Origin of the sequence: Acidicapsa dinghuensis (genome assembly GCF_025685685.1) — a bacterium.
GTDB classification, from domain to species: Bacteria; Acidobacteriota; Terriglobia; order Terriglobales; family Acidobacteriaceae; genus Acidicapsa; species Acidicapsa dinghuensis.
In genome coordinates this window covers 1-57,671 of the sequence record NZ_JAGSYH010000013.1, presented here as the reverse complement: position 1 = coordinate 57,671, position 57,671 = coordinate 1, and the positions used below count along the sequence as shown (strand labels likewise).

The following is a 57,671-nucleotide window of genomic DNA, read 5'->3' as shown; positions in this document are numbered from 1 at the left end:
CCTGCGCCGCCTTGGTGCGTTCGACATCGATATCGAGTGTTGGGTAATCAAAGGGCTGCTGTATGCGGATATCCGCGAGGCCGGGCACGCGCTGAAGCTGAGGCAGTATCTGATTCGCGAGCTGTTCGCTGGTCTTGACGTCATTGCCTTCAAAGCGAATGTCGATAGGAGCCGGCAGACCGAAGTTGAGGATCTGTGCGGTGATATCGGCCGGCAGGAAGTAAAAGGTGGCCTGCGGAAAACGCCGTGGAAGCTCGAGCCGCAGCTTGCGCACGTAATCGGCGGTTGGGTGATGATCCTCCTGCAGGCTGACCATGATATCTGCGTCCGCTGCTCCAACGGTGCCGGAGTTCATGAGCTGCGTATTCATTGCGCTGTAAGGCATGCCGATATTGTCGAGGATGCCACGCATCTCGGAAGGCGGCACAGTCTGACGGATGAAGTTTTCGACTTCATCGCAAAGGCGCGCCGTTTCTTCGATACGTGTTCCTGTAGGAGCGCGCATGTGCAGCGTGAACTGACCGCTGTCAACGGCAGGGAAGAAGTCCTGTCCCAGCCATGGGAGAAGTAAGAAGGTTAGGAGGCAGACGGCAAGGAAGCAGGGAATGAAGAGGACACGGGCGTGGACGAGTCTTGTCAGCAGCCCTTCATAGGAGTTGCGAAGGGCGAGAAATCCGCGTTCGAAGCCCCGCTGGAAGCGCGCGAAGATACTTGTGCTGCGCTTATGGTGTTCCTTGACGCTGAGCAGGTAGACAGCAAGCGTGGGCACAAGCGTTCGCGAAAGAAAGTAAGACGCCAACATGGCAAAGATGACCGCTTCGGCCAGTGGAACGAAGAGGTATCGCGCCACACCATCGAGGAAGAACATGGGCAGGAACACAATGCAGATACAGAGTGTGGAGACGAATGCAGGTACGGCGATCTGTGCAGCGCCTTCAAGGATTGCTTCGCGGAGAGGATGACCTTCTTCAAGGAAGCGCTCGATGTTTTCGATGGTGACCGTGGCGTCGTCCACGAGGATACCGACGGCGAGAGCGAGGCCGCCGAGGGTCATCGTGTTGATGGTTTCACCCAGGAAGCTGAGGACGATAACCGAGGTGAGGATAGATAGCGGAATAGAGACGGCGATGATGAGGGTGCTGCGCCAGCTGCCAAGGAAGAGCAGAATCATCAGGCCGGTAAGCGCGGCAGCCAGAATCGCTTCGCGAACGACACCATTCACGGCTCCGCTGACGAAGACTGATTGGTCTCCGATGGGAGTCATTTGAAGCTGAGGAGGCAAAAGCTGGGCAATGCGTGGCAATATCGCACGTACACCTTTGACAACGCTGATGGTGGATGCCTGTCCATTTTTAAGAATAGACATCATGACGCCGCGTTGGCCGTTGTGACGCACAATGTTGGTTTGCACCTGGAAGCCATCGCTTACTTCCGCGATGTCGCGCAGGTATGTGGTCACACCATTCTGCTGCTTGATGGGAAGATCGTTAAGCTCCTGAATGGTACGCGGCGCGCTGTTGGCCCGCACGTCGTATTCTTTCGAACCGATCTTGATGGTTCCGGAAGGAGTGACGACGTTCTGGGTCGCGAGAGCGTTGAGCAAGTCGCCGGGTGCAATCTTTCGCGACTGCATGGCGGCCTGGTCGAGATTGATGGTGATCTGGCGTTCTTTTCCGCCATAGGCGGACGGGACGACAGATCCGGGAACAGTGATGATCTGCGGATGAATGAAATTCTGCGCGTAGTCGTTCAGGCTTTGTTCGCTCAAGCCTCTGCCGGAGATGCCGAGCTGCAGGATGGGCACGCTTGATGCGCTGTACGTGATGATTTCCGGAGGGAGGATGCCGGGAGGAAGCTGCTTGAGCAGATATTCGGAAGCCGCGGAAGCTTCGGCTGTCGCGGCAGCGATATTAGCGCCGGGCTGGAGATAGACGCGTACGACAACGAATCCGTTGTACGTGGTGGATTCAATGTGCTCTACGTTGTCGATAAAGTTGCTGAGAGACTTCTCAAATGGGGTGGTAAGGCGGCCTTCGAGTTCTTCCGGATTAAGTCCGGTGTATTGCCAGCCCAAGGAGATAACCGGAATGTCGATGGCCGGAAACATGTCGACCGGCGTTCGCATGATGATTACAGGGCTCAGGATAAGAATAAGTAAGGCCAACACAATGAAGGTGTATGGCCGGTCCAGAGCAATTCTGACGATCCACATCTGGGTTTTTGTCTCCTACGTCAGCCAGGCATTGGAGTGCCAGCGCGAAAGGGGCTATTCCGGGGACTGCGTTTGCGCAGTCTCATTCAGATACTCAACTTTAAGCCGTCGAGCCCAGAGATGCCAGTTTTAGGAGAACATCATCGATCCTGACAAGAGCCTGACGTTTTAGTTACAAATAAGAACTACGGGAGTGCGATGGTCGAAGCTAGGGTAAATTCAAATATGGAAAGAGGATAAACGCTGAGGCGGACGATGCTGATACTGATCGTCGAAGATGAAAGCAAGCTGGCTAATGCGTTGCAGCAAGGCCTGCAGGAGGAAGGGTACGCGGCCCATGTAGAGCTTTCCGGTGAGGATGCTCTCAAGTGGCTTGAGCGCAATACCCCTGACCTTGTGCTGCTGGATGTAATGCTGACCAAGCGAAACGGAATAAGCGTACTGCGCGAGTTTCGGCGGGACGGCTTTAAGATGCCGGTGCTGTTGTTGACAGCGCTGGACTCGGTGGAAGACCGTGTGCTGGGGCTGGATGCCGGAGCGGATGATTATCTGGTCAAGCCGTTTGCGTTTCCTGAACTCGTGGCGCGTGTGCGGGCGCTGCTGCGCCGGACCAGTTCAACGCCGCAGACATCGCTGGATCTTGGCGATCTGCACATGAATCTTGCAGGGCGCACGGCAGCGCGCAGTGGTTCGCCTCTGGAATTGACGAGCCGGGAGTTTGACCTGTTGGAATATTTGATGGTCAATCGCGGACGTGTGGTGTCGCGCGAAATGTTGACCCGCGATGTGTGGAAGGAAATGCTGCGCTACACGTCGCTGGATAACGTGATTGATGTGCAGATAGCCCGGCTACGGCGAAAGATCGACGATCCATTCGAGAAGAAGCTGTTGCACACGGTCCGGGGAGTAGGATTCGTTTTGCGGGAAGAGTGATGCCTTTCTCTGAGAGCAACGGAAGGCTTTTCTCTGCGAGAGAGAAAGATGCGCTTTGCGGGAAGAGAAATTCGCTTTAGACGCAGCTCGGTAAGCCTGCGAATGCGGCTGACGCTGTGGTATGGCGGCGCTTTTGCCGCGCTTCTCGTAGTTTTTATCGGCGTTGCTACCTTTGTGCATTACCAGCAGCTTGTCAAGCAGGTGTATCACAGCGCGACTCAAGAGCTGGAAACCGCGGAAGGCCTGCTCGTACCGGCGCCTGATGGGCTAGTGACCCTGAACGAGGATTACTTTAACAATCCACAGATGCGATTGCGGCTGGAACGCCTGCTGGAAGTGCTGACTGTCGATGGCAGGGTGCTTTACCGCAACAAGAAGCTGCACGATGAAGACCTGGGAGGGCCACCGCTGCCGAACGAAGGCAGGGGCACATACAACGAGCGGATTGTCCGGCTGGAGGATGGGCGGCGAGTGCTCGTGGTGAGCCATTACCACCGGTTCCATGGACAACCCTTGATCCTGCGGCTGGCGTATGACGAGGCTCCGATAATCTCGAGCATTACCCAGTTCGTTGAGGTGCTTGCGCTGCTGGCTCCCTTGGCAGTGATTCTCGCGATGTGGGTAGTGTTTACCGTCACGGGCAGAGCGTTGTCGCCGCTAAGCAGAATGGTGAGGCGCGCAGAGTGGATTACGGCTGAGCGGCTCAGTGAGCGGCTACCTGTGCACAATCCAAAGGACGACCTGGGTCACGCGGCGAGGGTGTTTAACGAACTACTGCAGCGGCTGGAAGACTCGTTCCGGCAATTGAAGAGATTTACTTCCGATGCTTCGCATGAGCTGCGCACACCGCTGGCGTCGCTACGCAGCATTGGAGAAGTCAGCCTTCAGACGCAGCACTCGCCGGAAGAGTATCGCGAAGTGATCGCAAGCATGCTGGAGGAGGTGCGCAGGCTGACGCAGCTGGTGGATAGCCTGCTGGCGATTTCACGCGCCGATAGCGGGCAGATTCAATTAAAGACGATTTCTTTTCCGCTTCTCGATCTTGTGCATGAGGTTGAGGCGCTGGTAGGGATTCTTGCCGAAGATAAGCATCAAACGATCCGCATAGCCGGGAATGAGGATATCGTTGTGCATGCAGACCGGGGCATTCTGCGGCAGGCAGTGTTGAATGTGGTGGACAACGCGATCAAGTATTCGCCGGAGGGAAGCGAAATTACGATTGCTTTAGAGGCGGAATCACAAGGATCTCCTGAGCGGGCTGTGATTTCGGTAACAGATCAGGGCCCTGGTATTCCCGAGACAGAACAAACGCACATTTTTGACCGTTTCTATCGCATCGATTCGGGCCGTTCGCGCGATCACGGCGGCGCTGGACTGGGGCTGGCGATTGCGAAGTGGGCCGTTGAGGTGAACGACGGCACCATTGCGGTGTTCAGCGAAGGCGCAGGCAGTTGTTTTTCGATTCGGCTTCCAATTGATCGTCAGATTGCTTCTGTTGCCGAGCAGGCTCAGTTGGCGGCATCGTGATACGAGACGAAATCGAAGGCCGAGCGGAAGCTGGAAAGAGGAAGCCAGAAAACCCCATCGGGGCCGGGACGAAAAGCCCACGGATTGCGTAGCTCAATCGCGCCGCGCGAGAAGTCGTAGTCGAGCACGGTGTAGGCATGAGAGGCCACGAACCAGTCCGATCCATTGAACGAACTGGATGCGCGTGTACCGGCAACCGCTGCGGCGCGATTGGTATGTACGGCTTGGAGAATATGCATCAGGTTATAGTCTGTGACGGCTGAAGAGTTTGCACTGCCGAGCAAGGCTTGCAGAACACTGATAGGAATGCCTCCCTGGCCGAGGCCGCGATAGGCTCCGAAGACTTCGCCGTTTTTCTGCACGGTAGCTTCAATGGCGTTGTAGAGCCCACCACGATCGAGCAGGCCGCCGATGACCTGAGCCTGCGCTGCGGGTATGCCCAGTGCGTGGATCTCGCGGGTTAGATTCGCGTCAAAGCTGGCGAGATCAATCTGTCCATTCTGGCCGACAACGGAGCGAACTGCGCGGTCGTAGGCGAGCAGCAGAGGGCCTGACTGCTGCAGCATCGAGAGAGCCACGGGCTTGGCGAAAGAAGGGATCGAGGTAGAGTGCTGGACCGCTTCGATCATGCTATGACGTAATTCGCGCTGGGCGTAGCCTCGCATCAGGACCGTTACCCAGACACCTTCGGAGCGATCGTAATTATGGCTGCGAGCGTATTCGACATCGCTGCGGTAGACAAGCTCCTGCGGTCCATCGACGAAGTGAACCTGAAAGCCGCGCTGGAAATCGCCAGAGATCGCACGGCGAATTGCATCGGGATTGGATCTGGCGACGGCAGCGAGTGAGGCGTGAAAGAAGCAGCTTCCCAACGTACCTTGACGAACCGCGGTTGGGCTTACTCCGCTGGGGCCGTAAAGGCTTGTATCTGCCTGCGCTGCGGATGAGACAACCGTTATGGACGCAAGGAAGAAAGCAAAGAGAAAGCAAGCGATTTGTGAAATCGGACCTGAGACGGAAAGAGATGGCTGGCGCAATGGGAACTCCCGGCCTGCATGGATGGCAACGCTGTTGTTGAGAGCGCCAGCCGCTTCGGCGGGGCAGAAGCATGCGCGCTAATGTTGCGGTTGAAAGACCTGGTTGATGACATCGACTACCTGACCTGGTTCGGCGGTGTCCAGGAACTTATTGGCAAAATCGAACACAACAATTGCTTTCATAGAGCTTGGTTTTGAAGCGCCGTTGCACTGATCGCACTCCACAAGGTCGAAGGTGACTTTGTCCGACTTCTGATTCACTTCGAACTTGGTGATGTACATCTTTTCGCCCTGATTGAGGAAGCGTGAGCCAATGGTTGTGGTGGAGCAGGTACGAGAAACACTAAGGTTGCCGTTTTTGAAGGTGTTGTCGCAGGCTTTGGGCAGCTTGATCATGAATTTATGAGCGCCAGGAGGCTCCGTGGCCATGATGCCGGTTTTCTTGAGAACGACGACGGTGCCAGCCTCAAGAATTTTGAAGCCGCCCGAATCAACGCCTGCGCGGGAAACCTTGTACATGGTCTGGAGTTGATCCTGGAGGGAGGGTTGGGACTGGTCCTGCGTGAAGGCTGAGTTTGCGATGGCGGCCAAGACGATTAGTACAGCAGCAGTGCGAAGCTTAATCCTGTTCATCCCAATATCTCTAGTGTGAAATTGCTGGCTGGCGATAGCGCCGGTAGCGTTGTGGAATGGAAGATATAAAAGGCCACGCGGGAGAAACCGAGCGGTGTCTCCCGCATGCCTGGTCTAAACGAACGAGATGTTGCGGAGGGAGCTATTCACCGCCTCCAGTAGCTGAAGCCTGCATGCTCTTTGCAGCGTCAGACTGTTGTTGAATCGCGCCGGCTACAGCGTTCGGGTCATCCGGTGTTGCCTGACCGAGTGCGTTGGCAGTCCGTCCGGTGTCGGCAATGGCCGGGAAGCCGTTCTGGCCCTGATTGGCTGCCATGGCGTCCATGCCTGCCTGCTGTGCCTGCAGGAAGTTGTTATACCAGTCCTGCAATGTATCGACAGAGAGCCGGACCCTTGCGTTCATGGGGCAGTGGCTTTGCGAAGGCACGGCGATGGTAACGACGGTGACGGCTACTGTCTTATTGCCGTCCGGGGTAGTTTCTTCGCGGCGTACGAAGTCACCGCCGACCAGCGCGCACGGATGACCACCATTGTCGGCTTCCACATCGGAGTAGCTCTGGAAGACGCTGAAGTTCGGGCTCATAGCGCCGGTTGCATCATCCGGCGGTTGCTGTCCGGATGCTTCGGCCTGTTGCTCAGCGGCAGTAGCCTGGACCTGTTGCGCATAGGAGTCGCGAACATCCTGAGGAATGGGCTGCGGCGTTGCGTCCTGCTGCTCGTCTTGTCCGGCGGTGCCGTTGGTGACTGCGTCGGCACCTGCGTCCTGCTGAGCCTGGTAGTTTGCCTGCAGGTTGGAGTTGATGATGTAGTCAGCCATCCAGGCATTTGGCGATGCATATGTCGGTTGCGGGGCGAAGTAGGCGCCGTAACCTGCGTAGCCCGGCGATGATCCCCAGGAGAAGGCGAACGCGGGACCGGCCCAGCCGCCTATAAAGACTCCGTAGAAAGCAGGGTGGTAATAGTAGGCCGGAACGTACACCGGGTAACGGCCATATCGATATAGATGATCGCGATAGACGAAAGCGCGGACGTGGCCATGATCGTAATACGTGCGCTCATGGAATCCGGGACGGCGAAGATCGCGCTCTACGAAGCCGGTGTGTCCGTTGGTAACGGTGTGAACCGGGTGGCCGAACTCCATGCGCGTCTGCTCGTAGCGTGGAACGCCTGTGGGTGAGTTGTGAACGACGAGACGGCTTCCGTCTGGATTAACACGCGACATGGTTATGACGCGGCCAGTGCGAGGGTCCGATGAGCCGGCCTCGCCGTGTGGGCCTACGAAGTGGCCTCTGGCGTCGGGATGAAAAGCCGGACCCGTATGAGCAGGCATGGTATGCGGTAAGTTGCCGGGAGCGGGATGACCGTCACCCATGGGGATGGCGCGGTGGTCACCACCTGGGAGAGCTCCACGGTCGTTGCCGGGGAGTGGATGCTGCGTGCCTGGTAAGTTGCTGGGGCGCGTTTGAGGGTAGCCCGGCTGACCGGGCCGGACCGGCATGCTCGGGCGGGCAGGCATACCAGGACGCACATTCGGATTGGCCGGCTTGGCGGCCGGTTGTTGCGGTTTGACTGCCGGTGTGGCTGGGCGCGCAGTAGGTTTTGGGGCGGGCGCAGGTTTTGTAGGGCCGGCGAAGGCACGGGCGCTCGCCGCAGCGCTGAATGCTAGAAACGCGGCGACTACTGCTGCCATCAGGGGTCCGGCGCCGAAGGATGGAATTCTGAGCTTATTCATAACGAGCTCCTCCAAATTCAGTCGAGCGGTAGATGCGAAGTTGAACCTGAAGGTACGTCCGCACTGCACTTCCGGAGCCGGCTCACTCATTTGATCCTCGGACCGGTTTTGCGCTCTTCCTACCATAAAGAGCGGAGAACGGCGGCGATCTTGCTCACGCCTTTCAAAAAAAGGGATGGCAATTACATCAACACGGGGGCGGGAATTCATCGTAACACGGAGTCTGTAGAAGGATTTTGAAAACTCTCGTTTGTACTTAGGCCTTGTGATGCGATGAAATCGGCAAATCCCTCTAAATCCCTGCCTTCCTATAAGGAAAGTGTTGGATCGGTGTGAATCGTCTCTGCTTTCCGCAGGAAATATCTGCAATTTTCGCCGTGGCGAAGATTTGCGGGTAATGACAGCGGAAGGGAAGTGAGCAGAAGCATTTCTGTTTTGCGCTCTTATAGATGAGTCAGCAAAGTTGTGAAGGGTGCGCAGCTAGGAGATCCGATGGATAGGACACTCAATCAATTCACCAGCCGGCAATTCATCAGCAATGAGCCTGTTACCCCGTGCTCTAATCTGTTTGCCATCTCGAACGGGAGATGGGACAATGACGGTGTTTCTCAAGGCCAAGACGCACGGTTCTCCTCCCTCGAATCGAATCGCGGCCCGCATATCGGGACATCCGCCGGAATGAAATTCTGCCCCATCTGCGCGACGTCGTATCCCGCGAGTCACCGCACTTGCCCGACGCATGGTGCGGTATTGATTGAGACAACCGAGCTGGCGCCGGGAACGATGATTCGCGACTGCTACCGGATTGAGCGGACGATCGGCAAAGGCGGCATGGGCATTGTTTATCTTGCCGAACATACGCTATTGGGTGAGCCGAGGGCGCTGAAGTTTCTCTCCGGCAGTCTGGCTTCAAACCCCACATTTGTTCAGCGGTTTTTGCAGGAGGCGCGCGCCGCCAGCAAGTTGCGGCATCCGAATATCGCGCAGACGCTGGAACTGGGGCAGGCCGAGGATGGCAGTTTTTATATCTCGATGGAGTTCGTCGACGGGCCGAGCCTGAGAGCTTTGCTGGACCAGTCGCCCAAGGGGTTGCCGCCAGCGCGCGCGTTCAATATCGTTCGCGGGGTTGCCGAAGCGCTGGGTGCAGCGCACGCGAAGCGGATGGTGCATCGCGATGTGAAGCCGGAGAATGTGCTGCTGGCGTGGACTCCTGAGAGCGAGACGGCCAAGGTGGTGGATTTTGGCATCGTGGCGCTGTCGGATAGCGTGGGCCGGTTGACCCAGACCGGCCGGCCGCTGATGACGGCGCAATATGCGGCTCCGGAGCAGTGGCGAGGCGTGATTCCGCCGTCGGAGTTGGATGGACGGACTGATCTTTACGCGCTTGGCTGCATGTTTTTTGAGACGCTGACGGGCCGCTTGCCTTTCAACGCGGAGACGTACGAAGGCTGGTTTGAGCAACACGTGCATACTGTTCCGTCGGCGTTGAGCCAGGTAAATCCAGATCTGGCGTGCTATGCGGGGCTGGATGCGCTGATGTTCCGGCTGCTGGCAAAAGAGCGCGAGCAGCGTCCGGCGAATGTACACGAGTTTGTTTTTGAACTGAACCGGATTACTGGATTTGCGCCTGCTGGAACGGGGGCCATCTCAGGTTTTCCGCAGGGACTTCCCTCGGGTTATTCCTCGGGGTCTCAAGGCGGGTTTTCGTCGGGGCCGGTATCCGGGCCGGGTGGCGGATTCGATTCCGGCTCGCGTGCGAGGACGATTCTGGACGTGGGCTTGCCGGGAGTGGCGTCAGGACAGGTCTATTCGGGAGCTGCCTCGTCGGGACCTGCTTCTTCCGGGCCGCCGCCATTTGTACCTCCTTATGGGCAGCAGAACTACCAGCAGGCTCCGCAGTTGATGGGTAATCCGGGAGCACCGGGGTTTGCACAGGGCAATGGCGCCGTTGCGGGATATACCACTCCTTCGGCGGGATCTGGGCCGATCAAGCCCGGCGGCCTTTCGAAAGGAATGAGGGTGTTTTTAGGGGTGGCTGGCGCCCTTGTAATCGTGGTTGGAATTGTCTTCGCGATCGTAGAGCAAAAGAAGAAGAACGAGAGCCTTTCGAGCGAGACCAGTTCAGCCTCATCCGCTGATTCGACGTCGAGCTCGACAGGGACGGCAACTTCTCAACCGCAGATATCGAAGCCTGATGCAAGCAAGCAATTTCCAAGCTCCTTCCCCTCGCAGCCCCAGACGGCGAATCCGGTTCAGAGCGAGACAGGCGATGCGTCGGCGACGGCGAAGCGGGCGATCGCACTCTACGACAATAAGCAGTACACCGAAGCAGAGCCGTTGTTTGAGCAGGCATGCAACGGCGGTCATGCCGATAGTTGCGACTATCTCGGCTGGATGTACGAGTATCAGCTTGGCGTGCAACAGGACTATTCGAGAGCGATCACGCTGTTTGAAAAGGGATGCGGGATGGGCAGCATGGCGGCCTGCAACAACGAGGGCGTGATGTATGAGGACCACACCGGCGTTCCGCAGGATTATCAGCGAGCCTTGTCTCTCTACACCAAGGCATGCGACGGCGGGCTGGCTATCGGGTGCGACAGCCTGGGCTCGATGTACCAGTCGCATGAAGGAGTTGCTCAGGATAATTCGCGGGCGGTGTACTACTACAGCAAGGCTTGCGATGGCAGCAATGCCGCGGGCTGCAAAGATCTGGGATGGATGTATCAGTATCATCTCGGCGTTGACCAGGATTATCCAAGGGCGGTTCAGCTTTACGGAAAGGCCTGCGACGGCGGCAATATGCAGGGCTGCAACAACCTCGGCTACATGTATCAGCATGCGTATGGGGTGCAGCAGGATTACCAGAAAGCCATCTCGCTGTATACACGGGCCTGTGCAGCGGATGAAGCGAGTTCTTGCAACAGCCTGGGTGTGATGTATGAGGAGCACCAGGGAGTTACTGAGAATGATTCCCTGGCTGTGAGCTATTACGAAAAGGCATGCAATTTGAATAACCCGAACGGCTGTTCGGATCTGGGAAACATGTACCGGCAGGGCAAGGGAATTCAGAAAGATCCGGTCAAGGCGCGGGAGTTTCTTTCCAAGGGCTGCAACCTGGGCAGCCAGTGGGGTTGCGATAGTTTGAAGGACATGAAATAGCAGAGCGGCGAGCGGTTTGTGTGGTACTGATACTCACTTTTTCTGCCGTATACTTTGGAGCGACGGGCGCGTCCCCCACGTATTCCGTACTCCGACTCACAATCTACTGTTAATCCGGAAGGCGAAATGGCGATAGATGCCAATGTTGGAGCCAGGGTAGGAGATTACCTGCTGGCGCGAAAGCTGGGCGAAGGTGGCATGGCCGAGGTGTGGCTTGCGCGTCATGTCGTGACGGGGGAACTGCGCGCCATCAAGTTTCTCAATCGGCAGTTTCAGGGCTATCCGGAAGTGGAAGCGCGGTTTCAGACTGAGGGTAACTGCCAGCTTGTCCATCCGAATATCGTGCGCATTTTTCAGGTGGGGCAGGAGAGCGGCAGCAGCTATCTCGTGATGGAGTTTGTGGATGGCCGTGACCTCGAGAAGATTCTGGATTCGCGGCGGGGGCCGTTGAAGATTCCAGAGGCGGTGGATATTGGGATGCAGGTGCTAGGCGCGCTGGGTTTTGCGCACGCCAACGGGATCATTCATCGCGACATCAAGCCGTCGAACGTGCTGCTGGACAATGACGGACACGCCAAGCTGATGGACTTTGGCATTGCCAAGGCCGCAGGCGCGACGCGCAGTGTGACGCAGGTGAATTCGCGGTTGGGGACGCCGGACTATATGAGTCCGGAGCAAATCCGGAATCCGCGGGATGTGAATAGCCGATCGGATATCTACAGCTTTGGCTGCATGTTTTATGAACTGCTGACGGGCTGGCCACCGTTTGACCGCAATGCGGGGTATGAGACGGAGCACGAGATCAAGACGGCTCATGTGTCGCATACGCCGACGCCGCCGCGCGAGCGCCGCGACAAGCTGCCGCAGGAACTTAACGACATCACGATGCGGTGCCTGGAGAAGGCACAGGAAGACAGACCGCAGAGCTGCGAAGAAATTATTACTGCACTCGTAGCCTATCGCGACGCAGTGCTGGGGTCGTCGGAGTCAACGCGAAGTATTCGCCGGCCTGCGGATGTGGGCAAGCTGGCGCAACCGGGGACAGGAGGAACGAGCCAGCCTGGCACGCCGACGCAACGGCGTGAGACGGAAGCGATTATTCCTGGCGGCCCTCCACCACTTGTTTATGTGCCGCCTGCTCAGCCGCCAAACTCATCGGGTGCTGGAGCGGGTCTAGGAGGGGGATGGCAGCAGGTAGCGCCTCCTGTAATTCCTGCGCAACCGTCGTCCTTTGGCCAAGGGTCGCGAACCGTTACCGTTACGGATGAAGGGCTTTACCGGCAGGCTACGTCGGTTTCGCAGCCGGGGATAGGCCAGGGCGGTCCTCCGCCGCTGGTGGGCAACACGCCGTATGCTGGCGCTGGAAATTTCAACGCGGGTACGTCGGGAGCGGAACAAAAGAAGGGTGGGTCCAAGGCGCTGTTGGCTATTGGAGCTGTGCTGCTGGTTGCGGCTCTGGGTGGTGGTGGCTGGCTGGCCTACTCCAAGATGCACACGGATGACAACACCCAGAAGCACGACGGTGGACAAGGCTCCGGAGGTGGCGGGACGGTGGTTCCGCAGCCAGATCCGAATCATGGAAGCCCCGGAACTGGTGGTGCAGGAACAGGTGGTGCGGGAACCAGCGGCGGGACTGGCGACAATGGAGCCCTTAAACCGCCGGTACTGCGGGAAAAAGAGCTGTTGGTCGTGGGGGCGGCTCCGGAGAGCAAGACAATTCCGGGTAGCGGTGGTGCGCCGACGTGGAAATATGTTGCGGTTTCGCGTGAGAGCAAACCTGCGTGCGCTGAGCTGTCCCAGGGAACTCCGGTTGTTTATGGCAATGCTGCGGATGGCTTGCCTGCCGGGATGAACAGGCATTATCCGGCCATCACGAAGCAGGCGCGGCAGATGCAGACGATGACGCCCGAGGTAAAGGCTGCCTGCGGCCAGGAATACGATGCCGTTGTGGTGTTGCCGGCGCAGCAGATTCAGATTCCGCAGATACCGCAGCAGCCGGCGCAGCAAGGACTGGCTCAGGGAACGCTGATCTGGACGGGAAATCCCGCTTCGTTCGGTAAGTTTGTCACCATCGTCCGGTCGTCTAATTCTGCGGTTCAGGGTGGGCAGTTGAGCGGGACGATGTTTCCGGCGGCGCCGGTACAGCTTATCGTACGAGCGCCTAGTCAGGCGATGGTGCAGCAGCCAAGTTCCGCCACGCACTACAACTCTTTCAATTTGTTCTTCGCGACCATGGGCCAGCAGACGGTGTATATCGATTGGAAGCAACTACCGAACTGACAGAAATCGCAGGTGTTTGCGATCTGCTACGCAAATTGAAATGAGAACTGCGCTTTCTCACTTATAGTGGTAGGGAATTTCATTCCTGAGGAACAGCATGGATTCGGCGCAGATCACGCAGTTGCTGCAGGACGCGAGCGAAGGCGACAAAGAGGCTTCGGAACGGCTTATCCGAGTGGTGTATGCCGACCTGCACCGGTTGGCGTCGCGCTACCTGAGCGGTGAGCGTCCGGGTCATATTCTGCAGACCACAGCTCTGGTCAACGAAACGTACTTCCGGCTCTTTGGCGGCGAACCGCTGAAGATGAACAATCGCGCGCATTTCTTTGCCGTGGCGGCGACGCAGATGCGGCGCATTCTGGTGGATGATGCGCGCAGCCGAAGAGCGCGCAAACGTGACGGCATTCAGATCGAGCTGGATGAGGCGTTTCACGTGACCAGCGGCAAGGATGCGGAGATTGTGGCGCTGGATGATGCGCTAAAGGCGCTCGAAGAAGCGTATCCGGAGAACGCAAAGGTAGTGGAGTTGCGCTTTTTTGGCGGATACACCAATGAGGAAGTTGCGGAGATCCTGGATGAGAGCGTGGCGAAGGTGCGGCGGGATTGGGAGTTTGCACGAGCCTGGCTGTATGACAAGCTGGCGGCTAGTTAGACCGCTTGTGAATTTTTAATTGCCGCGGCTATTTGCTTTTGACGGACTCGTCGGCCAGCAAGGGCAGATTCACGCGTTTTACACATATTTGAAATCCGGGATTGCTGCGAAGCGGGTCCCAGACTCGATCGGCGTTGAGATAGATCAAAGATCCGGAACGCTCTTCGCAGGCCTTATTGAGCCATTTGAGAGCAGCTTCAGCGTCGTTGAGTGCGGCGTAGCCTGCTGCAATTTCTGCCGCTGAGATGTATCGCTCCGATGCGGCTTGCTCCAGACTGGTCAGAATCTTGCGTGCGTCAGCTGGGCGATGGTCGAGCGCATAGCAGCGCGCAAGATATGCGTTGGCAACAGGATCATGATGCGAAAGCTCGACGCCTTTCATGAATTCCGCACAGGCATCGTTTTCGCGGCCTGAATAGAGCAGACTCAAGGCCAGCACCCGATGCGCCTGAACGAAGTTCGGATCGAGTTCCACGGCTTTGTTGGCTTGCGGAATCGAACGATCATATTCGCGCGCCATCATGTGATGCCAGGCCATGTGCTCATTGATGACTACGTCAGTGGGGTCCAGGGCGAGCGCAGATTCGCTTTCTTCATGCGACTCGGCAACACGTCCAAGGGCAATCAACTCATGCGAGTACCAATGATGAGCATTTACATAGTTAGGATTAAGCTCGATAGCCCGCTTGAATTCACGCTCGGCGCCGGCCATGTCCCAATCCCAGGTGAGGTGAATGTACGCGAGCGAGGTGTGCGCTTCGGCTGAGGAGTCATCCAGGGCGAGTGCTTTTTCCGCGGCTTCCTTGGCGCGAGGCATGGCGTCGGCGGGAGCGATAAAGCTGTTTCCATACGAGCCGGCAAGAATCCAGGCATCCGCCAACCCGCTCCAGGCAGCAGCGTAGTTGGGATCGATGCTGGTGGCCTGGCGAAAGAGATCGATGCTTTTCTGGACAGACTCTACGCTGCGCTTATTCCAGTAATACCGGCCTTGAATATACAGGTCGTAGGCCTGATTGTTGGGAGTATTCGGCTTTGCAAGCTGTTGTTTTTCACCCTGGCTCAGCTTAAGGGTCATTGCGTCCACCAGTCGCTGCGAGATAGATTCTTCGATCTCGAAATCACTTGTGTTGTGTTCGTCAAAACTATCGGCCCATAAGACTTTTGCGTCGCTAACGCGTTGCAGATGAACGGCGACGTGGGTGCGGTCGCCAATACGCTGCACGACTCCGGCTAACACGGCTTGAACGTTGAGCTGTCTGCCGACGCTGGTTGGGTCGTAGCCTTTGCTGAAATCACGTACCGCGCCGATCGGACGCACTTCGAGATGTGAAAGCCTGCCTAGCCGCGAGATAAGCGCATCCGTGAGTCCAATGCCGAGGTATTGATCGTCACTGCCTGCGCCTGTCGACTCGAAGGGAAGTACCGCGAGGGAACGAATCTCCGGCAAACGGCCGGATTGTTGATGGCGGAAGAGCAAAACGGCAACAATTCCACCAGCTACGAGGACAATTGCAGCCGCCACTATCCAGTAGCGAGGGCGGTTTCGGAGTACTGGTCCAGGCTTAGCGGCAACGACTGAAGCATATTGTTCATCTGGTGTGGAGGTGACCTCGGCGTGAACAGGTTCTTCGATTGAGGAAGCAATTTCGCTCGACGCAGGGGGTGCTGGGGCCGGCTCTGAATCCAATACAGCATTTCTCGGATGAACGGTCACGGCGTCATGAAAGCGATAGCCTCGCTTGGGTATAGTGGCAATCCATGGCCGTTGATCGGCAGCATCTCCGAGGATCTTCCGCAGCAACGATATGTTGACCGTCAGATTGGTTTCCTCGACGAAGCTGTCGGGCCACACCTTTTGCATCAATACTTCGCGAGTTACAAGGTGGCCGTGCTGCGTCACCAGCGTCAGGAGTATCTCGAATGTCTTGGGAGCAAGGGGAACGGGGCTGCCGCTCCGGAGCAGTAGCTGCTCCGACGGAATCAGATGAAAACATCCGAACTCGTAATGGGAATCCGGCAACGTATGGTACCTCGCACAGGGTTCCAACATTTCCCCAACATTTTTCCAAGAAGACGCTGCAGCCCAATGATACCGCCGGGAAAATCGAATCGAGGTGAATTCTTACGATGCCAAAAAGCGATGTTGGGAATGTGCCCTGAGTGGAGGTGAATTGTCTGGTAATACGGTAGTTACGCGCTTCGGAGAGGTTCCAGCAGATGGTTCGGATTCGATGCTGATTTGCCTTTAGAAGAAAGCAAGAAAACTCTGAACGCTTTCCAACGACTTTCGCGGAGGGTCCGGATACGGTCGAGTCACGGCTGCAGAGACGCACTCCCTTCAGGAGGCTCGACGCAGGTGAATCTTCTGAATCGAGGACACTCCAATGACTTCTCTCCGCGTATACGATATGGCGTCGAACATCACTCGCAGGATCACTCGGGCTGTTCGCTTCAAAATGAATTCGGGCATCTACACAGCTCTGTCGATAGCCTCGTTTGTGGTCTGTTCCACCGGAATCGGTTTTTCGCAGACACAGCATTACCGATATGCCGATCCTGATCAGTATTTCCTTCCCAGCCCGGTACGGAGTGTTTCCACCGTGCCGTCGAATGGCGATGTCAATCCGTATGGTGTGGCGTTTATCAGCAGAAGCTTCCTGAGCGGGGCCGGTCCGCTGCGCTCTGGGGACATTCTGGTTTCGAACTTCAACAACCATAACAATCTGCAGGGCACGGGAACGACCATCGTGCGGATTCCGGCAAGCGGATCTGCTCCGTCGGTATTTTTCCAGGGAACCGCACCGCTCGGTCTGTCAACGGGTCTGGCAACTCTACAGTATGGCCTGGTTCTGGTTTGCAACCTGCCAACACTGGATGGTACGGCCAACACGGCTAAGGCTGGATCGTTGCTGGTTATCAACAACCGAGGTCAGTTGATCCAGACCATTACCAGTGAGCAGATCAATGGGCCCTGGGATATGACCGTCATCGACCGCGGTGATCGCGCGAGCGCCTTTTTCGCGAATGCGATTGATGGAACGGTGAGCCGGATCGACTTTGCCGTTAGCGAAAAGGGGCTCACCAAGCTCGGTCATTACACCATTGCTTCAGGGTTCCAGCATCAGCCTGATCCTGCAGCGCTCTTTGATGCTCCTACGGGGTTGGTGTATGACGCCAACCACGACACTCTCTATGTAGCTTCTACGCTGGACAATGCAATTTTTGCTGTGCCGGATGCTGTGAAGCGCAACAGCAGCGATGGGCCAGGATTTGTGATCTACGACGATCCAACCCATCTGCATGGCGCGCTGGCGATGGCTGAGGCTCCCAACGGGCATCTGCTTGTGACGAATAATGATGTGATCAATGCCGATCCAAATCAACCCAGCGAAATTGTCGAGTTCACTAAAGACGGCAATTTTGTGAAGGAGATTCCGGTCGACCCGAATCTGGGCGGCTCCTTTGGGCTTGCAGTTCAGGTCAAGGACAACGGAACAGCAACGCTCGCAGCAGTGGACGACAACACGGCCACCATTACGATCTGGACACTTGAGGACTAACAATACTTCGAAAGTTCTGAAATGCCGGTTCTCTCGAAGAGGCGCGCCAACCAGCGCGCCTCTTTTATCTGTCGCCAGGACGCTGTTTCGCAATATTGTCTAGAACTGGTGCGCTGCCGGGTTCTGCTCCAGCTGATTGGTGATCTGGCCGATGACCTGCTTGATTTCGGGATTGTTGCTCATGGTGGTCTTCGCTGTTAGCGATTTCAAGGCGAGCTTGCAGGTGTCGACCGCGGCGGAGGGCTCGTTGAGGCTGGCGTGATCCGGGCTCCATTGGGTCTGCGCGACGGCCAGGTAGGCGCGTCCGAGAGCAGCAAGCGTAGCCGGATCGTTGCTTGCGGTTGGCTGTGTAGAGGCGAAGTAGGTGAGGCTTTGCTGGACGAGTTGCTTTGTCAGCCCTTTCGGGGCGAGGTTGCTTTGCAGCAATGCCGGTGTCTTTGATTCCAGATCGGTGGAGATACGCGTGAGATCGGTGCGCATCAGGGCGTGGGCCTTGTCGGGATCGAGTGTGTGATAGCTGGCCTCGTGACTCTTTACCTCGTTGAGTTCTTGCTGGAGCGATTTGACTTCATTGCGATATTGCAAGGCGATGTATGAGACAGAGCCGCCGATGCCGAGGCCAACGATGAGAATCGCCGTGGCGGCGGTTTGCCAGGCGTTACGGCGGATGGTGCGGGTGAAGCGGTAGACGGTGCTTTCCTTGCGGGCAAGCACGGAGCGGCCGTTCTGAAAGTTGGCAATGTCCTGTCCGAATTCGCGAGCGGAGTTATAACGGCGCTCAGGTTCTTTGCGCAGGGCCATGAGCAGAATGGCATCGAGGTCACCGGCGAGACGCGGACGGATGGTGGCGAGCAGGCGTCCAGGGTCGGCGTCTGCCGGGGGACCCGGCTGCGTGCTTGGTTTCAGGGGGTCCTGGGTGGTGATGGTGTTGAGAACCTCGGGCAGGCTTAGACCGTCGAGTTTCAACGGACGTACGCCGGTCAGTAATTCGTAGAGCACGACGCCGAGCGAATAGATGTCGGTGGCGGCAGTGACTTTTTTGGAAGTGATCTGCTCGGGGCTTGCGTAGCCGGCGGTCACGATGGGCATGGCGGTAGTGTTGGAACTGATGGCGCCCGTGGCCAGCTTGGAGACGCCGAAGTCAAGCAGCTTGACCTGGCCGTTGTGGGTAACGAGGATATTGGCGGGTTTCAAGTCGCGGTGCAGGACCTTGTTGTCATGCAGATACTGGACGGCTTCGCAGGTCTGGCGAAAGAGGTTCAGGCGCTCATCGAGCGTAGCGCGGCGGAGCCTGCAAAACTCATCGAGCGGCTGGCCGTCGATGTAATCCATGACGAAGTAGGGCAGGCCGTTAGGGGTGGCGCCACCATCGACGATGCGAGCGATGTTGGGGTGGTCGAGGCGCGCGAGGATGTCGCGTTCCTGCAGGAACCGGTCCTTGAGGGGGTTGGCGCGCAACTCTGGGCGGATTACTTTGACGGCGGCCATGCGGCGGTAGACTTCGTCGGAGCGCATGGCGAGATAGACCACGCCCATGCCGCCGGAGCCTAACTCGCGCAATACGCGGTAGGGGCCGATCATCATGCCTTCTTCCAGAGCGGGCTTTTCACGCTTGAATGCTGGCTCGGCGAGGAAGCCCTGACCGCTGGAACTGGCTGCATTCAGCAACCGCATGACACTTGCGATGACCTGCGGATTGCCTCCGGCACGCGCTTCAACCCAGGCCTGCTGCTGATGAGCCGGCAACTCGCTGGCTCCATCGAAGAGCTCGCGTATGAGTCGTTGCGTGCTATCGGCCATTCTCGTCCCCTCCAAGTGCGCGGCCAGATTGCCGCTCGACGGCGCGCATGCTATGCGGAAAAATGCCGTCAATAGGATAGCGAGAGCCTGCCAGAATTGTGCTCAAGAATTATTTGCGCAACAGATGAGGAGAATACCGCTATTTTGGTTGAGGAGCGGACATGAGAAAGAATCGACATGCAATCGCCCGGCTAGTTTTGTCGTCAGCGGCGGGCATATTCCTGCTTGTTCCCGCAAATATGAGAGCACAGGGCGATGAGGCCGGTGCTCAAGACAATGCGGCTGCAACCGGCGCCAGTTTTGGTCAGATCACGGTGAAGCACACGAGCGTGGCGGAGGTTGACTCATCGCACGTGCGTATCTCGGTCGATATGGTGACGACTCCGTCGCGAAACGTGACGGTGGAGAGCGTCAGGCTTACCGGCTTGAAGCTGAATGGGATGCCTGTGTATGCGGAGGCGATGCATCAGCCGCTGGACCTGGTTAAGGGCGAGGAAACTGCTTTGCCTCCCATTTATGTGACGGCGCGTATGCGCGACCTGACGACGACGGCCCCGCTGCGGCAGATGATCGAGAATCAGTCAGTGCACGTGGATGCTCAGGTCATTGCTTCGATCAAGATGAGTTTTTTGCAGAAGCTGGCGCTGCACTCGGAGCATCCGCGCGTGTCCTTTCCGATATCGCAGGATGTGGCTGTGTCGGTGGGTTCGTCGCCGTTTGAGCGTCAGGCGGCACTTGGAATTTTGAGCCTGGTTGAGGTTGGGCTGCACGGCCGGGCGGTCGCTGGCGACATTCGGAACATGGAGTCGCCGTGGGTGCGCGAGCTGAGATCCGAAGCGCGGACGAATTTGTTTCACGTGGAGTCGAGCTATAAGCTGCGCCAACGCGGGACGGATTTTCCGGTGATTAATGATCAGTTGGGTTTTCGATTGACTACGGGACAGATCATTACGACGGCAGAGGCGCGTGAACCATGGGCTTACGATGCCGAGTTTCTGGGCAAAATCAAATCAGGCGATGTGAAGCTCGATAAGAAGAGCCTGGAGATGCAGCTGATCTCTCCGGGCGCGCAGGGGTCCGGTGCGACATTGCAGATGACACGCGGTGATTTTTCGGTGGACGAGCGGGGTGATGCGGATAAAGAAGATCTGATCATCAAGAAGGTGCCGAAGGACTCGAAGGATGCCGATAAGGATGATAAAGACCAGTTTGCCAAAGTGACGGTGCGGCGGCGGGCCTCTCCCAATGCGATATCGGTTATTACGCTGCGGACGCCTCTGACACAGGGCGGGTTTCATGCGGCTCCCGCAACGGTAGTGCAACAGGATAGCTGGGATAAGGTTGCGCTGTACCGATTGATGATCGACTCACAAAACAAGGCGTCGATTGAGGTGATTGAGATTTCGGCGCGGCGCGACGGGCAGGGAATTCATCTGGACGAGCCGGTTGACCCCTCCTTCTATGGGTCGCCGATTATTGTTCCAGAGGGTGTGCTGGGGATCGTGCAGGATGAGCAGAGCGGGGCTTTTCTGCCGGCGGATATCGCGAACGCTGCCAGCGAGGTGCCTGTTCGTTCTCAGAGTGGGGCGGGTAAATAGAGCGCGCCTAGTTGGAAGGCTGCGCGTCCTGACCTGATGTGCGAGCGAGAATTACGACGATGTCGTATTGTTGGCCGCACGCCTGGCTAATCTCGGGTGTGAGCTCTTCGGTTTTCGCACCTTTGCTGTGTTCGCCGAGATGTCCTTTGAGGACCGGATATTGATCGAGAGGCGAACTGGCATTCCCCGATTTGTGGTGATAGATCACGGTGTGATCCTTTGCCAGCGCAAGGCATTCGGGCCTGCTCTCATGCTTGATGATGAGCAGGGCTCCACTTAAATCACCGGAGGGCTCCGGAAGATGCCGGTTACGCGGATCGCCGACGATGACGACGGAGCGGCGGAAATGATTGGGCTGTTCCTGATTGGGTTGGGTTTGAGGCGGATTGGAAGGCAGCGTCTCGTGGTGATTGCCACCATCGCTGGATGGACGAGCCGCGGGTTGCCCGGCATGTTCGTCGTCTTGCTGCGAACCAGGACCCGAAGTGGGTTGTGCGGTCGGCTGATTGACGGCGGGGTGGCCGTTGTCCGAATGTCGGCCGGAGGATTTACTTGAAGACTTGGTAGACGACGCATCTGGCTTGACGTGCTGATTGGCCGTGGGCTGAGTGGGCGTTTCTGTTGACTTGGTATCGACCGGTTTGTGGCTGTTGAAAGGCCAGTTACCGACCTGATGCGCAAAAACAAGGTATCCGCTGCCCCCGATTAACAGAAGAGCGAGAGCGATCAATTCCAATGTGCGGAGTTTGTTTGAAGTTTTAGGCGGGATGTGGATTGCACCACTTATCGGGCCTGCCGGGGCAGTGGTGGGAATGATTGGCCGCGGAAGAGCTGGAGAAATTGGAGCTCCGCCTTCTATGCGGATGAATTCGATGCCGATGTTGTCGGGACCTCCAGCAGCGAGAGCCTGATCGAGCATGAGGCGGGCGGCGGTCTGGACGCTCAGGCTTGGGTCGGTAGCTACAGTAGCGAAGTCCGCGTCATGGACGTATCCCCAGAGGCCGTCAGAGCAGAGCAGCAGTGAATCACCAGGTTGCAAGAGAATGTGATCGATCTCAATCTCAACCTCGGGACGATGACCGAGGCTGCGCGTGAGGACAGAGGCGTCTGGATGATTGCGGGCTTCTTCTTCCGTAATAAGGCCCTTGTTCATCAGTGCCTGAACCGCTGAGTGATCGTTGGTGATCTTGTGCATCTGCCCGTTGTGAACCAGATAGGCGCGGCTGTCGCCCACGTGACCGATCCAGGCTTCGGCTCCGGAGTTGGGGACGGGCTGGACAAGAGCGAGTACTACCGTGGAGCCCATGCGCTGGAAAGCGGGATCACCGGAATTGGCGCGATCATAGATGGCTGCATTCGTTGCCGTGCAGGCTTCGATGAGCGCGTTCGAAGCGGGATACCCCTCAGGGCGCGAGGCGAGGTGAGCGTAAAAACCCTCGACTACCATGCGTGAGGCAGTTGCCCCACCCTGATAGCCTCCGATGCCATCGGCCACAATGAAAAGTTCGCCTAACGGGATGGAGGCGTTGCGGACGCTATCCTGATTTTCCTCCCTGACTTTACCTCGATCGCAAATCTCGCCGAAGCTGATGTTCAGGGCGCCGTGCGCGGAGATATTGCTCATGCAATTACCTCGCAGGCGAGAATATGTGCCTGCAGAATCCTAAAGCGCGATTTATACGAGAAGCTGCGCAAGGCTTCTGTGGAAATTTTTTGACCGACCGGCAAGAAGTGCAAGTATATCGATTCCTGTCTGGCAAATCTCCGGATTGCCATGAATTCGTTTGCTTGACGCCATGGCGGGGTAAGGAATCGGGATGCCGGTGGTTAGCTTTCTCCTGAATTGTCATTGCGGATCGTTGTCGCGCATGCGAAGAATTCCGAGAACTGCGGCTATCAGGCCAGTAAGCATGCCTGCAAGAATCATGACCGAGGTACGGAAACGATGCCGGAATTTTTCGGCTTTATATGTGCTTGAGTTGTAGACAACTTCAATGGGTTTTGAGGTGAAGTTTTCTTTCATCGTGCCGTCTTGTTCGGGGCAGCTTATCCGATTGTGCGGAATGATGGGGTCGGCTACGTCATAGTACTGACCCTTGGCGAGATTGGCCTGTTGATCGCAATAGAATTCGGCGGGTTTACCGTTGTCCTGGGTAATCACCATGGGCTGTTCAGCGGCCGGTGTATTTTGCGATGTTGCTGCATGGGAAAGCAAAGGCCATTTATTCGGGCCGGTTTCCTGGAGCAGGTTGGCTTCGAGCGCCCACTGCGAGGGGACGGCCAGTGTGATCCAGCGTAACTTGGCATCAAGCAGATAGGCCGGCCTGAGGCCGCCACCGAGCGCGATGATGGGCAACAAGACGACGGGAAGCAGGGCAATGGCGCTTTCCGTCGTCTTGGAGAATGCAGAGATACATAGACCCAGCCCGGTGCCGACCATAGCCGAGAGCACAAGCATCCCATAAACGAGGAAGAAGTTGCTCTTGAGGCTCAGTGAAAGATCGACAATGCCGAGCAGGAAAAAGCATTGAATCAAGGCGAGGCCGAGCAGAACGGCCAGCTTTGAGAACGCGTAAGAGCCCAGCCTGAGCGTGACCATGCGCTCGCGCTTATAGACGGTCCACTCGCCGACGATGTCGCGTGCGGCGTTGTTGCAGCCGAACCAGATGGCCGCAATCACCATCAGAAAGTGAATGCCGACGAGTTTTTTCGTCAGCTCCTCGCCCATGTCGTGGCTCAGACCGTGGTAGACGAGAACGATGAGCGTGGCGAAGAGCGGCGCCTGGATCATCAGGATCGCGGTCTGTGTCTTGTCGCGCAGCTTGACGATGGTGTTGCGTCGCACCAGAGCAAACCACTGGGTGAGATCGAAGTGCCGTCTGGGCTTATCGCCAGGTGCTCCGGTTGCGGTGGGTGTTGGTTGATTGCCGGGACGGGCTACGACGAAATCCTGGTGATAGCGCGAACCCTGATATAGCTGCTGCCATTCGGTGGAGCTTTTCTTGGCAAGGCCGGAGAGCAGCATTTCAGGTGAGAGATCGCTTGTTGCTGGTCCGGGTGGCAGCCCATTGAGGAATTGGATCGAGTCGGGATATGCGGGGCCGAAGTAGACCATGGAGCCGGTCTTGCCGCCGGGATCGCGGTTGACCATGATGAGGTCGTCAAACTGCTTATAAATGTGAATGCTCGGCTGATGGATGGTAGTGATGATGGTCTTGCCCTGTTTGGACAGTTCCTTGAGCAGATCGATGACGGATTCGGCGTCGTACGAAGACAGGCCGGATGTGGGCTCGTCGAGGAATAGGACGGGAGTGTCATTGATGAGCTCGAGGGCGATGTTGACCCGCTTGCGTTGACCGCCAGAGAGGGTTTTGCGCTCTGGCGATCCGATCAGCGTGTCTTTCTTATCGAGCATGCGGAGCTGATCGAGAACTTTTACGGTGCGCGCTCTGATTTCATCGTCGCTGAGGTCGGTGCGCAGGCGGGCAGAGAAATAGAGAGCCTCGCCGACGGTGAGCTGCGAGTGGACGATGTCGTCCTGAGGAACGTAGCCGAGTTGCTGGCGGAACTGGTCGTAATAGTCGTAAAGACTTGCGCCATTGAAGAGAACGCGGCCCTCGGCGGGCTTGGTATAGCCGTTGAGCGCTTTGAGCAGCGTAGTCTTTCCCGCACCGGCGGGCCCCATGAGAGCTACCAGTTCCGAGGGGAAGATGGTCATCGAGACCGGTTCGATGAGCCGGTTGCCGCTGGGGGCATTCACAACAACATTTGCGGCTTCAATAGTAACGTTGCCGTGATAGGTGCGCTGAGCGAGTTGGCCGCCTTCGAGAAGCTGGAAGCGATAGCTGCCGAGGCCGATTTCCTGACCGGGCTTGGCGAGGACTTTGCCGCTGACACGGATTCCACCGACAAATGTTCCGTTGCGCGATCCCAGGTCTTCAACGAGGATGCCATTTGCCTCTCTGGTAAGCCGGGCGTGATGCCAGGAGACCATGGGAAAGTCGAGCGGTACATCGGCCTGGGGATCGCGGCCGATAACCATGCTGTTGCCGCGGAACTCGACTTTGTTGAAGGCCGCTTCGCCGACGGTGACTCGCTGGGCATTGAGAAGCTCTTTGACGGCAATTTTGTAGGAGCCGAGATAGACTGTGCTGTTTGGATCGAGTGGCGCACGCTGAACAGGGGTGTCGATGCGGTCGATGTAGGTGTGATTGCGCGATCCAAGATCTTCGAGGATCGGCTGGCCGTTTTCGAATACGATGCGGGCGTGCTCCCAGGAAACGATGGGCAGATCTACCTGTTTGTCCGATCCAGGGGCGCGTCCGATAGTGATGACCCGAGAACCTGGTAACGGCGGCGGAATGGACGGCTTAGGCACCGATCCGGAGTTACCAGCGCTGGCGCTTGCTGAACCACTGCGGTTTGGCTGCGCAGGTAGGGTAACCGGCGTGGTTTGCGGCCAGAGCAGGGGAATCTGACGCCCCAGAGTCACCACCGCTCCGGGAGGGATATGGGTTGGCTGGCTGGCTGGAATACGGACGCCATTGATGTAAACGCCGTTGGAGGAGTTGGTGTCCTCGATCCAGTATTGATCACTTTGACGGATGAGGCGCGCGTGATGCCCCGAAATCTCAAGCTGTGGAAGCTGGAGATCGCAGTCTTCGGCTCGGCCTATGATCCAGGTCTGAACGGGAAGATTAGGGATGAATGACATGGGAGTGTCGAGAAACTGCACCAACGATAGCACGCGATTCGGTTAAATTAGCAATCGGTTTATGGCTGGGACGATGAAATTCTGTGTTAACGAAGCTTTCAAAGGTGGAAGCGAAATTATGCGGCCGTCGTGAGCACCAGAACAAAGTTTTTGCGCTATTCCTGGTGTAAGGGAAGAGGTTACAGCGGAGAGTTACCGACCCATGCGGCCCGATGAGTTACGAAGTGGCTTTGGTTGGTTTCGGTAATGGTCTCTCGCGCGGGAATGGGCTACAATCGATTTCCCCCACCCGACATCAAAATTGGCCCAACTGAATTTTTCGCAAATGGGACTTGACTTGCTTACAGGAGAATACGATGACGGCCGTTTGGAACAGACGTGAGTGGTTGCGCAGGGCAGGCATGGGAGCTGCAGTGCTGACGTTTACGCCTCACTTGCTGGCGAAAGAGCCGATTGTGGCGCAGCAGTCACGCGTCAGTGATGATGATGAGATTGCGCTCGGCAACAAGTTCGCCGAGCAGCTGGAGCGGGAAGAGCCGATCGTTTCAAACCCTGTGATCGATGCGTATCTGAACGATATGGTGCATGATCTGTCAGCGAAGAGTCAGCGCCCAAACATGCCGTATCACGCCAAGCTGGTGAACACGATGGAGGTCAATGCCGCGTCGATTCCCGGAGGCGGTCTGTATGTGAATCGCGGCCTGCTGGCCATGGTGACGAGCGAGGACGAACTGGCGGCGACGCTATCGCATGAGATTGGCCATGTTGTAGGGCGACACGCCCTCAATCAACTGCTGCTGAGTTTTCAAGCTCGCGCGCTGCTGAAGCCAGTGCTTGATAACCTGCACAAAAACAATGGCATCGTAGAGCAGATCATTCTTAAGCTGGGTGGCGCAGTGGGTATGCTTGCAATGCTGCATTTCAGCCGCGCGGATGAAGAGCAGGCCGACATGCTTGGTTTTTATGAGATGCTGCGCGCGGGATGGGATCCGCACGGATTTATCAAGCTCTTCAATATGCTTGAGAAGATAGAGCGCGAGGCGGGCGGCGCGCCTCCGAGATTTCTGTCGGATCATCCTCCTACACCGGAGCGGCGTGCAGCCATCGAGCGTGAACTCAGGGAAGTTTCTATTCCGTCCAATGCGAAGACCGACTCAATGTCTTTCCATGCAATGAAAGCAGCACTGCGATTCCTGCCGGCCCCGCCGAAGCCGCAAAAGGCGCAGCCAGATAAGCGCTAGGTTGGGCTGTTGCCGAAAGAGATGATGACCTGGGCTGTATACATAGATCCGGGTGAAGAGCAGGTCTGCAGATAGATAAAGGGAATATCCATGATGTTATTGAGAAATCGAATCAGAGCGAATCGCCATGCATATATAGTGGCTGCGGTGGTGGCGCTGTCAGCATTTTGGATGGGATACAGAGTCGAAGCGCAGGCGAATGCCGCCGCTCGATTGGCTGGCGGCCCAGCGTATACCGGAGGCGACAGCAAGTCACCGCTTCCCAAATTTCCGAATGTGGATGTAGTTTTCTCGCTTGCTGGGGCTGACGGAAACCCGATTATGCCTAAGCCCGCGGATTTGAAGCTCTACTCCCAGGGTAAGGAGATTGGGACGGCGACATCGATTCGTTCTTTCGAGGCAACGGGCAACGGCCTGACTGCGATTCTGGCGCTGGATGCGAGTGGGTCGATGCGAGGCGCGCCTATCAACTCGATTCATGCAACCATCTCTAAATTTGTGCAGCAGGCGCGACCGCAAGATAAGGTCGCGGTTGTTACCTTTGCGGACGATGTGCGCACGGATGTGCCCTTTGGGGCTAGCAAGTCGGCTCTGGCGCAAGAACTGGATACGGTGCAGGCGCGCGGAAAACTTACACGGCTCTACGATGCGCTGCTGCAGACGATGGATCAGTTCAACAGCAATCTACCCGTGCGGCGATTGCTGACTGTGATTTCAGATGGGCACGACGAAGGCTCAGAGCATGCTTTGGTAGATGTGATTGCCAAGGCAAAATCGATGGGAATTGTGGTTGACTGCATAGGTTTGAACCGCGATAACGGTGCTTATCTCTCTACTCTGCAGCAATTAGCGGATCAGACCGGCGGTACATATCGTCATGCTCTGAATGCCCAGGATCTGGATACCTATGTCGGTCAGGGAATTCAGATAACCCGTATGACGCCTGTGGCGAGCTTCAAAACATCGCATCTGCCAACAGATGATTCGCTGCATTCGGTACAGCTTCGCTGGATGCCAGGCAAGTTGACGGCGACGGTCTTTATCCGGACACCGAAGAGCACCGCGATTCAGAACTTCTGGTTATGGGGACTTGGCGCCTGTTTTCTGGCAGGTGTTATTTTGCTGTCGATTTCCTGGTTCGGCGCGCGTGGTGGAACCAGAGTTGGAGTTGCCGCTTCACAGCCCCTCGCGCAGCCCGGACCGCAATTGCAAACGCCTCCGATTCCGGGCAGCTATCCCTCGACGCCCATTGCTCCATCCGGATTTCCGGGGCCGTTTGGGCAGCCGGGCAGCGCAGGAAGCAGAACGCCGACCGTACCGGAAACAGGAGCTGCGCCTCTTTCTGCCTCGTCGCTGCCTGTACAGCGTCTGTCTTCAACCGAGATTGAACCGAAGCCGACGCGGGTTGAATCGGCTCCAATACTGGATCTTGAAGAACGAGCAGAGCGGACGCGAACGAAACTAGCCGTATATTTTGAGGCTGCCGATGTGGGGCCGTATGGAAGGCTGGCTGTGCAAAACGGGCCACTTGCTGGGCAGGTTTTCAAGATAACTTCGCGAATCTTTCGCATTGGCGCAGTGGTGGGAAACGAACTGATTCTGCCCGACGATCCAACAGTTTCGAGCCATCACGCGAGATTGTTCTGGGAAGGCGCAATTCTCAAGGTTGAAGACCAGAATTCTCTCAATGGCACATACGTTAACGGTTCGAAATTAACATCAGGCCGGCATTTGCTGAGACCAGGCGATGAGATTCAGCTTGGCCAAACAAAACTGGTACTGGAAAAGGTGTAATGTCGCAAGAACTCGATACACAATTTTTCAGGATCAGTGCTAAGACGGTTGATTTTGGCGGAAGATACGCACTGGACGGTTCAGGAATTGAATGCAAGAATCACAACGACGATTGGACGAAGGTTATTCTCTTGCCGCTGATCGGCTAAGAGGAACGGCAAGGAGGATGGAACGATGATCCATTGCAGCAAGTGCAATTACGGTTGGAATCCGGATACTGCGACGACTTGCGTACAGTGCAAGTCTCCGCTGGAGCAGTCATCGGCTGTGAAGCGGAACGATACGATAACCGAAGATATGGCAACTCCTGATCCAATGCGCAGGCCCACAATCGCAGAGGGAGTTTCATCAACTCCGGCGTATTCGCCACGGTCTTCCGATCCCAGTATCTACACCCAGCCTTCGGTTGCTCCACCGAGCGGCGCCAATGCTCCGATGACTCCTCCATCTGTGCCGCGCTGGAACGACACACCTCCTAACGAAGAGGTGCAGCGGAGGCGAACCGTCTTTGCCGGAGTGTCGCCGACGCCGGATTTTCAATCCCCAGCGGCTTCAAAACCTGCCGCAGCACCACTGGCTGCTGGCTCGCGTGGACGTACCGTCGCTGTGGATCCAGCGCGCAAGATTGTAGGTGTGTTGATCACTTATAGCTGGCAGGAGTCGGGGCAGGTTTTTCCAGTGCTTGAGGGGCGCAACCTTATCGGTAAAGATCCGACTCAGAGTGATATCTGCATTCCGCAGGATGCGACGCTCTCGTCAGTCAACACCTTCATCACCTATCGCAAGAGCTTCGTCATCGGAGACAAAGGGAGCATGAACGGTACTGACGTAGATGGGGAACCGGTCGAGAAAGAGTTCGTTCCGTTGCGTAATTATGCACAGATTCGTACGGGCTCAACCTACTGGACGTTTGTATCGATTCAGCAGTCCTCAGAGGTTGCCACAGACGTAGGCGGAAGTGGCGCTTAGTTGGGTGAACTTGTCGCATCCTGCAGAAGGTCGTGCCACAGTTAACAGTGCAGCTTCCATGTAACCAGCATCATGTTGTCTGCCATCGTTTGTTGTCTACGCAATAACTCTTCCGCATGCCTCTTCAGTGGCCGTGCAGGGCAATATCTGCATGTTCTGCATCTACGATAGAGTAAGGGTGCGCGATGGAATCAGACGAGGGCGCAAAACCGCTGCTGAGCTGGCTTGAGCCGCTGGAGGATGGTTCGCAGCGGCCTAATCGTGTCCGATGGCTGTTTGATTCGCAATGTGGCTTGAGTGGCCATCTGCTGCCGCGATGGATTTTTCTGCGTGCGTTGGGCGCCATCTATTTCTCTGCCTTCTTATCGTTACTTTTCCAAATCAAGGGATTGATTGGTTCGCGCGGTGTACTGCCGGCGCATGATTACCTTGCAGCACTCTCGCGTATTGCCCATGGAGTAATGCGGCTGTGGTACGCGCCATCACTTTTCTGGATCTCGTCGGGCGACGGGATGTTGATGTGGGTAACGTGGATAGGAATCATTGCATCGCTGCTGGTGCTTCTGAATATCTGGCCACGCTTGAATCTGGCCATCTGTTTTGTATGCTTCCTTTCGTTTGTATGCGTAGCTCAGGACTTCTCTTCTTATCAGTCCGATGGCATGTTGCTGGAAGCTGGCTTACTGGCGTTGTTTCTTGCTCCTCGCGGGTTGAGGCCTGGGCTTGGCGCCTCGTCGCCGCCAATGCGTGCGGCCTATCTATTGCTGGTGTGGGAGTGGTTTCGGATCTACTTTGAATCGGGGATGGTGAAGTGGCTCAGCGGTGATCCGGAGTGGCGTCACTTCACTGCGATGGACGATTACTACCAGAATCTCCCACTTCCGAGTTGGATTGGCTGGTATGTGAGTCACTTGCCGCACTGGTTCCATGTGGCGACGGCTGTCAGCACTCTCGTGATGGAATTTCTCCTCGTGCTGATGGTGTTTTTCCCGCGAAGGGTACGTATCATTTGCTTTTTCATCGTGACTCCCTGGCAGATAGGAGTCATAGTGACGGCTAATTACGCGTTTCTGAACTATCTGGTTCTATGCCTCGGGTTTTTACTGCTGGATGATCGTTTCCTGCGAAGTCTGCTGCCATCAAAGCTCTTCTTGCAGAACGCGATGAACGCAAGTGTTCAGGACCGAAACCGCATTGTGAGGATCATGCGAGATGCAGGAATTGTTGTGAGTGCTGTGGTGATGTGCTGGATTGGCTATGCAACGGCGACGGAGATGATCGGCATGGTTGTGCCCAGTTCGCCATTGCCTCAATGGCCCGTGCGGGTGCTTGAACCATTTCGTATTGCAAATCAATATGGTTTGTTTGCTGTAATGACGCGAGGGCGGTATGAGATTGAATTCCAGGGATCAGATGACGGCGAGCACTGGACTGCCTATCCGTTTCGGTTCAAGCCGCAATCAATCAATGAAGCTCCTGGTATCTATGCGCCGTATCAACCGCGTTTTGAGTGGAACCTCTGGTTTGCTTCGTTAGGGGACTGGCAGCAGAACCAGTGGGTCGCGCTTACAGAAGAGCGCTTGTTAGAGAATGACGATAGCGTACTGGCTCTGTTTCGTAGTAATCCGTTTGCGCAGCATCCGCCAAAATATGTGCAGGCGGTGCTTTGGCAATATTGGTTCACTTCGATGCAGCAGAAGCGCAACACAGGAAACTGGTGGAGGCGAGATTCCTTAGGCCGGTATGCGCCGATGCTGACCCGCGATAGCGAAGGCAAGTTCAGTGTGGCTCAACCTGCGGATGACTTACCACCACATGATTGAGCAGCAATGGTTGTGATAGAGGACAGTTATGGGTATCCGGGTAGAGCGAGTAGTTGAGACGATCGATCACATGCAATCGCTACTCACGCATTGGCCTAAGAAGCCAAGCGCTGACGATGTGCATTCACTGAGGACTACCTCGCGCAGGCTTGAAGCGTTGACAAAATTTTTACGTTTGCAAGGCAAGACAAAGGCGTACAAGACATGGCGGTCCGCTCACATCCTGCGTAAGTCGGCAGGCAAGGCACGCGATCTCGATGTACTGACCAAACTTGTAGAAACCCTTCGAAAGAGACGACGAAATGTATCCTGCGGGCGATTGATGGATAGTATCCAGGAGTTGCGACCGGCGGCGGTTGCGGCGCTCAATGACAAAGTGCATAAACATCAAGATCGACTGGTACGGAGACTGACATGGCAGCGCCATCAAATCCTGGAAGCTGGCACAGATGACTCCTTGAATCAATATGCCGCCGACTGGGAACGGACGCTGCATAAGCAGGTTTCAAAGCTGGCATCTGTGGAGAAAGTCGAACAGGCAAATGCGCATCAGTTCCGCATTCGTGCGAAGAAGCTTCGCGATATGCTCGCCTTATGCGACGACGCCAGAAAAGACACACTCAGAAAACTGGGATCTGTTAAGGATTTGCTTGGAGAGTGGCATGATTGGCAAGAGCTAGAGAAACTTGCCACAGAGGTGCTTCGATCTCCTTCGGATCGGGTGTTTAAGGGCCAGTTGCAGCGTTTGACAAACGATAAGCTCAAAGCAGCATTGGGTTCGGCTAACCAGCTTTGCGGTTTGGATAGGGAAGATCTGTTTGGAAGAAATGCTGGTGGTCAAACGCATGTTTAAATTCAAAAAAATGGGCCGCCGAAGCAGGCAGCCCACATGTTTTGGTGAGTAATCCAGCAACCTTATCTCTGCGGAGGCTGGGAGGTTCCACTTGGATTTGGTGGGGCGGGTGAAGCTGCTCCCGGCTGCGTAGGTGTTGCGGGATTCGTGGCAGGCGGAGCTTCTGATTGATTTCCAGGTGCGCTCTGCTGAACGCCGATGCCTTCACCAGAAACTACGAGCTGAACACGGCGATTTTGCGAGCGTCCGGTGGAAGTTGAATTGTCGGCAATCGGATCGCTTTTGCCGTAGCCTGTTGCGCTGATTTCCGAGTCAGCAACGCTCTGCGAAACAAGATAGTCTTTTACGCTATCGGCTCTCTGCTCCGAGAGTTTCTGGTTGTATTCGTCCGAGCCAATGTTGTCCGTGTAGCCTTCGACCTGGAGCTTGAGACCGGGATAAGCAAGTAGAATGCCTGATACTTTGGCAAGCTTTTCGCGAGCTTCCGGCTTGAGAGTGTACTTGTTGAAATCGAACAGAACATCCGACATATTCATGATCAGGCCGCGTGCGGTTTCTTTCGTTTGCAAAACCTGGCTCAGTTGCTGCTTCAGCCGTTCGCGAGCCTGCTCTGCCTGTTGTGTTGCCTGTTGTGCGCTTTGCTCAGCAGCCTGTTGTGCAGAGCGAGCGGCCGCGGCTCTTGCTTCCGCATCCTCAGCGGCCTTCTGTGCGCGTGCACGTGCCTCTGCTTGTTGCTGTGCTGCCAGAGCAGACTGTTGCGCTGCAAGCTGGGCGTCATCGGCTGCTTTCTTATTTGCGGCCTCATCTGCCTCTCTCATCTTTCGAACAGTAATGATGCGTGCGTCCTCCGCGGCCTGTACAGCCTCGCGTGCATAGGTGATCGTCTGACGGCGATCATGATCATGCCTGTTGTTATCTATGTCCTGCGCGTTCTGCAAAGCGACCTTGGCCTTTTGTAGGGTATCGGCAGCATATCTATCGGCGCCTTCTGCTTCCGCAATCTCAACCGCGTTGTCTGCTTCATACAATTCGAGTGGCGAGCGTTCGTTGCGTGTGATTGGATGCAGTACCGTATGTCTGCCAGCGGTCTCCGTGTAAGCGCCGCGCGGCAGGAGAGAGTAGTGAGCGTTCACTTGCTCAATGACCCCTTGTGTTTTGTCGTTGATCACAAAGTTCTGCATGACCACTACATCGCTTGGCATAGTGACGGCAAAATAAGGCTCGGCTGTGATGATAAGGCCAAACACCTGTAGATTCGTTGTCACGACCATGGTGTTCTTATCTTTGCCGCCAGTAGGCAAAACCTCACCCAGATTGACGGGACGTCCCTCGGGCGTTATCGCCCATAGAACGTAGGTTAGATATTCCGGCCCGAAGCCGTTTGCAGGTGTTAGACCTCGGAGATCAAGTTCGATCTGTGTGCGTCCGAGCTGACTATTGACTTTTGCAGTACCTTTCGCAGTTGGCAGTAAACTTGTGCCTTCAAACCCAATCTTCGTCGCACCTTTGCGATGAAAGTAGTTAATGGCGGGAATATCACGCCCGACTACCTGCATCTTGTACACGGGCACTCCGCCACGTATTTCAGATGGCGCCTGTCCTACCCCATTTTCCGGTTGTTGCTGAGTGGTTGGATTGGGAACCTGAGCGCATAGTACCAACGATCCAGCCAAACAAAAAACGAACGAAGTAATCTGGCCTTTTATGCGAATCATATGCTTGTCACTCCTTAAGCGTTGGCTGTTCTCGTCCGCGTTAGAAAAGATGGACGCGAAATAGAATTCGAGAACCAGTAACAGTAAGTAAAACCGCCTTGCCTCAAAAGTGGATGCGATGGCACAAAGGCAAAGTTGTATATGCGCTCGAAATGTACTTCGATCCAACCGCAGATATGTGTCTTTATGAACAAGATGCGGCTTGTTCCTATAACGCCTGCATGTTGAAGTCGAAAAGGTAGGAATTAATGACCCAAAGTAATGATGCGAGACATTTCGCAGATATCGTTCTAACTAATCTAGTGAATTCTAGTGAATGCGGGTTGCGATGATTTCCGCGCCGGTTGCGTTCGATTCAATGCTGGTCGCACGCAACAAAATTTCAAATGAGCTTAGGCTTCCATCATGACGGCGTGCATGCTGAAGCACTTTGTCAATCGCTGCTGAATGCAAGAGTGCTTCAGCGGCAGCTTGTGTGCCCGCAATATCGAGGCCCTCCAGCAATAACAAATGCCCATCGCCGCTGAGGTTGGGAACGAGCCTTATTAAGGCATACGTCGTATGCGTTGGCTGATTCCACTCACTGACATATATCGGCTGCTCGCCAGGTAGTGGAGAGCGGTTAACAATAGATGAACTCAGCATGTCTTCGCTGCAAACTATATGGAAGTTGGTGTTTGAATCTGCGAGAGAAGCCCACGGATTGCTGCACACCGAGCCAAGGATCACAGCATTTGAATTCCTGAGATCGTCAAGCCTCAGGTCGCGCGGGAATCTCAGTAAGAGTCGCTGGGAATTGTATTCAGAGAGTCGCATGAGTGACGTGAGAATTTGCATATCCACGAAGTCTGTAAATTCATGCGTGCGCAGATCCTCTGCACTGTGGCCATCGAATTGAGATAACGGAGCTTGTGCGTAATTTCCTTGGATGTAATTTGCCAGCGAAACAGGATGGTGGGTCAGGTCTTCTATGAGATTGAAGCCTGCATCAGGGGGAACGATATAAGTAGTTCTCGTGCTGCTTAGCAGTGTTTGCCACAGGATATTGTTGCGGTCATGATTTTGAGCAGCCGTCGGCGAACGCACAAACAGATAGGTAAGGACCACCAGCAGCACACTGTACAAGGCAATCGCGAATGCAAAGATGAAAATCTTCGGATTGTGGAAGAGTTGCGGCAGATGAACTTGTCTCGCAGAGACGGGGGCTTCCGATATAACAGGTGCCAGATCAGGCGAGCACTGACTGTCCGTCTCACTTTCACGAACATCCCGAACTGTGAATACCGGAATGTAAGCTCCCAAAGGTATGTCGATTCGAATCTCTTCTTCGGGATTCGCAGCAAAGTGATCGGCGAGCCTGCGCCGAAGTTGCCGTGCATAGTTGCGGACAATGTTGTCTTCAACGGTGCGGTATGAATCGGGCCGTCCAAAGACACGTACACCGATCTGATGTTCGGTGATCTGTTCCTGTCTTCCAGACAGAGTCTCGGTGACGATGTGCAAGAGAAATTTTGAAAGAAGAGGTGCGCGTGCAAGATGACGGCCTCTCACAACACGAAGAGCTAGCAGCCAGCGGGGATCTCGTTCAAGATCCTCACTCCAGTCTCCAGAAGATGCAGCCGCATCAGGTTCGATTGAAACGGTGACAGTTGCCTGCGATGTCATTTCGGGGGTGTCATCGTCCTTCGTCCTGTCTGCTCATGCTCAGAATACGAAGCGGAGATGAATATCAGGTAAACAGCAACATGTGTCCAATTGAGCTGTTGGCCTGATTTTAACAGTGTCTCTAAGGCGCTTTGTTGCAGATACTTGAGCGCTCAGATCACAGGGGTATACCCCGGTGCTCACAGAGCCGATGACTTTCGAATGCATGATCGGCGCTCCTAGATTGATGTAGGCCTAAACGGTCTTACGTAATTTTTAGGAGGAGTGCCGGAAAAGATGAGAGCGAGAGGAAGATCGTGCTCGATTTTATGTTCGCTACAACCAGGCTGGCGGATATCTGCCTGGTTGACGCTATTGTTTTTCATTTTGCTCACAGGGAAATCAGACGCGCAGGTTAACACAGGATCGTTGTCCGGCTTGGTTCTTGATCCGAGCGGTGCAAGTGTCGCGGGTACAACCGTGACGGTCACGGACAATGCAACTGGATACACTCGTACGATTACTTCTGCGTCGGACGGCGCCTATGCTCTGCCCAACCTTCCCATTGCGACCTACAACGTTACAGCCACAGCGAATGGCTTCTCACGGCTTGAAGAAGCTGTGACGATAGGCGTTGGCGAGCGTGTACGGCTCGACCTGCATTTGGCAGTTGGCGGAGCTGACCAAACGGTTGAGGTGCAGGCGGCGACTGCGCAACTCTCCCGGGATGATGCGTCCCTTGGGACGCTGGTTCAACAGGAGACTATCAGCGAAACGCCCCTCTTTCTCCGTAACTGGGACGATCTATTGCGCACTGTTCCCGGCGTGCAGATTAACCGCTATACAAATCAGAGCGGAGCGACTTCAGCCGGCCGTACCGGCGATTTTAACGTCAACGGTATCCACTCGCTTCAGAACGACTTCATACTTGACGGCATTGATAACAACACTTTTTCAGAAAACGTGCAGGAACTGAACACTGAGGCGGCGCATCCGTCTGTGGATGTCATCTCGGAATTTAATGTGATCACAAATCCATATTCGGCTGAGTATGGCCGTTCTCCTGGTGCGGTTGTTTCCGTCGATACCAAGAGCGGAACGAACAAGTTTCACGGAACGGCGTATGAATATGTTCGCAATCAGTATTTCGATTCCTTCGATTATTTCTCCAAGCAGTCGCAGGCGACGAAGTCAGAAGACAACCAGAATCAGTTCGGCGGAAGCATCGGCGGCCCGGTTCTCTCCAATCGCTTGTTCTTCTTTTTTAACTACGAAGACACTCGCGTCAAGCAGGGCGTAAACCGCATCTCAACCGTTCCGCTGGACAATGAACGCGTTGGCGATTTTAGCGATACAGCAGCGGCGGCAGATGGTGTAGCTGCATATCCAACGATCTACGATCCAACAACCTGCAGCACGCCCTATAACCTGTCGAGCAGCGGTTGCCAGGCTTATACCAATAACCAAGTTCCTTCCAGCCAGATCGATTCGAGTGTAAGTGCGTTGATGGCGCTCTTTCCCGAGCCAAATTTCAAAGATGGTGGATCCAGCTATCCGGAGTTGAACAACTATTCCCGGACAGGTGCGTTGACCGACTTTAACGGCAGCTACGATGCTCGCGTGGATTGGACGCCGACTTCTGCTGATACGGCTTTCGTGCGCTTCAATTATTTCAATCGCACTCGCGATATTCCTGGCTACTTTGGCGGACTCGCTGATGGAACATCCACATCTGCGTGGGGCAATCAGACGCTGAAGGGTGCGAGCGTGGTACTTGGATGGACGCGCGTTATCAGCCCGCGTCTTGTAAATGATTTCCGCTTTGGTTGGGTTCGTGACTACTCGAAGGCAGTGCAACAGCCCTTCAATCTGTCGCAGTCGGCTGGCCAGTTCGTGCCGGGCATCCCGGCTGACCCCGCGATTGGCGGAGGCGTGCCGCTGACGACCTTCACCAATAAGACGTTTCTTGGCTCGCCCGACTTCTTGCCCAAACAGCAGGTTCCAATGCTGTATCAATACAACGATACGTTGTCATGGGCCAAGGGCAATCACAACCTTAAGTTCGGATCGACAATCTATCTGCCGATGCGGAACATCTTCCAGGATGAGCCGGGCACGCGCGGCGACTTGACGTTCACCGGTGTTTTCACTGGCTTGTCATACGCAGACGGTCTGATCGGCGCAACGGAATACACGCAGCTGACCAACGTTTTCTTTGTCGATCAGCGGCTTTGGATGGCTTCCGGATTCGTGGAAGACGATTGGAAGGTAACGCCGCGGCTGACGCTGAATCTTGGCCTTCGTTATGACTTTGCGACACCGGCTGTGGAAGCTCGCAATCGCATGGCGAACTTCGATCCTGCGGGCAACGGTTCACTCGTTTTCGCCAAGAGCGGTTCCCTGGGAGACCGTGCGCTGGTCAATCCGCAGACAACCAACTTCGGTCCTCGCATTGGCGTGTCCTATTCGCTTGACGATAAGACGGTCGTTCGCGGCGGCTACGGCATTTACTACACAGAGTTTGAGCGTATCGGCAGTGAAGACGAGCTTGCTCTGAATCCGCCAAACCTGATCAACAAGACGATCGCGAGCAATACAGCGCCTGTGCTTAAGCCTTCGGTCGGTTTCCCGTCGAACTTCCTCGATCCTTCTACCATCAATCTGAATCAGCTGAATAATTTCCACATTCGTGCTGTCAATCCATCGATCAGCGCTCCGCGCGTGCAGCAGTGGAGCTTTGGCGTACAGCGTCAGATCACGCCTCAGTGGCTTGCTGAGGCTGATTATGTGGGAACGCGTTCAGACAACCTCGATACGTTGCGCAACTACAACCAGGTGCAGATCAGCGGTGGAGTTGTTTCTGGTCCCGCGCCGTACGCAAACTTCGGGCAGGTCGAATACCTTGATGACCAGGGCCATGGAAACTATGACGGCCTGCAGGCGAGCATCACGCGCGTGATGAAGAATGGGTTGAGCGTGCGTGGAGCTTACACCTACGCTCATTCACTCGATAACTCACCGGAAGAACTGGAAACCAACTCGGGTGATCCACCGAACGGCCGCAACTACGCAGCCTGGTATGGCAGCAGCGATTTCGACGTTCGTAACCGCGTCTCTGCGAACTACGTCTATGAGCTGCCCTTTGGCCGTGGCAAGGCAATGTTGCAAACTGGACCCGCGGCATGGGTTCTAGGTAACTGGCGTACGTCCGGGGTCTACACCTTCTATAGTGGCCATCCATTTCAGGCGAACTGGGGCAGCGAGAGCAGCCTGCTCGATGCTTACGGTTTTGCCACTGCAGTGCCGAATCAGGTAGCGAACATCTCCTATCCTAAGAAGCAGCTTTGCTGGTTCTATGACGCGGCAAACAGCGGTTGCTCGGCATACGCGAGCGGACGAAGCACGCCTTATGCTGATCCGGGCAAATACACCATCGGCAACGTAGGACGCAATACGCTAGTGGGGCCAGAGACGCAGCTGTTTGATTTCGACCTCGTCAAGTCCTTCCCCTTCACCGAAAGAGTGAATGCAGAATTTCGCTGGGAAGTCTTTAACGCATTCAACCACCCGGTGTTTGGTCAGCCGAGCGGTAATGCGAGCAGCAGCAGCGTAGGACAGATCACCACGCTATCAGCTGATCCGCGCGTCATGCAATTTGCGGCGCGCATCAGCTTTTAGGGTGCCTGGAAGACAAGAGTATGCCCGGCGGAGTCTGAATGGAGCCGCCGGGCGTCTTTTCTTTCAGGAGACCGTAAATTGATGGGTGTTGCTGAACGGCTCGCGTTCTTACTGAGCTTTTTTATTCTTCCAATTGCTTTGGCACAAACAAAACAGCCAGATCTGGTATTGGAGGGAAGCGTAACCGGGCTACAGAATCAGACTTACTTTGAGGTGCCATTTGAGGTACCGAAAGGTGTTCGACGCATCAGCGTTGACTTTCATTACACAGGTAGAGATAAGAAAACAACCATGGATCTAGGGATCGCTGATCCTGATAGATTTCGTGGCAATAGCGGGGGAAACAAGAGCCACTTTACGATCGGTGAGGCAGACGCTACACCTTCCTATCTGCCGGGGCCAATTCCCGCGGGGCGATGGCGGCTACTAATCTCGGTGCCAAATATACGGGCGCATGAAACATCCACATATCATGCGGAAATCCGATTCAACTCATCCGCTGAGGAGCATGGCTTCACACTTGATCCTTTGGCGACCGGGACGCGCTGGTATCGAGGCGATCTGCACATGCATACGGCGCACAGCGACGGAAGCTGCGAGAGCCAGTCGGGGAAGCGCGTACCTTGTCCGGTATTCCTGACTGCCGAGACCGCGGCACAGCGCGGATTGGATTTCATTGCCATTACCGATCACAACACAACCTCGCAGTATGACGATATGCGTGAATTGCAACCATATTTCGACAAGCTGCTGCTGATTCCGGGACGCGAGATCACAACATTCTGGGGGCACTTCAACATCTTTGGCGTGACCCAGTTTGTCGATTATCGAGAAGGTAGCGGCGGGCTGGATGTGAATGCGATTCTGCGTGATGTGCGTGCCAAAGGCGGTATTGCTTCGGTGAATCATGCCGATTCACCGACGGGCGAGATTTGCATGGGCTGCGGATGGACGCCGAAGACCCAAGTGGATATGAGCCTGTTCACCGGCGTTGAGGTCATCAATGGTGGAGGCGAGGTGCTCTCAAGCGAAGACTTTTGGGACCGGCAGATTGCTGCAGGTGCGAAGCTCACAGCTGTAGGCGGAAGCGATAATCACCACGCAACGTCAGAAGCTGGACGCCCAGGCTCTATTGGATGGCCGACGACGGTTGTGGAGGCAACGGAACTTTCGGTGCCTGCCGTACTCGAAGGCATCCGCAAAGGACGAGTGTTTGTCGATCTCACGGCGTCGCATGACAAAGTGGTTGATCTGGAAGCACGTGACGTGACACAGCACTCGTCGGCGGCGGATCATACGGCTCGGATGGGTGAGACACTGGACGCTTTCGCGGGCGATACTCTGGATTTTCAAGTGCGATTGACGGCATGTCCACAGGCGAAGGTGTATTTATTTCTGGATGGGATTGAAGATTCACTGCTGCCACCGCTCGACGCCGGGGAAGACAAAGAGGAATTGCCATTTCATTGGAAAACCGATGGCCGAGAACATTGGATACGAGTCGAAGTGCGAGATTCAAACGGAAGCCTGATGCTGGTATCCAATCCGATTTACATTCATCCAGTAGCTCATTGAGGAGTCATCATGTCTTGTAAGCCATATCGGTATTTCCATGCCGGTTGCCTTGTATTGCTGGCATTGTTCTGCTTTGGGGGAGCCTTGTATGCGCAGAAAGTGCCTGCCCCCGGTTCGCGAACCATTATAGATGCGCACAACTGCTATCCATATTTCGAGTGGTGGTATGACCGTATTGATCGCGCGCTGTCGACCGGCACTCCGGTATCGATTGAACAGGATCTTGGCTGGTATACCGATGCCAAGACAGGCAAAAGCTGGTCTGTTGTCACCCATGGAAACCCGATCGAAGGCAATGAGCCGACGATGGAACACTACTTTTTCGATCGCGTTCGCCCAATCGTTGAGAAGGCGCTTCGAGAGGGCAATCATGGCGATTGGCCGCTTATCACACTGAACCTCGACTTCAAGGACAACAAGCCGGAGCATCTGGCGGCGGTGCTCGCTTTGCTGCGGAAGTATCAGGGATGGCTGACGACAGCTCAGAAGGGCGAGGATATTGCCACAGTTGCGTCTTTGGACGTGAAGCCTATTCTTGTGCTGACCGGCGAGCCGGATGCTCAACAGACTGTCTTCTACGATCAGTTGGCGGTGGGGGATCGCGTGCTGTTGTTCGGTGCGATTCATACTGGCGATAAAGATCCGCAGGCCTCGCCAGAAGTAATTGGCGCAGAGAAGGCCAACAACTACAGACGCTGGTGGAACAATCCGTGGGATGTAGTTGAAGCAGGTGGCCAGCAGCATGCGGGCGAATGGACGCCTGAGAAAATGGCAAGGCTTAAGGCGCTTGTTGCCCGTGCGCACGCGAATGGCTTATGGATTCGCTTCTACACGCTGGATGGCGCAACGGAGAAAGAGTTGAGCTGCAATGGATGGTTCCATGGCTATAATTTCGGATCGCTGGCGGCGGCTCGCATTCGCTGGAAGGCAGCGATCGATGCGCATGTAGATTATCTGGCCTCAGATCAGTATGAACTGGTTGGGAAGGAGATTCGAGCAGAGTCGCATGCGGCAGGGTTGGCGCTGAAGAAGCCGGGGACACGGTAACTTCGCTGTGCTCTGAAAGCGCAACACTCGCACTTACACTCGGATCAACACGATTCGTAGGGTGCCTTTGAGCCTCCTTGGGAGGTTCAATTCTCTCCCCGCCTGACGCTATAGCCTGCACATCCTGTCAGCATGGCTATGCAGATGGTTGAGCATCGGTGAAGGGATCGGATGGCCACTATCTTGCCAGGGTTGCGATGTCTGCGATGAGGCATAACCAGAAAGTAATGGTTACCTAAGTCGTTGAATCGAAAACATTTTTATTTGAAGCAGATGATTGGATGTCCGTATCAGTTTCCGTGCGAGAGCGGTATGCTCTCAATAGCGGGAAGTTGAAAGATGGACGACGGAACACAATCTGCTGGACATGAACGTCTTAAAGTCTTGGTAATTGACGACAACAAAGCTCATGCAGAGGGCCTCGCAGAGTTGTTAAGTCTTTCCGGTTTCGAGGCCTCATGCGTGCTGACTGGGGAAGAAGGAGTTGAGGTCGCACGCAACCTCGGCGTAGATGCCGTGCTGCTCGACATGAACCTGCCCGACATCAATGGCTTTGAAGTCTGCCGCCGGTTACGTCGCGACCCTCGGACCTCTTCCATTGCGGTTGTGTTTCATACGGCGCAAGGCTCGGTTCCGGGCGCGCGGCATCCGGGCGATGCATTCCTCAGCTACCCGGTGGCAATGAAAGAGGTCTATGCCACCATCCGCAAAGCGGTAAAACGCCGGCGGGAGACAATGGGGCGGATCATTCCTTAGCTTTCAATGGCAGGATTCATATCTGCAAAAATTACTGTAAGTTGTGGAATCTATGGTGGGCGCAGCAGGATTCGAACCTACGACTTCCACCGTGTGAAGGTGGCACTCTACCGCTGAGTTATGCGCCCTGAGACGAGCCGATTGGCTGGTCTGGGTTGTGTTACCGGAATTCCCGCTTCGGAGGGAAAATTACGTCTCGATTGCTATCTCTGAAGGGAACAACTACAACCTGTGATCCAGGACTGTCGATGTCCTGCGAGATCGTACCCGGCTGACTAAGGTAGAGTATCATCAGCAAGCTGCGCGCTTCAAACCGGCCCCTTTCCAGCGGATGCCGGAAGGTGAATCCTGAGGCCGTGATGCGGCAGTGGAATCGAGGCCAGGTGTGCGAGTTTTTCCGTTAGTCCAGATCCGGATTTCGGTGTGCTCGGCCTGGACTTCGGTAATTTAAGAGCGATGCGGCTGAGATTCCGTCCAATGCGTCTATTTTCTGCGCCTTCCGGCGATTCAGATTCGAACGCTGAATCGTCGCAGCCGCTTTCGGGAGGGCGCAGTTCGTCTACCGGCAAGAATGGGAAAACCAGCGCTCAGGACGGGAAAACAGCCCAGGAATCGAATCGGTACGCGCAACCTTCTGCGGAGAATGGTGTCCGTGAAGATATGGCTAGCTTCGTGTTGGACAATACGGGGCTGAATTCGGGACGCTCGGTACCGGGCGTGGCCGCCGTTATCGCCCGGCCCGCAGAGGCCGGCGAGCGGTCTGACGCAGATGTGATGCTGGCCGTCGCAGCCGGAGATGAAGCGGCTTATAACTATCTGGTCACCAGGTACCACCGTCAGATCATCCATTTTCTTTACCGGATGGTTCACAATGAGGCGGTGGCAGAGGAATTGGCGCAGGAAGTCTTTCTGCGCGTTTACCGCTCGCGTGAAAGTTATCGGGCGGAGGCGAAGTTTTCGACGTGGCTATACCGTATCGCGACTAACCTTGCGGTTAACCACGCACGGGATACCAAATATGAGCGGACGGCGCCCACATTGGAGCTTGACCAGCCCGATCCGGAATCGGGCACACTGCCTGAGATAGCGGGTTCTGATCCGAATGTGGAGCAGCGGTTGCTGCGTGAGGAACGAATGGCGGCAATCCGGGCGCATGTGGCGGCTCTGCCAGAGCGGCAAAGAATGGCGGTGCTGATGCACAAGTACCAGGAGATGGACTATCGCCAGATCGGGGAAGTGCTGAAGTTGAGCGAGTCGGCGACCAAGTCGCTGTTGTTTCGGGCTTATCAGACGTTGCGGGAACGTCTGAAGGAATTTGTTTAAAGAGAAGCCGGGATACACCGGCCGAAGAAGGGAGTAAATGATGAACTGCCATGATATGAAATCGAAGATTCCAGAGTTGCTCTTCGAGAATGAAGTACTGATTGCCGAGGATAGTTCCACGCCCCAGACCGTGATGCGGGCGCATCTGGCTGAGTGTGCGGAGTGCCGCCAGGAGCTGGATGAGCTCCGGTCGACGATGGCTCTGCTGGACGATTGGAAAGCCCCGGAACCCAATCCGTACTTTTTAACTCGGCTTAATGCCCGGCTGGATGAAGAACGTGAAGCTGCGCCAGCCGGCTGGCCGAAGAGTTGGTTTGAAAAGCTCCATGCCCGTTTGGTGTACGGATCGAAACATAGCCTTCGGCCAGTAGCGGCCATGGCTCTGACAATCGCCGTGCTTCTTGGGGGCGGTGCGTATCTTGGGATGAATGACTGGAATCCGCCAGTCCAAGCGCCGCAGGCTGCTGCGGTGGTGCAGGATCTGCAAACTCTGGACAACAACGCCCAATTGCTGGACCAGTTGGAAGCGTTGTCGGACCAGAACAACGATTGACGAACACGCTGGACTGTCTAAAAGATAGTGATTTCGACGGTCCGGCGTAGGTGTGCCTGATGATTGGAACTGGTGCAGACAGCCAGGACCGAATGTAGCAAGCCGAGTGATAGTCACCGGGAAAGAGCGGACGCAATGAATACGGCATGTACCAGAACAGCTCGACAGGCAGCGCAGTTTGTCTGCCTAAGCCTGGTTCTGTGTCTCGCCGCGTTCGGACAACATCCACAAGGACACGTAGGTGGAGCACCACATGGTGCAATGCCGCAGGCGCCGCGTCCACAGATGCAGCCGGGTTTTCGCTCAGCACCTCAGGCAAACCGTCAAACCCGTGGTCCAGAGCCATCCGGAAGGCCGTCGGGCAATGTACAGGGTCGTCCGGGAAGCGCTTATTATGCCCCCGGTGTCCCAGGTGCAGGAGCGAATCGTGCGCCCCAGGCACGTCCGGAGTATGGCGGTTCTCCGTATGCTGTCAGGCCGAATCCCCGCGTGCCGGGGCATCTACCGGAGTGGATGGCGCAGCATCAAAATCTCCCGATCGGCCAGCAAGATCGACTTTTACGACAGGAACCAGGATTCAACCGGTTGAGCCCGGGAGATCAGCAGCGGCAGATACAGGAGCTGCATCGGTTAAACCAGATGCCTGAAGCGCAACGAGAGCGACGGCTTGGCCGCGCCGAAGCGTTTGAACGGCTCTCGCCCGGTGAACAGATGCAAGTCCGTCAATCTGCCCGTGAAGAGCAGAACCTGTCTCCGGACCGCCGAGCCGTGATTCGCAGAGCATTTCAGGATTTGCGCGGCGTGCCGATGGATCAGAGGCAGATCATTCTGAATTCAGCGCGTTATAGTGCCACTTTTTCGCCTCAGGAACGCGGTATTCTTTCCAATCTGCTGCGCATCGAGCCTTACCAGCCGGCACACTAGGGCCTGTTCCCACTACCCGAATGGCGGGCGTTGCGAGCGAAGATCCTCTCAGGCGAGGCGGAGGACGAAGGCTTTGGTGATTCCAAGGCAAGGACGACAACGAAGCATGAGAGGATCTTCGCCGCAACCCGAAGGGACGGGACCGATTTTCCCGATCTAGGCGTCGATCGTCGCTAGCAGACACCCGGTATGCGTCGCTCCTCACTCCTTGATCTCGAAAAAATCGGTTCCCGTCGCCGCCATCCGCTTAGCGGGAACAGGTCCCAGTCCAGCGCAGCATCTATTTCGCACACAGCATCTGTCCCGTGCATTGCAACGCTATCTCCGCTAAGAGCGGAATAGATTGCGCGCCAGGAAGAGGACATTTGCTGGACGCTCTGCGAGGCGGCGCATGAAGTAGGGATACCATTCATGTCCGAAGGGAAGGTAGACCCGTACGTTATATCCCTCTTGCACCAGCCGCCGCTGAAGGTCTCGACGCACTCCGTAGAGCATTTGGAATTCGTAATGGTCGGGTGGAATCTGATGGTTGCCTGTGAAGGCTTTTACCGCATCGATCATGGCCTCATCGTGAGTGGCCATACCGTGATAGATCGGACTTGAGAGCAGAATTCCAGCCAGCCGAACGTAGTTTGTATCAGTGTCTGTCTTCTTGGCGAATGAGATGGAGGGTGGTTCCTGATAAGCACCTTTGCAGAGGCGCACGCGAATACCATCTTCGATCAGCTGTTTGATGTCTGCCTCTGAGCGAAAGAGATACGCCTGGATGACAATACCGATATGTTCGCGGTACTCGGCTCGTGAATGCAGGCTGCGCACCAGATCGATAGTCTTCTGGGTCAGTGGCGAGCCTTCCATATCGATGCGCACAAAGTTACCGGTTGTACGTGCGTGTTCAGTCAAACCGGCTGCGATCCGATAGGCGAGGTCTGGGGAGAGCTCAAGCCCCATTTGTGTAAGTTTGACGCTGATATTGGCGTTCAACTTCCGTTCGGCAACTGCATCAAGAAGCTGATGATAGATCTCAGCGGCCTGATTGGCTTCGTCCTCTGTCGAGATGCTTTCACCCAACGAGTCGAGAGTGACGGCCATTCCTTGCTTGTTCAGTCGTTCAGCTGCGCGCAAGGCATCGTCAATCTCCAGCCCGGCGACGAATCGTGAGCTGAGCTTGCGTCCTATGCGGGAGCTTTCGCTGAACCTGCGTAATGGGCGGTTGGTGGATAGTGCAATAAACGCGGAGCGAAGGAGTGGCATTTCCTGGGACTCTCCTCGAAACTCACGAGACCAACGCGCTCAGTTACAACTCAGAGGCGCTTTCGTCCGAACTCTCAGTGTCGCATATTGGGCCATCTATTTGTGTATCCCCACTTTGTGCCAGGAATGTCCGAAGTACCCTTGTACTTTGCGAGGATTGTGCTTCAGTCCATTCGGAACAGTCGGCAGGCGTGCGGGGCCAGCTTGATCTGCGCCGCCTTTCTGGATGAAACAGGCTGGTGACTCCACAGATCCAAAATATGCGCACGCGGATTTGGAGAAATCGGCCAGTTGAGAGTCAGCTCTGTCGGGTGGTCGCTGATGTTGAAGACCGCGACGTAGATTTTTGTATGCTCTCCGCCAGTTGTCGCCGTCCATATTCGCACATCCGGCCCGTGGGATCGCGATTCTGACGCCTGAGTCACCGTTTGATTCATCTCGATCACGTCTCTGTTCGTAATTAGAGAGCGCGTAAAATCGTCCAGCTTTGTAAGATTGGCGCCCAGAATCAGCGGTGATCGCCCGATAGCCCATAGCGTGAACTCGCTTCGCGCTTCGTCTTCGGTAAAACGCGACTGCCGCGCGTCGCCCAATCCCGGATGCGGTCCCAGATAGCCCAGCGGCAGCATGTCTTCGTCTGGCCAGTTGCCGGGCTTTGCATATCGCTCCCACTCCGCAAGCCGATCAAAGGCCTGTCGCAGACCAAGAGGAAATTCGCTCTGCCCAGGCTTCGCTTCGTGTGACCACACATCCCAGTGGTCGTCTGAGATACGCCACATCTGGGCATATTGACCCACTTCTTCGGCGTGCGAAAGCTGCGTAGGCCCAGGAGACAAGCTCAGTACAATCGGCCTGCCGGTTTTCTGGATCGCGCGCGCAATCTGCTGGATCTCACTGATTTTGTACGGATGGTCTGCGATGCAGTCAACCTTGAGGAAGTCGATCCCCCAACCGGCATACAGAGCAATCATCGAGTCGTACCAGGCTTGCCCTGCGGCATTATCGCGAATGCCGTAGTTGTCCTGGTTCCACGGGCAAACATCGGTGGTGTCTGCCGCTTCACCGGCAGCGAAGCTTGACCCCGCAATCGGCATATTAGCGTTTACGCTTTCCCGCGGTATGCCGCGAATGAGATGAATGCCAAATTTGAAGCCTTTCGCATGCACCCAATCCGCCAGAGGTTTCAGTCCTGCGCCATTCGCTGCGTCTGGGAATCTGTTGAGCGCCGGGATCAGCCTGCCATTGGAGTCGTAAACGAATTTTTCCTTCGCCACGTCTCCACCAAAGGGATCCTGCATGTACCATCCCTCGTCGATGACGGCATACTGCCAGCCGTATTCCTTAAGGCTGGCCAGAACCTCGACATTGGCTTTGAACTGTGCCTCATCGATCGTTAAACCGTAAGAGTCCCAGCTATTCCAGCCCAACGGCGGCGTGGGGGCCAACGTCTGTCCCAGACAAGGCCAGAAGGAAAAGGATGCTGCAAATACGATGATGAATATCAGAGGGCGAATTATGCAGTTTCGAAGCATCTGGGAACGTATATCACAACATTGAGGGGAAACGTTCTCTCATCATACGGTTGACTTAACAAAGCTTTACCTGATTCATGAAACTCATACGATAAGCTAAGGCGGGAGCAAGGAATTGCGTTCGGCATATAGATTGAAAACCGTCTTCGCTACGGCAGCCTTGCTGGCGGGGTTTTGTGCATCCAGTGAGATCGTACCGGCTCAGGACCCATCCGGTTCCAGCGGCGCACACCCCATCGTTGTTATCCATACCGACCAAGGCCCGAACTCAGCTCAAGCGATGCAGCAGCATTACGTAGTGTTGGTTTCGCTCGATGGATTTCGTTGGGATTACGCAAAGAAATACAACGCAGCGCATCTGCTGGCCCTGGGCAAAGAAGGCGTCTGGGCACCCGAAGGTATGATTCCCAGCTATCCTTCACTGACTTTTCCGAATCATTACGCCATCATCACCGGCCTTTATCCTGAACACAACGGTCTCGTCGCCAATAGTTTTCTCGATACCACCGAGTTTGCTCATTACGGTCTTTCTGATCCTGCTCCAGTGGCGGATGGGCATTGGTACGCAGGGGTTCCGCTCTGGTCACTGGCGGAAAAGCAGGGCATGCGCACAGCGTGTCTCTTCTGGCCGGGTTCGGAGGCGAAAATTGCCGGCGAAGTTCCAACGGATTATCTGCATTTCGACGATAAGGTGGATGAGTCCGCGCGTATCGATCAGGTGATCGCGTGGCTCAAGGAACCTGCGGAGCAGCGTCCTCATTTCATCACGCTCTATTACTCCGATGTCGATCATGCCGGACATGCCTACGGTCCTGACTCGCCGCAAACGAAATCGGCAGTGGCGCGGGTGGATGGTCTGGTCGCCAAGCTTCACGATGCTTTGAAAGAAACAGGTTTGCCGATCGATCTGGTGGTCGTAAGCGACCATGGCATGGTCAAGATCCAGGGGCCGTGGGTCAATCTTGACGATTATGCGGATTTGAAAGGTTTTCAAAGTGCGGGGCCATTACTGTATGGCGCTTCCGAGGCTGATCGGGCCCGCGTCTACGATCAGCTCAAACATGCATCGGAAAAGTTTGAGGTCTATCGGCGCAAGGATGTGCCGGCAGGCCTGCGTTACGACGAAAATCCGCGCGAAGGCGATCCGGTCATTGTGCCTATCGGGCCCTATGCCATTCGAGCCCATGGTCCCGGCAAAAATCCCGATGGAACGCCGCGCCCAGACCGTGCGCCCGAGGTTGGCGCGCATGGCTTTGATCCTCGCCGCATGCCAGAGATGAAAGCCAGCTTTTTCGCCGCTGGCCCTGACATAGTTGAGGGCAAGACGGTACAGCCGTTTGAGAACGTTAACCTATATCCATGGATTGCGCATATTCTCGGCCTCGAGCCGCCCAAAACCGACGGCAACCTGAACATCCTCTCCGGTACTTTGCGAGACAACGGGGATTCGAAAGCTGCTACCGTCAATGCGCCAGCGCCATCATCGCAGGAGTAAGTAGGAGTGAATGAGGGATCGGTGAATTCTGCAGCAGTTGTATTAGGAATCGACGGTGGCGGAACACATACTCGGGCAGTCATCGCCAAAAGCGGTCATATCGTGGGCCGTGCACAGGGCGGTTCTATCAAGCGTCTGCGAGTAGGTCCGGAAATTGCCGAAGAGAATCTTCGCGCCTTACTCAATGAGGTGTTCTCCAAGGCAGGCATCAGCCGTGTCGATGCTGCCTCGGCCGGTGTCGCCAGCGCATCCATGCCAGGCGTTCCTGAGTGGATTACGGAAGTCTTTCGCGATTACGGCATTCAGCGCTCTGAAGTAGTGGGCGATGAGGTGATCGCACTCGATGCTGCGTTTCACGGAGGCCCCGGTATTCTGCAGATTGCAGGTACCGGCTCTAACTGCATCGGCCGCACTGCGACAGGAGCAACCGAAAGCGCTGGGGGATATAGTTCTGTCCTCGGTGACGAAGGCTCCGGCTATTGGATAGGTCTTCATGGCATCCGTCAGGGGCTGCGCGCGCACGACCGCTGCGAACCATGCACGATCCTCGACCGCGTGGGAAATGTCTGGGGAACGAAAACGCTGGCAGAACTGGTCGATTACGGCAACACGACTCCAGGGCCGGATTTCTCCGCGCTGGCTCCAGTGATTGCCGCTGCCGCCGAAGACGGTGATGCTGTGGCGCAGCGAGTGCTGCAGCAGGCCGCTGCCGATCTTGCTGACTTTATCCTGCTTGTTCGCCGTAAACTGCGTAAACGTCACGGCCTTACCGAGGAGGTGCCAGCCGCGTTCATCGGCAGTGTGCTCGACAAGATCGCTTTGGTGCGCAACCGGGTCACGGAACTGCTAAAGGCTGAGGCCCCGGACATGAACTTTGCGCAGCAGGGAGTAGCGGGTGTGGAAGGCGCAATCTGGCGCGCACAGCGCTTGGCTGAGCGATAACAGCGTGCTCATCGCGGCAAAGGAACAGCTAAGCTGCGCGCTCTCCGCTCACAAAGGAAGCCAATAGCTGGCCGTCTTTCCCTAACGCAACAAAATCAGCAGGGCCGCCGGTGCGAATGTCCCCCGCGACATTCTGCAACCCGGTCATTGCCGCCGGATTTTGCGTGACCAGCGGCAGTACTGTCTCGATTGGGACTCCGGTAAATGCGACAAAATTTTTCACGGCGCGGTCGAGTGTGAGCACGCTGCCTGCCAGTACTCCATTGGCCGATGCGCGGCCATTGGCTACGGTGACGGGAAATCCGCCCAGCGTGTACTCGCCATCCGGCATGCCAGCGGCAGACATGGCGTCCGTGACAAGAATCGCTCTATGTGCTCCCTTGCTTCGCCACCATACCGAAATCAGCGATGGATCTACGTGAATGCCGTCGCAGATCAGTTCCGCGTAGAGTGAGTCTGTCGACAGCACCGTTCCGAGAATTCCTGGCTCACGATGGTCGAGAGGACGCATGGCATTGAATGTGTGAGTCGCCGAGGTAGCTCCGGCCGCGATGACGCGATGGGTTTCAGCCGCCGTGGCATTCGAGTGCCCGACGGACACGCGTACTCCACGCGATGCGACGTGCGCCGCAAATTCCTCCGCTCCCGGTAGCTCGGGTGCAAGCGTCAGCAGGCGAATCTTCCCTTCGGCTGCCTCAAACATGCGGTCGAACAGGGCAATATCGGGAGTCAGCAAATACTCCGGAGGATGCACTCCGCGCTTGGAATGCGATAGGAACGGTCCTTCCAGATGAATGCCCAGCGGACGCGCACCAGCCCAATCGGGCTTTTGCGCTTCATCCAGCCGTCGCGACAAACCCTCGAGCGAACGAAGCGTCGTATCGAGCGGAGCCGTCACAGTGGTAGCCAGGAACTTTCCCGTTCCGCGGGAGGCGAGAAATCGGCTGACGGCGCTGAGCGACTCAGGCGTGGCTTCCATTACGTCATGGCCTGCCGCGCCATGGATGTGAATGTCCAGAAATGCCGGAGCCAGTACTGCGCCGGGAAAGTCGATATGCTGCGCACCTTCCGACTGTTCCTTTTCTGCACGCGAACGAATTGACGTTACTTTTCCGTCTTCAAACTCAATAACAGGTTCGGTCGTGAGAGTGGTGCCATCCCAAAGCAAGGCTGCAGATACTTCAGTGCGCATGGGGCCATCATCGCAGGTGCGCCGCACGCCCGTCTAACCGCAATTACGCTGGAAGCCCCAGCAGATCAGTGAATGAGACGTTTCTTATGCGATGGTTCATGATCGGGGAACTCAGTGCCATCGATCTCCCGAATGGTCACCATGGCGTCTTCCAGTTCCTGACGGCAGGCCACTAGTTCTGAACGCAGTTCGGCGAATCGTGTTTGCATCTCAACACGAAACTCTTCAAAGTTGCGATTGAGGCGCTCCGTTTCCAGCCGCTGCTCCGTTTGACTGACCTGAATGCCTTTGAGATGTGGAAGAATGACTCCCGTCAGTACCTTTTGAATTTGCGACAGTAAATCCTGCATCTTGCGATTGTATGGCTGGCCTTCTCCCAACAGAGAAATTACGAAAGTCATCACATTTATGTGATCGACCCAGTACTTTTTACAGGACACAACGCGATTTCCTGGTTCTCCTCGCGCCAAGTGACGACAACCCCCATCGTGACCGCCGTTTACACTGAAGGGCATGAGTTCCACAGTCAAGCGGATCGGCATTCATCTCGGCACCGGCGGCGGTGCATCAACAGCCGTTGAGCGCGCGCGTGAGATAGGCGCCAACACTTTCCAGATTTTCTCTTCCAGCCCTCGCATGTGGCGGGCTCCCAAAGTGCCGAAAGAACAGTGCGACCGCATGCGTGAATTGCGTGCGAAATACGACGTGGGGCCGCTGGTGATTCATACCAGCTATCTGGTCAATGTCTGCAGCCAGAACGAAGAAGTGCGTCAGAAGAGCATCGCTGCCTTTCGCGGAGAGATCGAGCGCGCGCTGGCTCTCGGTTCTGAATACCTGGTGCTTCATCCCGGTTCGTGGAAAGGGCTTACGCGCGAAGAAGGGTTGAAACTGGCCGCCGAGTCGATATCCATGGCAATCGACGGATTGCCCTGGGAAGGTACAGGTTTTCACATCCTCATCGAGAACACGGCCGGGGCCGAGTTTTCTTTGGGCGGCAGCTTTGAGCAGGTGGCGGAGTTGGTCGAACGCCTCCGCGCGTCAGCCCCGGTTGCCGTTTGCCTCGATACCTGTCACACCCATGTTGCCGGATATGACATCGTTTCGCCGGAAGGTTACGAAGAGACAGTGAAACAGATCGACGCGACAATGGGCCTTGCATCGGTACGTGTCTGGCATTGCAACGACGCAAAGGCGGCGCGCGGATCGAAGCTTGACCGCCACGAAAATATCGGCGAAGGAACGATCGGCATCGAGCCCTTCCGCAGGCTGCTGAATGATCCCAGATTCAGCCATTCGGCCTTCATCGCTGAGACTCCTGTCGATGAGCCCGGCGACGACCAGAGAAACGTCAATACGCTTAGAAGCTTGATTCGATAAGAAAAAGTCGGTACGGTGTCGAACATAGCTTCGACAATCCCCGATTGGTAATAAATAAATATGTGACTAACGTGTGCGTACCACCTCTTTCCGTGCTAGTCTGCAGACGTAGTCGGAAGCGAGGCATATATGCCCACCTGCATGTACCACGGAATCGGATGCAGCCCCAAGGGTACCCCGCTTTATAAGTGCTCCGGGTACTTCGAACATTCCTTCGGCTGCGAAAACTACGTCTGCGAAAACCATGCAATGCACAGCAGATATGGCACGTTCTGTTCTCAGTGCTATCCTGCGCCACCAGTCTTTGCCCGGCCGCGCGTCGGCAAAGCGTTTCACCCAATGGCTATGTCGTCCGCGAGCCATCAAGCACACACCCACCGTTAAGCAAGTTTTTGAATCCGCCAACAGACTTATCTAGAAACAGGTTTCGATATTGTTGGGGCGCTAACAATAAATCTTCACTTCAACTGGCTCATGGTGCTCTATAAGACTGGGTCACGGCGTTGTCTGTGTGCCGCACAACGCCGCTCGGTCCTACAATGAGAGGAGTACCAACGGAGCTGTAGCGCCATGTCTGTCCATGCAATCTCCCTCGAAGACCTGAACCGCGCGCTGCGCGATACAAGTTCTAGATCAGTCACTGGATTGGAAACAATCCGAACCTGGTGCACTCAGCTGGAAGCCGGCGGAATTCTGTATTTTCCCCAGACGCCGGTTCCTATTCCCACAGAAGATCTCGAAATATTGCTCAGCGGCCACCAGACCGGCAGCGCTTTGCATAAAAATATCGCCTACAAACCGGGCGTCGATAAGTTGAGCGGTGTCGATGACAAGACCACGCCAGCGGCTGAACTTGAAAAGCTACATGCAGTTATGCGCCGCTATTCTGCCTCGATCGTGGCGTTTCTTTCAGAATTTCTGGCTCCCTATCAGAAGCGGTGGCAATTGGATTACGCCAGTTACCGGCCCATCGAAGAGGATGGCCGCGACCTGCCCGTACGCCGGCGCAACGATCTGCTCCATACAGATTCCTTTCCGACTCGCCCAACGTATGGCCGCCGCATCCTGCGCTTCTTTCACAATATTCACCCATCGAAGACACGCGACTGGGTGACCGGCGAGCCGTTTGCCAAAGTCGTTTCCGAATTCGTGCCGGGCAAACTCGCTGCGCCGCAGCCAGACAACGCAGCCGCCAGCGCCGGGAAGAAACTCGCGCAGGCTACCGGCCTTGCCGGACTGGTTCCGCAATGGAAGCGTGGTCCCTATGACGATTTCATGATGCGTCTGCATAACACCATGAAGGAAGATGCGGAGTTTCAGAAGAATTGCGTCAAGGAGTATTTCAACTTCCCACCCGGCTCCAGCTGGATGGTCTACACCGAAACAACGCCGCACGCTGTCCTCGCCGGGCAGTTCGCCCTCGAACAGACGTTTCTCGTTGATCAACATGCGATGGTTACGCCGGAATCGGCTCCCATTGCTGTGCTGGAAAAAATAGCAGGCGCCCAGCTTACTTAACTCGGTATAAGCTGTAACTCAGCTCGGCTTTGTAACAGTAGGCGGCTGTTGCAGTAAGTTATGCTTGCGCTCTCTGTATTTTAGCCTCAAACTATGGTAATTATGTACTTGACGAATCAAGGAGAAAAGAGCAAGATTAAGGATGCAGCGGACAGAGACTGGAAGGCGGACGACTGGCCGTTAGGAGGCGAGGAAGATTTGAAATTCACCCTCGTTTATGAAGGAGAATTGCTGGCTTACAAGGAGGATCGAGCGCCTCATAAGCATTCGATCCGAAAGCAATTTCACCCTCAACTCCGCTTGCTTTGGGAGCAACGGCTGAATCACTGGATGACCTCGAATCAGGTTTCGGGAAGCGTGATGAAATGGAACGCTGGACCCCCGATGGTGGAGCAAATTGCATGGAACTTTCAAAGAGGTCCATTCCAGTTTGTTCCGCTGGTGACAGAAAAACTAGTTTTGGCCTGTAAGCTGAACATTCTCTTCTTGCGCCGAGAGGTTGGGCTCGGACGCATCGTTCAAGGTGGCGATATAGACAATCGACTGAAGACCTTATTCGATGCGCTCAGGATGCCCAAGACCCTGGAAGAAACCGGCGGATTGCCCTTGCTGGACACCGAAAAGCCCTTCTTCTGTCTTCTGGAAGATGATGCGCTTATCACGGAAGTCCGAGTGCGGGCCGACACTCTCTTAACTCCTACCGAGGGTGCGGGCCGAAACGATGTCAAGCTGATAATTGGAGTTACAGTGAAACCAATTCAAACCCTGCAATGCAACACGGATTTCGCATGAAAGCGGACACAGAACTCGAAAGATTTAATCGAACGATGGACCAAATACTGAGGGTCAGACCTGAAGTGGTAAAACGTGCGATGGAAATCGATAAGGCAGAGCGGGCACAGAAGCGGAAGGCTAAGAAGCCTTCCGCCGACCGCGTTTCAAACGCAAAGGATTAGAAAGCCGTTTCTCCCACCTTGCCGGTGACTTCGGCATAGGTAAGCCGCTTGCCAGCTACCCGCGAGAGGACCATCGAAAAACGGTCCGCATCACTCTTATCCTTCCGATTGTTGTAACGGAAGGCTTGCTCATCCAAATAGCGGAAGAGATGGAACGGTTCCACGCTCACATAGGTTCCGCCGATCCCACGCTTCAGAAGGCTCCAGAAATTCTCGAGCCCGTTGGTGTGGACTAGACCGTTCACGTATTCGATTGCGTGATCTACAACTTTATGACCGTACTCCGCTGCAAGCCCTTCATAGGAGAGCAGAAAATCGGTGTACAGCTCGGTACCTGGCTCTACATGCTTCTTCACTTCGTCCTGTAAGACCTTTTTCTTTCTGCTCGGGACAACACCTACTCGAATCTCCCCGCCGCGCTCCAAAATGCCTAGCACGGCTGTTTTATCACTAGGCCCAGTTGCGGTGATCCGGCGCGCTTTTACGCTCTTATGCATGTTACGCGCCTTGCCGCCGATAAAGGTCTCATCAACCTCAACTCCGCCGCTGCCTGAGCCGCCTAGCTTCACAAAAGAATTGTTCTGCATGGCATAGCGGATGCGATGCAGCATGAACCATGCAGTCTTCTGAGTGACGCCCAGAGAGCGGGCAATTTCACAAGAGCTAACCCCATTCTTTGCTGAAGTGATGAGCCACACCGCAGGCAACCACTTATCGAGACCCAGCGGTGAATCCTCGAAGATCGTGCCCACCTTGGCCGTGAACTGCCGCTTGGCGTGACCGCTCTTGCACTGCCATTTCTTTTGATTGGCGAGATAGCCTACATCTTTGCGGCCACAGATCGGACACTCTACGCCATCCGGCCAGCGGTGAGCAACCATATAGGCAATGCAGTTATCGGGGTCCGCAAAGTGGATTATCGCTTCTTGAAGAGTCTGAGGCGCTTTCATACATACAACATACTAACTTCCAATTGATTCGTCAAGTATATAATTACCCAAACTATCTCCGATAGCGTCTCAGAGGCCGATATGCAGCGAAAAGGCTGGGGAATGCTCGCGCTCACTCTTCTGGCAGGTTTTGCCGTAAACGCTTTGAGTCAGTCAACTCAAAAGTCTCAGGACGCGTTCGTCTCCCATCCGTACACCGCAAAGTTGACGACCACGAATGTACAAACGCTTGCGAATGGCGTGACCATGAAGCATGTGTTTCAGAAGATCGAAGCTGTGGATTCGCAGGGCCGTCGAATAATGATCATGACCAGTGTTGCAACAGGTAGGGATCCAGCGCGTACCAGCTATTTTCTTACAGACCGCCAGACGAAAACGAGTACTCAATGGGCTGTCCCCGGTAAGATCATTACTATCCGGGAGATGCCTTCGGGCAACGGCTGCTGGTCCAGCGAGGATGCTACTGTAGTCAGCCCGCAGCCTTCTTCAGAATCTTCCGAAATTGCAGGCGGGGCAGCGCCGGCGCCTGTCTCCATGACAGAGCGCACCCCCCAAACTGGTTTGAAAGAAGATTCTATTCGTGAGGACCTGGGTACCTGTGATCTTTCAGGAGGTTGTCCATTCGATTTGGACCGGAGAAGCTGGTTGTGACGAGCAACTAGGAATCTTCGGAGGATCGAATGGACATTCATAAGAATGCCCGACTGAGCTATCGCAGTCGAG

At 55.6% G+C, this 57,671-nt stretch carries 40 protein-coding genes and 1 tRNA gene (1 of these 41 running past the window's edge); 25 read left to right on the top strand and 16 right to left on the bottom strand.

The genetic code is table 11. The features are described 5' to 3' along the window. Positions 1 to 2,212, bottom strand: partial view of an efflux RND transporter permease subunit gene (locus OHL22_RS24785; RefSeq protein WP_263342584.1) — the 5' portion only. Its footprint begins 1,004 nt before the window's first position; only the first 2,212 of its 3,216 coding nucleotides appear in the window; its start codon is at positions 2,210 to 2,212; the stop codon falls past the left edge of the window. A gap of 255 nt (positions 2,213 to 2,467) precedes the next feature. Between OHL22_RS24785 and OHL22_RS24780 the strand changes: the two genes are divergently transcribed. Beyond that, positions 2,468 to 3,145: a response regulator transcription factor gene (locus tag OHL22_RS24780; protein ID WP_263342582.1), complete on the top strand. Its 678-nt coding sequence runs from the start codon at positions 2,468 to 2,470 to the stop codon at positions 3,143 to 3,145. Positions 3,146 to 3,193: 48 nt separating this feature from the next. Then, positions 3,194 to 4,672 carry a sensor histidine kinase gene (locus OHL22_RS24775; RefSeq protein ID WP_263342581.1) on the top strand — a complete coding sequence of 493 codons (1,479 nt, stop codon included), beginning with the start codon at positions 3,194 to 3,196 and terminating at the stop codon, positions 4,670 to 4,672. Here the strand turns inward: OHL22_RS24775 and OHL22_RS24770 are convergent. The 3 genes from OHL22_RS24770 to OHL22_RS24760 form a co-directional block, all read right to left on the bottom strand. After that, positions 4,654 to 5,709, bottom strand: a complete 1,056-nt coding sequence (locus OHL22_RS24770; RefSeq protein ID WP_263342579.1) for a calpain family cysteine peptidase — start codon at positions 5,707 to 5,709, stop codon at positions 4,654 to 4,656. The two genes, OHL22_RS24775 and OHL22_RS24770, sit on opposite strands and share 19 nt — an antisense overlap. Positions 5,710 to 5,787: 78 nt before the next feature. Continuing rightward, the gene (locus tag OHL22_RS24765) at positions 5,788 to 6,342 is read right to left on the bottom strand and encodes a hypothetical protein (protein WP_263342576.1); all 555 of its coding nucleotides are present in this window, start codon (positions 6,340 to 6,342) and stop codon (positions 5,788 to 5,790) included. A gap of 142 nt (positions 6,343 to 6,484) precedes the next feature. After that, entirely contained in the window at positions 6,485 to 8,074 is a 1,590-nt protein-coding gene (locus OHL22_RS24760; protein WP_263342574.1) for a hypothetical protein, read from the bottom strand. Positions 8,075 to 8,566: 492 nt separating this feature from the next. On the opposite strand from OHL22_RS24760, the gene OHL22_RS24755 reads away from it, so the two are divergent. The 3 genes from OHL22_RS24755 to OHL22_RS24745 all read left to right on the top strand — a co-directional run bounded on the left by OHL22_RS24755 (position 8,567) and on the right by OHL22_RS24745 (position 14,165). Further along, positions 8,567 to 11,233, top strand: a complete 2,667-nt coding sequence (locus OHL22_RS24755) for a serine/threonine-protein kinase (protein ID WP_263342572.1) — start codon at positions 8,567 to 8,569, stop codon at positions 11,231 to 11,233. Positions 11,234 to 11,359: 126 nt separating this feature from the next. Beyond that, the gene (locus tag OHL22_RS24750; protein WP_263342570.1) at positions 11,360 to 13,513 is read left to right on the top strand and encodes a serine/threonine protein kinase; all 2,154 of its coding nucleotides are present in this window, start codon (positions 11,360 to 11,362) and stop codon (positions 13,511 to 13,513) included. Positions 13,514 to 13,610: 97 nt separating this feature from the next. After that, positions 13,611 to 14,165, top strand: a complete 555-nt coding sequence (locus OHL22_RS24745; protein ID WP_263342569.1) for a sigma-70 family RNA polymerase sigma factor — start codon at positions 13,611 to 13,613, stop codon at positions 14,163 to 14,165. A gap of 28 nt (positions 14,166 to 14,193) precedes the next feature. On the opposite strand, the gene OHL22_RS24740 is transcribed toward OHL22_RS24745, so the two are convergent. Further along, positions 14,194 to 16,185, bottom strand: coding sequence for a winged helix-turn-helix domain-containing protein (locus tag OHL22_RS24740; protein WP_263342567.1), 1,992 nt, complete (start codon positions 16,183 to 16,185; stop codon positions 14,194 to 14,196). 364 nt (positions 16,186 to 16,549) lie between these two features. Between OHL22_RS24740 and OHL22_RS24735 the strand changes: the two genes are divergently transcribed. Then, positions 16,550 to 17,725: an NHL repeat-containing protein gene (locus OHL22_RS24735; protein ID WP_263342565.1), complete on the top strand. Its 1,176-nt coding sequence runs from the start codon at positions 16,550 to 16,552 to the stop codon at positions 17,723 to 17,725. A 99-nt stretch (positions 17,726 to 17,824) separates the two neighbouring features. Here OHL22_RS24735 and OHL22_RS24730 read toward each other — a convergent pair whose 3' ends face one another. Continuing rightward, complete coding sequence (locus OHL22_RS24730; protein ID WP_263342563.1) at positions 17,825 to 19,525, bottom strand: serine/threonine protein kinase; 1,701 nt, start codon at positions 19,523 to 19,525, stop codon at positions 17,825 to 17,827. A 161-nt stretch (positions 19,526 to 19,686) separates the two neighbouring features. Between OHL22_RS24730 and OHL22_RS24725 the strand changes: the two genes are divergently transcribed. Further along, positions 19,687 to 21,123 (top strand): hypothetical protein, encoded by a 1,437-nt coding sequence (locus OHL22_RS24725; protein ID WP_263342562.1) that lies wholly within the window; start codon positions 19,687 to 19,689, stop codon positions 21,121 to 21,123. Between the two features lie 7 nt (positions 21,124 to 21,130). On the opposite strand, the gene OHL22_RS24720 is transcribed toward OHL22_RS24725, so the two are convergent. Continuing rightward, entirely contained in the window at positions 21,131 to 22,747 is a 1,617-nt protein-coding gene (locus OHL22_RS24720) for a PP2C family protein-serine/threonine phosphatase (RefSeq protein WP_263342560.1), read from the bottom strand. Positions 22,748 to 22,969: 222 nt separating this feature from the next. Continuing rightward, the gene (locus tag OHL22_RS24715) at positions 22,970 to 25,837 is read right to left on the bottom strand and encodes an FHA domain-containing protein (protein WP_263342559.1); all 2,868 of its coding nucleotides are present in this window, start codon (positions 25,835 to 25,837) and stop codon (positions 22,970 to 22,972) included. A gap of 356 nt (positions 25,838 to 26,193) precedes the next feature. Between OHL22_RS24715 and OHL22_RS24710 the strand changes: the two genes are divergently transcribed. From OHL22_RS24710 to OHL22_RS24690, 5 genes are all read left to right on the top strand, one after another. Further along, positions 26,194 to 27,078, top strand: a complete 885-nt coding sequence (locus OHL22_RS24710; RefSeq protein ID WP_263342557.1) for a M48 family metalloprotease — start codon at positions 26,194 to 26,196, stop codon at positions 27,076 to 27,078. Between the two features lie 171 nt (positions 27,079 to 27,249). Next, on the top strand, positions 27,250 to 28,872 hold the full coding sequence (locus OHL22_RS24705; protein ID WP_263342554.1) for a VWA domain-containing protein: 1,623 nt from the start codon (positions 27,250 to 27,252) through the stop codon (positions 28,870 to 28,872). 174 nt (positions 28,873 to 29,046) lie between these two features. Beyond that, positions 29,047 to 29,841: an FHA domain-containing protein gene (locus OHL22_RS24700; protein ID WP_263342552.1), complete on the top strand. Its 795-nt coding sequence runs from the start codon at positions 29,047 to 29,049 to the stop codon at positions 29,839 to 29,841. A gap of 185 nt (positions 29,842 to 30,026) precedes the next feature. Continuing rightward, positions 30,027 to 31,664 carry a lipase maturation factor family protein gene (locus OHL22_RS24695; protein ID WP_263342550.1) on the top strand — a complete coding sequence of 546 codons (1,638 nt, stop codon included), beginning with the start codon at positions 30,027 to 30,029 and terminating at the stop codon, positions 31,662 to 31,664. A 70-nt stretch (positions 31,665 to 31,734) separates the two neighbouring features. Continuing rightward, positions 31,735 to 32,517 carry a CHAD domain-containing protein gene (locus OHL22_RS24690; protein ID WP_263342549.1) on the top strand — a complete coding sequence of 261 codons (783 nt, stop codon included), beginning with the start codon at positions 31,735 to 31,737 and terminating at the stop codon, positions 32,515 to 32,517. Between the two features lie 62 nt (positions 32,518 to 32,579). On the opposite strand, the gene OHL22_RS24685 is transcribed toward OHL22_RS24690, so the two are convergent. After that, positions 32,580 to 34,232 (bottom strand): OmpA family protein, encoded by a 1,653-nt coding sequence (locus OHL22_RS24685; RefSeq protein ID WP_263342547.1) that lies wholly within the window; start codon positions 34,230 to 34,232, stop codon positions 32,580 to 32,582. A gap of 309 nt (positions 34,233 to 34,541) precedes the next feature. Then, complete coding sequence (locus OHL22_RS24680) at positions 34,542 to 35,534, bottom strand: hypothetical protein (protein WP_263342545.1); 993 nt, start codon at positions 35,532 to 35,534, stop codon at positions 34,542 to 34,544. A gap of 771 nt (positions 35,535 to 36,305) precedes the next feature. Between OHL22_RS24680 and OHL22_RS24675 the strand changes: the two genes are divergently transcribed. From OHL22_RS24675 to OHL22_RS24660, 4 genes are all read left to right on the top strand, one after another. Next, positions 36,306 to 39,554, top strand: coding sequence for a TonB-dependent receptor (locus OHL22_RS24675; protein WP_263342544.1), 3,249 nt, complete (start codon positions 36,306 to 36,308; stop codon positions 39,552 to 39,554). A 291-nt stretch (positions 39,555 to 39,845) separates the two neighbouring features. Continuing rightward, positions 39,846 to 41,129 carry a CehA/McbA family metallohydrolase gene (locus OHL22_RS24670; RefSeq protein ID WP_263342543.1) on the top strand — a complete coding sequence of 428 codons (1,284 nt, stop codon included), beginning with the start codon at positions 39,846 to 39,848 and terminating at the stop codon, positions 41,127 to 41,129. 9 nt (positions 41,130 to 41,138) lie between these two features. Beyond that, the gene (locus OHL22_RS24665) at positions 41,139 to 42,176 is read left to right on the top strand and encodes a hypothetical protein (RefSeq protein ID WP_263342542.1); all 1,038 of its coding nucleotides are present in this window, start codon (positions 41,139 to 41,141) and stop codon (positions 42,174 to 42,176) included. A gap of 339 nt (positions 42,177 to 42,515) precedes the next feature. Next, positions 42,516 to 42,932 carry a response regulator transcription factor gene (locus OHL22_RS24660; protein WP_263342541.1) on the top strand — a complete coding sequence of 139 codons (417 nt, stop codon included), beginning with the start codon at positions 42,516 to 42,518 and terminating at the stop codon, positions 42,930 to 42,932. A gap of 53 nt (positions 42,933 to 42,985) precedes the next feature. On the opposite strand, the gene OHL22_RS24655 is transcribed toward OHL22_RS24660, so the two are convergent. Then, a tRNA-Val gene (locus tag OHL22_RS24655) sits at positions 42,986 to 43,060 on the bottom strand. Between the two features lie 349 nt (positions 43,061 to 43,409). Between OHL22_RS24655 and OHL22_RS24650 the strand changes: the two genes are divergently transcribed. The 3 genes from OHL22_RS24650 (at position 43,410) to OHL22_RS24640 (ending at position 45,732) form a co-directional block, all read left to right on the top strand. Further along, positions 43,410 to 44,255 (top strand): RNA polymerase sigma factor, encoded by an 846-nt coding sequence (locus OHL22_RS24650; RefSeq protein WP_263342540.1) that lies wholly within the window; start codon positions 43,410 to 43,412, stop codon positions 44,253 to 44,255. 55 nt (positions 44,256 to 44,310) lie between these two features. Then, positions 44,311 to 44,808: a hypothetical protein gene (locus OHL22_RS24645; RefSeq protein WP_263342538.1), complete on the top strand. Its 498-nt coding sequence runs from the start codon at positions 44,311 to 44,313 to the stop codon at positions 44,806 to 44,808. Between the two features lie 135 nt (positions 44,809 to 44,943). Continuing rightward, a complete protein-coding gene (locus OHL22_RS24640; RefSeq protein ID WP_263342536.1) occupies positions 44,944 to 45,732 on the top strand; it encodes a DUF3106 domain-containing protein in 789 nt (262 codons plus the stop codon). A 327-nt stretch (positions 45,733 to 46,059) separates the two neighbouring features. Here OHL22_RS24640 and OHL22_RS24635 read toward each other — a convergent pair whose 3' ends face one another. Next, a complete protein-coding gene (locus tag OHL22_RS24635; protein ID WP_263342535.1) occupies positions 46,060 to 46,986 on the bottom strand; it encodes a proline dehydrogenase family protein in 927 nt (308 codons plus the stop codon). A 164-nt stretch (positions 46,987 to 47,150) separates the two neighbouring features. Beyond that, positions 47,151 to 48,431: a glycoside hydrolase family 27 protein gene (locus OHL22_RS24630; RefSeq protein ID WP_263342533.1), complete on the bottom strand. Its 1,281-nt coding sequence runs from the start codon at positions 48,429 to 48,431 to the stop codon at positions 47,151 to 47,153. Between the two features lie 202 nt (positions 48,432 to 48,633). On the opposite strand from OHL22_RS24630, the gene OHL22_RS24625 reads away from it, so the two are divergent. Both OHL22_RS24625 and OHL22_RS24620 read left to right on the top strand, forming a co-directional pair. Beyond that, positions 48,634 to 50,013: an alkaline phosphatase family protein gene (locus tag OHL22_RS24625; RefSeq protein WP_263342532.1), complete on the top strand. Its 1,380-nt coding sequence runs from the start codon at positions 48,634 to 48,636 to the stop codon at positions 50,011 to 50,013. A gap of 21 nt (positions 50,014 to 50,034) precedes the next feature. Then, the gene (locus OHL22_RS24620; RefSeq protein ID WP_263342531.1) at positions 50,035 to 50,955 is read left to right on the top strand and encodes an N-acetylglucosamine kinase; all 921 of its coding nucleotides are present in this window, start codon (positions 50,035 to 50,037) and stop codon (positions 50,953 to 50,955) included. A gap of 28 nt (positions 50,956 to 50,983) precedes the next feature. On the opposite strand, the gene nagA is transcribed toward OHL22_RS24620, so the two are convergent. Beyond that, positions 50,984 to 52,147 carry an N-acetylglucosamine-6-phosphate deacetylase gene (nagA, locus tag OHL22_RS24615; RefSeq protein ID WP_263342529.1) on the bottom strand — a complete coding sequence of 388 codons (1,164 nt, stop codon included), beginning with the start codon at positions 52,145 to 52,147 and terminating at the stop codon, positions 50,984 to 50,986. Between the two features lie 65 nt (positions 52,148 to 52,212). After that, positions 52,213 to 52,587 (bottom strand): hypothetical protein, encoded by a 375-nt coding sequence (locus OHL22_RS24610; protein WP_263342528.1) that lies wholly within the window; start codon positions 52,585 to 52,587, stop codon positions 52,213 to 52,215. A gap of 73 nt (positions 52,588 to 52,660) precedes the next feature. Here OHL22_RS24610 and OHL22_RS24605 point away from each other — a divergent pair, with 73 nt between their 5' ends. The 3 genes from OHL22_RS24605 to OHL22_RS24595 all read left to right on the top strand — a co-directional run bounded on the left by OHL22_RS24605 (position 52,661) and on the right by OHL22_RS24595 (position 55,834). Further along, on the top strand, positions 52,661 to 53,524 hold the full coding sequence (locus OHL22_RS24605) for a deoxyribonuclease IV (RefSeq protein WP_263342526.1): 864 nt from the start codon (positions 52,661 to 52,663) through the stop codon (positions 53,522 to 53,524). Between the two features lie 570 nt (positions 53,525 to 54,094). Beyond that, a complete protein-coding gene (locus OHL22_RS24600; protein WP_263342525.1) occupies positions 54,095 to 55,042 on the top strand; it encodes a Kdo hydroxylase family protein in 948 nt (315 codons plus the stop codon). 360 nt (positions 55,043 to 55,402) lie between these two features. Continuing rightward, on the top strand, positions 55,403 to 55,834 hold the full coding sequence (locus tag OHL22_RS24595) for a hypothetical protein (protein ID WP_263342524.1): 432 nt from the start codon (positions 55,403 to 55,405) through the stop codon (positions 55,832 to 55,834). Positions 55,835 to 55,994: 160 nt separating this feature from the next. Here OHL22_RS24595 and OHL22_RS24590 read toward each other — a convergent pair whose 3' ends face one another. Further along, entirely contained in the window at positions 55,995 to 56,948 is a 954-nt protein-coding gene (locus tag OHL22_RS24590; RefSeq protein ID WP_263342522.1) for an IS1595 family transposase, read from the bottom strand. An 81-nt stretch (positions 56,949 to 57,029) separates the two neighbouring features. Here OHL22_RS24590 and OHL22_RS24585 point away from each other — a divergent pair, with 81 nt between their 5' ends. Next, complete coding sequence (locus OHL22_RS24585; protein ID WP_263342521.1) at positions 57,030 to 57,599, top strand: hypothetical protein; 570 nt, start codon at positions 57,030 to 57,032, stop codon at positions 57,597 to 57,599. Positions 57,600 to 57,671 lie beyond the last annotated feature (72 nt).

What these genes read in the sequence shown, in the direction of transcription:
- OHL22_RS24660 (WP_263342541.1), top strand. Translation starts at nt 42,516, where the DNA reads ATGGACGACGGAACACAATCTGCTGGACATGAACGTCTTAAAGTCTTG.
- OHL22_RS24760 (WP_263342574.1), bottom strand. Translation starts at nt 8,074, where the DNA reads ATGAATAAGCTCAGAATTCCATCCTTCGGCGCCGGACCCCTGATGGCA.
- OHL22_RS24725 (WP_263342562.1), top strand. Translation starts at nt 19,687, where the DNA reads ATGAGAAAGAATCGACATGCAATCGCCCGGCTAGTTTTGTCGTCAGCG.
- OHL22_RS24750 (WP_263342570.1), top strand. Translation starts at nt 11,360, where the DNA reads ATGGCGATAGATGCCAATGTTGGAGCCAGGGTAGGAGATTACCTGCTG.
- OHL22_RS24665 (WP_263342542.1), top strand. Translation starts at nt 41,139, where the DNA reads ATGTCTTGTAAGCCATATCGGTATTTCCATGCCGGTTGCCTTGTATTG.
- OHL22_RS24650 (WP_263342540.1), top strand. Translation starts at nt 43,410, where the DNA reads ATGCGTCTATTTTCTGCGCCTTCCGGCGATTCAGATTCGAACGCTGAA.
- OHL22_RS24670 (WP_263342543.1), top strand. Translation starts at nt 39,846, where the DNA reads ATGGATCTAGGGATCGCTGATCCTGATAGATTTCGTGGCAATAGCGGG.
- OHL22_RS24600 (WP_263342525.1), top strand. Translation starts at nt 54,095, where the DNA reads ATGTCTGTCCATGCAATCTCCCTCGAAGACCTGAACCGCGCGCTGCGC.
- OHL22_RS24720 (WP_263342560.1), bottom strand. Translation starts at nt 22,747, where the DNA reads ATGAGCAATATCTCCGCGCACGGCGCCCTGAACATCAGCTTCGGCGAG.
- OHL22_RS24645 (WP_263342538.1), top strand. Translation starts at nt 44,311, where the DNA reads ATGAAATCGAAGATTCCAGAGTTGCTCTTCGAGAATGAAGTACTGATT.
- nagA (WP_263342529.1), bottom strand. Translation starts at nt 52,147, where the DNA reads ATGCGCACTGAAGTATCTGCAGCCTTGCTTTGGGATGGCACCACTCTC.
- OHL22_RS24590 (WP_263342522.1), bottom strand. Translation starts at nt 56,948, where the DNA reads ATGAAAGCGCCTCAGACTCTTCAAGAAGCGATAATCCACTTTGCGGAC.
- OHL22_RS24690 (WP_263342549.1), top strand. Translation starts at nt 31,735, where the DNA reads ATGCAATCGCTACTCACGCATTGGCCTAAGAAGCCAAGCGCTGACGAT.
- OHL22_RS24765 (WP_263342576.1), bottom strand. Translation starts at nt 6,342, where the DNA reads ATGAACAGGATTAAGCTTCGCACTGCTGCTGTACTAATCGTCTTGGCC.
- OHL22_RS24595 (WP_263342524.1), top strand. Translation starts at nt 55,403, where the DNA reads ATGAAATGGAACGCTGGACCCCCGATGGTGGAGCAAATTGCATGGAAC.
- OHL22_RS24585 (WP_263342521.1), top strand. Translation starts at nt 57,030, where the DNA reads ATGCAGCGAAAAGGCTGGGGAATGCTCGCGCTCACTCTTCTGGCAGGT.
- OHL22_RS24635 (WP_263342535.1), bottom strand. Translation starts at nt 46,986, where the DNA reads ATGCCACTCCTTCGCTCCGCGTTTATTGCACTATCCACCAACCGCCCA.
- OHL22_RS24640 (WP_263342536.1), top strand. Translation starts at nt 44,944, where the DNA reads ATGAATACGGCATGTACCAGAACAGCTCGACAGGCAGCGCAGTTTGTC.
- OHL22_RS24730 (WP_263342563.1), bottom strand. Translation starts at nt 19,525, where the DNA reads ATGGCCGATAGCACGCAACGACTCATACGCGAGCTCTTCGATGGAGCC.
- OHL22_RS24695 (WP_263342550.1), top strand. Translation starts at nt 30,027, where the DNA reads ATGGAATCAGACGAGGGCGCAAAACCGCTGCTGAGCTGGCTTGAGCCG.
- OHL22_RS24755 (WP_263342572.1), top strand. Translation starts at nt 8,567, where the DNA reads ATGGATAGGACACTCAATCAATTCACCAGCCGGCAATTCATCAGCAAT.
- OHL22_RS24745 (WP_263342569.1), top strand. Translation starts at nt 13,611, where the DNA reads ATGGATTCGGCGCAGATCACGCAGTTGCTGCAGGACGCGAGCGAAGGC.
- OHL22_RS24775 (WP_263342581.1), top strand. Translation starts at nt 3,194, where the DNA reads ATGCGCTTTGCGGGAAGAGAAATTCGCTTTAGACGCAGCTCGGTAAGC.
- OHL22_RS24705 (WP_263342554.1), top strand. Translation starts at nt 27,250, where the DNA reads ATGGGATACAGAGTCGAAGCGCAGGCGAATGCCGCCGCTCGATTGGCT.
- OHL22_RS24605 (WP_263342526.1), top strand. Translation starts at nt 52,661, where the DNA reads ATGAGTTCCACAGTCAAGCGGATCGGCATTCATCTCGGCACCGGCGGC.
- OHL22_RS24780 (WP_263342582.1), top strand. Translation starts at nt 2,468, where the DNA reads ATGCTGATACTGATCGTCGAAGATGAAAGCAAGCTGGCTAATGCGTTG.
- OHL22_RS24700 (WP_263342552.1), top strand. Translation starts at nt 29,047, where the DNA reads ATGATCCATTGCAGCAAGTGCAATTACGGTTGGAATCCGGATACTGCG.
- OHL22_RS24735 (WP_263342565.1), top strand. Translation starts at nt 16,550, where the DNA reads ATGACTTCTCTCCGCGTATACGATATGGCGTCGAACATCACTCGCAGG.
- OHL22_RS24710 (WP_263342557.1), top strand. Translation starts at nt 26,194, where the DNA reads ATGACGGCCGTTTGGAACAGACGTGAGTGGTTGCGCAGGGCAGGCATG.
- OHL22_RS24715 (WP_263342559.1), bottom strand. Translation starts at nt 25,837, where the DNA reads ATGTCATTCATCCCTAATCTTCCCGTTCAGACCTGGATCATAGGCCGA.
- OHL22_RS24685 (WP_263342547.1), bottom strand. Translation starts at nt 34,232, where the DNA reads ATGATTCGCATAAAAGGCCAGATTACTTCGTTCGTTTTTTGTTTGGCT.